At 66.5% G+C, this 57,671-nt stretch carries 47 protein-coding genes (2 of these 47 running past the window's edge); 17 read left to right on the top strand and 30 right to left on the bottom strand.

Annotated features, from left to right (window positions below; translation table 11 throughout):
- The 12 genes from EGM71_RS05100 to EGM71_RS05155 form a co-directional block, all read right to left on the bottom strand.
- On the bottom strand, positions 1 to 963 hold the 5' portion of the coding sequence (locus EGM71_RS05100; RefSeq protein ID WP_188488189.1) for an FAD:protein FMN transferase. It extends 9 nt beyond the left edge of the window; the window shows 963 of its 972 coding nt (coding positions 1-963); the start codon lies at positions 961 to 963; the stop codon falls past the left edge of the window.
- 52 nt (positions 964 to 1,015) lie between these two features.
- On the bottom strand, positions 1,016 to 1,819 hold the full coding sequence (locus tag EGM71_RS05105; RefSeq protein WP_188488191.1) for a DUF4198 domain-containing protein: 804 nt from the start codon (positions 1,817 to 1,819) through the stop codon (positions 1,016 to 1,018).
- Positions 1,820 to 1,894: 75 nt separating this feature from the next.
- Positions 1,895 to 2,413, bottom strand: a complete 519-nt coding sequence (locus EGM71_RS05110) for a DUF2271 domain-containing protein (RefSeq protein WP_004147429.1) — start codon at positions 2,411 to 2,413, stop codon at positions 1,895 to 1,897.
- Positions 2,414 to 2,453: 40 nt separating this feature from the next.
- The gene (locus EGM71_RS05115; protein WP_032129249.1) at positions 2,454 to 3,092 is read right to left on the bottom strand and encodes a PepSY-associated TM helix domain-containing protein; all 639 of its coding nucleotides are present in this window, start codon (positions 3,090 to 3,092) and stop codon (positions 2,454 to 2,456) included.
- Between the two features lie 233 nt (positions 3,093 to 3,325).
- The gene (locus EGM71_RS05120) at positions 3,326 to 5,746 is read right to left on the bottom strand and encodes a TonB-dependent receptor domain-containing protein (protein WP_188488193.1); all 2,421 of its coding nucleotides are present in this window, start codon (positions 5,744 to 5,746) and stop codon (positions 3,326 to 3,328) included.
- Between the two features lie 145 nt (positions 5,747 to 5,891).
- Positions 5,892 to 6,293 (bottom strand): hypothetical protein, encoded by a 402-nt coding sequence (locus EGM71_RS05125; protein ID WP_014036270.1) that lies wholly within the window; start codon positions 6,291 to 6,293, stop codon positions 5,892 to 5,894.
- 164 nt (positions 6,294 to 6,457) lie between these two features.
- Positions 6,458 to 7,135, bottom strand: coding sequence for a Fe2+-dependent dioxygenase (locus EGM71_RS05130; protein ID WP_088024939.1), 678 nt, complete (start codon positions 7,133 to 7,135; stop codon positions 6,458 to 6,460).
- Positions 7,136 to 7,145: 10 nt separating this feature from the next.
- Positions 7,146 to 7,865 carry a tetratricopeptide repeat protein gene (locus tag EGM71_RS05135; RefSeq protein ID WP_188488195.1) on the bottom strand — a complete coding sequence of 240 codons (720 nt, stop codon included), beginning with the start codon at positions 7,863 to 7,865 and terminating at the stop codon, positions 7,146 to 7,148.
- Positions 7,866 to 7,933: 68 nt separating this feature from the next.
- Positions 7,934 to 10,222: a TonB-dependent receptor gene (locus EGM71_RS05140; RefSeq protein ID WP_188488197.1), complete on the bottom strand. Its 2,289-nt coding sequence runs from the start codon at positions 10,220 to 10,222 to the stop codon at positions 7,934 to 7,936.
- Positions 10,223 to 10,372: 150 nt separating this feature from the next.
- Positions 10,373 to 10,777: a hypothetical protein gene (locus EGM71_RS05145; protein WP_188488199.1), complete on the bottom strand. Its 405-nt coding sequence runs from the start codon at positions 10,775 to 10,777 to the stop codon at positions 10,373 to 10,375.
- A 203-nt stretch (positions 10,778 to 10,980) separates the two neighbouring features.
- The gene (locus tag EGM71_RS05150) at positions 10,981 to 11,313 is read right to left on the bottom strand and encodes a non-heme iron oxygenase ferredoxin subunit (RefSeq protein WP_188488201.1); all 333 of its coding nucleotides are present in this window, start codon (positions 11,311 to 11,313) and stop codon (positions 10,981 to 10,983) included.
- Positions 11,310 to 11,849, bottom strand: coding sequence for a GNAT family N-acetyltransferase (locus EGM71_RS05155; RefSeq protein ID WP_188488203.1), 540 nt, complete (start codon positions 11,847 to 11,849; stop codon positions 11,310 to 11,312). Before EGM71_RS05155 ends, EGM71_RS05150 begins: the two co-directional genes overlap by 4 nt.
- A gap of 107 nt (positions 11,850 to 11,956) precedes the next feature.
- Between EGM71_RS05155 and EGM71_RS05160 the strand changes: the two genes are divergently transcribed.
- Entirely contained in the window at positions 11,957 to 12,409 is a 453-nt protein-coding gene (locus EGM71_RS05160) for a hypothetical protein (RefSeq protein WP_188488205.1), read from the top strand.
- 54 nt (positions 12,410 to 12,463) lie between these two features.
- On the opposite strand, the gene EGM71_RS05165 is transcribed toward EGM71_RS05160, so the two are convergent.
- From EGM71_RS05165 to EGM71_RS05185, 5 genes are all read right to left on the bottom strand, one after another.
- Positions 12,464 to 13,720: a cysteine desulfurase gene (locus EGM71_RS05165; RefSeq protein WP_188488207.1), complete on the bottom strand. Its 1,257-nt coding sequence runs from the start codon at positions 13,718 to 13,720 to the stop codon at positions 12,464 to 12,466.
- A complete protein-coding gene (gene sufD, locus EGM71_RS05170; RefSeq protein WP_188488209.1) occupies positions 13,717 to 14,979 on the bottom strand; it encodes a Fe-S cluster assembly protein SufD in 1,263 nt (420 codons plus the stop codon). The genes EGM71_RS05165 and sufD overlap by 4 nt, the downstream gene beginning before the upstream one ends.
- A complete protein-coding gene (gene sufC / locus EGM71_RS05175) occupies positions 14,979 to 15,743 on the bottom strand; it encodes a Fe-S cluster assembly ATPase SufC (RefSeq protein ID WP_188488211.1) in 765 nt (254 codons plus the stop codon). Before sufC ends, sufD begins: the two co-directional genes overlap by 1 nt.
- A 74-nt stretch (positions 15,744 to 15,817) precedes the next feature.
- Complete coding sequence (gene sufB / locus EGM71_RS05180; RefSeq protein WP_014036280.1) at positions 15,818 to 17,293, bottom strand: Fe-S cluster assembly protein SufB; 1,476 nt, start codon at positions 17,291 to 17,293, stop codon at positions 15,818 to 15,820.
- Between the two features lie 17 nt (positions 17,294 to 17,310).
- On the bottom strand, positions 17,311 to 17,766 hold the full coding sequence (locus EGM71_RS05185) for an SUF system Fe-S cluster assembly regulator (RefSeq protein WP_005408436.1): 456 nt from the start codon (positions 17,764 to 17,766) through the stop codon (positions 17,311 to 17,313).
- 208 nt (positions 17,767 to 17,974) lie between these two features.
- Here EGM71_RS05185 and EGM71_RS05190 point away from each other — a divergent pair, with 208 nt between their 5' ends.
- On the top strand, positions 17,975 to 18,442 hold the full coding sequence (locus EGM71_RS05190) for an SET domain-containing protein (RefSeq protein WP_012479369.1): 468 nt from the start codon (positions 17,975 to 17,977) through the stop codon (positions 18,440 to 18,442).
- 72 nt (positions 18,443 to 18,514) lie between these two features.
- Here EGM71_RS05190 and EGM71_RS05195 read toward each other — a convergent pair whose 3' ends face one another.
- From EGM71_RS05195 to EGM71_RS05210, 4 genes are all read right to left on the bottom strand, one after another.
- Positions 18,515 to 19,111 carry a DUF1439 domain-containing protein gene (locus tag EGM71_RS05195; RefSeq protein ID WP_014036282.1) on the bottom strand — a complete coding sequence of 199 codons (597 nt, stop codon included), beginning with the start codon at positions 19,109 to 19,111 and terminating at the stop codon, positions 18,515 to 18,517.
- An 82-nt stretch (positions 19,112 to 19,193) separates the two neighbouring features.
- Positions 19,194 to 19,727, bottom strand: a complete 534-nt coding sequence (locus tag EGM71_RS05200; protein WP_188488213.1) for a hypothetical protein — start codon at positions 19,725 to 19,727, stop codon at positions 19,194 to 19,196.
- Between the two features lie 56 nt (positions 19,728 to 19,783).
- Positions 19,784 to 20,092 carry a DUF3861 family protein gene (locus EGM71_RS05205; protein WP_075675131.1) on the bottom strand — a complete coding sequence of 103 codons (309 nt, stop codon included), beginning with the start codon at positions 20,090 to 20,092 and terminating at the stop codon, positions 19,784 to 19,786.
- 254 nt (positions 20,093 to 20,346) lie between these two features.
- Entirely contained in the window at positions 20,347 to 20,745 is a 399-nt protein-coding gene (locus EGM71_RS05210; RefSeq protein WP_100439360.1) for an HU family DNA-binding protein, read from the bottom strand.
- Positions 20,746 to 21,117: 372 nt separating this feature from the next.
- Between EGM71_RS05210 and EGM71_RS05215 the strand changes: the two genes are divergently transcribed.
- Positions 21,118 to 21,549 (top strand): OsmC family protein, encoded by a 432-nt coding sequence (locus EGM71_RS05215; protein ID WP_005408443.1) that lies wholly within the window; start codon positions 21,118 to 21,120, stop codon positions 21,547 to 21,549.
- A gap of 164 nt (positions 21,550 to 21,713) precedes the next feature.
- Here the strand turns inward: EGM71_RS05215 and EGM71_RS05220 are convergent, their stop codons facing one another.
- Together EGM71_RS05220 and EGM71_RS05225 are read right to left on the bottom strand one after the other, a co-directional pair.
- Entirely contained in the window at positions 21,714 to 22,592 is an 879-nt protein-coding gene (locus EGM71_RS05220) for a PhzF family phenazine biosynthesis protein (RefSeq protein ID WP_188488215.1), read from the bottom strand.
- Between the two features lie 132 nt (positions 22,593 to 22,724).
- Positions 22,725 to 23,597 (bottom strand): PhzF family phenazine biosynthesis protein, encoded by an 873-nt coding sequence (locus tag EGM71_RS05225; protein WP_188488216.1) that lies wholly within the window; start codon positions 23,595 to 23,597, stop codon positions 22,725 to 22,727.
- Between the two features lie 75 nt (positions 23,598 to 23,672).
- Between EGM71_RS05225 and EGM71_RS05230 the strand changes: the two genes are divergently transcribed.
- The 3 genes from EGM71_RS05230 to murD all read left to right on the top strand — a co-directional run bounded on the left by EGM71_RS05230 (position 23,673) and on the right by murD (position 29,086).
- On the top strand, positions 23,673 to 26,267 hold the full coding sequence (locus EGM71_RS05230) for a bifunctional aspartate kinase/diaminopimelate decarboxylase (RefSeq protein WP_188488218.1): 2,595 nt from the start codon (positions 23,673 to 23,675) through the stop codon (positions 26,265 to 26,267).
- Between the two features lie 76 nt (positions 26,268 to 26,343).
- The gene (gene murL / locus EGM71_RS05235) at positions 26,344 to 27,696 is read left to right on the top strand and encodes a UDP-N-acetyl-alpha-D-muramoyl-L-alanyl-L-glutamate epimerase (protein WP_188488220.1); all 1,353 of its coding nucleotides are present in this window, start codon (positions 26,344 to 26,346) and stop codon (positions 27,694 to 27,696) included.
- A complete protein-coding gene (gene murD / locus EGM71_RS05240; protein WP_188488222.1) occupies positions 27,677 to 29,086 on the top strand; it encodes a UDP-N-acetylmuramoyl-L-alanine--D-glutamate ligase in 1,410 nt (469 codons plus the stop codon). Before murL ends, murD begins: the two co-directional genes overlap by 20 nt.
- A 60-nt stretch (positions 29,087 to 29,146) precedes the next feature.
- Here the strand turns inward: murD and EGM71_RS05245 are convergent, their stop codons facing one another.
- Positions 29,147 to 29,734 carry an SMI1/KNR4 family protein gene (locus EGM71_RS05245; RefSeq protein ID WP_188488224.1) on the bottom strand — a complete coding sequence of 196 codons (588 nt, stop codon included), beginning with the start codon at positions 29,732 to 29,734 and terminating at the stop codon, positions 29,147 to 29,149.
- A gap of 134 nt (positions 29,735 to 29,868) precedes the next feature.
- Here EGM71_RS05245 and EGM71_RS05250 point away from each other — a divergent pair, with 134 nt between their 5' ends.
- On the top strand, positions 29,869 to 30,660 hold the full coding sequence (locus EGM71_RS05250; protein ID WP_188488226.1) for a dienelactone hydrolase family protein: 792 nt from the start codon (positions 29,869 to 29,871) through the stop codon (positions 30,658 to 30,660).
- A gap of 141 nt (positions 30,661 to 30,801) precedes the next feature.
- On the opposite strand, the gene EGM71_RS05255 is transcribed toward EGM71_RS05250, so the two are convergent.
- Complete coding sequence (locus EGM71_RS05255) at positions 30,802 to 31,800, bottom strand: polyprenyl synthetase family protein (protein WP_049452246.1); 999 nt, start codon at positions 31,798 to 31,800, stop codon at positions 30,802 to 30,804.
- Positions 31,801 to 32,014: 214 nt separating this feature from the next.
- Between EGM71_RS05255 and EGM71_RS05260 the strand changes: the two genes are divergently transcribed.
- Entirely contained in the window at positions 32,015 to 33,628 is a 1,614-nt protein-coding gene (locus EGM71_RS05260; protein WP_188488228.1) for an alpha-glucosidase family protein, read from the top strand.
- Between the two features lie 236 nt (positions 33,629 to 33,864).
- Here the strand turns inward: EGM71_RS05260 and EGM71_RS05265 are convergent, their stop codons facing one another.
- Positions 33,865 to 36,621 (bottom strand): TonB-dependent receptor, encoded by a 2,757-nt coding sequence (locus EGM71_RS05265; RefSeq protein WP_188488230.1) that lies wholly within the window; start codon positions 36,619 to 36,621, stop codon positions 33,865 to 33,867.
- A gap of 251 nt (positions 36,622 to 36,872) precedes the next feature.
- Positions 36,873 to 38,924, bottom strand: coding sequence for a glycoside hydrolase family 97 protein (locus tag EGM71_RS05270; protein ID WP_188489750.1), 2,052 nt, complete (start codon positions 38,922 to 38,924; stop codon positions 36,873 to 36,875).
- Between the two features lie 237 nt (positions 38,925 to 39,161).
- Between EGM71_RS05270 and EGM71_RS05275 the strand changes: the two genes are divergently transcribed.
- The 7 genes from EGM71_RS05275 to EGM71_RS05305 all read left to right on the top strand — a co-directional run bounded on the left by EGM71_RS05275 (position 39,162) and on the right by EGM71_RS05305 (position 47,523).
- Complete coding sequence (locus EGM71_RS05275; protein ID WP_188488232.1) at positions 39,162 to 41,354, top strand: Six-hairpin glycosidase-like protein; 2,193 nt, start codon at positions 39,162 to 39,164, stop codon at positions 41,352 to 41,354.
- A complete protein-coding gene (locus tag EGM71_RS05280; protein ID WP_188488234.1) occupies positions 41,351 to 42,838 on the top strand; it encodes an MFS transporter in 1,488 nt (495 codons plus the stop codon). The genes EGM71_RS05275 and EGM71_RS05280 overlap by 4 nt, the downstream gene beginning before the upstream one ends.
- Complete coding sequence (locus EGM71_RS05285; RefSeq protein WP_188488236.1) at positions 42,838 to 44,553, top strand: alpha-amylase family glycosyl hydrolase; 1,716 nt, start codon at positions 42,838 to 42,840, stop codon at positions 44,551 to 44,553. Before EGM71_RS05280 ends, EGM71_RS05285 begins: the two co-directional genes overlap by 1 nt.
- 141 nt (positions 44,554 to 44,694) lie before the next feature.
- The gene (locus tag EGM71_RS05290; RefSeq protein WP_188488237.1) at positions 44,695 to 45,081 is read left to right on the top strand and encodes an SseB family protein; all 387 of its coding nucleotides are present in this window, start codon (positions 44,695 to 44,697) and stop codon (positions 45,079 to 45,081) included.
- Between the two features lie 95 nt (positions 45,082 to 45,176).
- Entirely contained in the window at positions 45,177 to 46,688 is a 1,512-nt protein-coding gene (locus tag EGM71_RS05295) for an amidohydrolase family protein (protein WP_188488239.1), read from the top strand.
- Positions 46,689 to 46,768: 80 nt separating this feature from the next.
- A complete protein-coding gene (locus tag EGM71_RS05300; protein WP_188489752.1) occupies positions 46,769 to 47,233 on the top strand; it encodes a GNAT family N-acetyltransferase in 465 nt (154 codons plus the stop codon).
- Positions 47,230 to 47,523 carry a hypothetical protein gene (locus tag EGM71_RS05305; protein WP_188488241.1) on the top strand — a complete coding sequence of 98 codons (294 nt, stop codon included), beginning with the start codon at positions 47,230 to 47,232 and terminating at the stop codon, positions 47,521 to 47,523. Before EGM71_RS05300 ends, EGM71_RS05305 begins: the two co-directional genes overlap by 4 nt.
- A 93-nt stretch (positions 47,524 to 47,616) precedes the next feature.
- On the opposite strand, the gene EGM71_RS05310 is transcribed toward EGM71_RS05305, so the two are convergent.
- The 3 genes from EGM71_RS05310 to EGM71_RS05320 all read right to left on the bottom strand — a co-directional run bounded on the left by EGM71_RS05310 (position 47,617) and on the right by EGM71_RS05320 (position 53,279).
- Positions 47,617 to 51,201, bottom strand: coding sequence for an ABC transporter permease/M1 family aminopeptidase (locus EGM71_RS05310; RefSeq protein WP_188488242.1), 3,585 nt, complete (start codon positions 51,199 to 51,201; stop codon positions 47,617 to 47,619).
- Positions 51,202 to 51,213: 12 nt separating this feature from the next.
- Entirely contained in the window at positions 51,214 to 52,116 is a 903-nt protein-coding gene (locus EGM71_RS05315; RefSeq protein WP_188488244.1) for an ABC transporter ATP-binding protein, read from the bottom strand.
- 131 nt (positions 52,117 to 52,247) lie between these two features.
- Positions 52,248 to 53,279, bottom strand: a complete 1,032-nt coding sequence (locus EGM71_RS05320) for a LacI family DNA-binding transcriptional regulator (protein WP_188488246.1) — start codon at positions 53,277 to 53,279, stop codon at positions 52,248 to 52,250.
- Between the two features lie 292 nt (positions 53,280 to 53,571).
- Here EGM71_RS05320 and EGM71_RS05325 point away from each other — a divergent pair, with 292 nt between their 5' ends.
- Positions 53,572 to 54,147 carry a single-stranded DNA-binding protein gene (locus tag EGM71_RS05325; protein WP_188488248.1) on the top strand — a complete coding sequence of 192 codons (576 nt, stop codon included), beginning with the start codon at positions 53,572 to 53,574 and terminating at the stop codon, positions 54,145 to 54,147.
- A gap of 485 nt (positions 54,148 to 54,632) precedes the next feature.
- On the top strand, positions 54,633 to 57,671 hold the 5' portion of the coding sequence (locus EGM71_RS05330; RefSeq protein WP_188488250.1) for an RHS repeat-associated core domain-containing protein. Its footprint extends 1,512 nt past the window's final position; 3,039 of the gene's 4,551 nt are visible here — the first part of the coding sequence; its start codon is at positions 54,633 to 54,635; its stop codon lies off the right edge, out of view.

A 57,671-nucleotide genomic window follows, 5' to 3' on the forward strand; every position in this document is an offset into this window, starting at 1 on the left:
CTGCTCGTCGAGCAGGCGCTGGAAGGCGCTACTGAGGAATTCCCGCGGGCCGTCTGCTGCACGCTGCAGGTAGCGTGCAGCCAGGCTTTCGCGTTCGGCCAGCGCCATGCCCTGTTCGCGACCCAGCACGGTCAGTGCGGTGGCCCAGGCATCGGCGTGCATGGCATCGTCGGCCACCACGGTGACCGCTGCGGCGACCTGCCGCACCGGGCTGCCCGTACGTGGATCAAGACTGTGGCTGTAGGCCTCGCCATCGGCCTGGTACTGGTGCCAGCGATCGCCGGAGGTGGCCACCGCCTTGCCCTGCAGTGCCAGCACCCGTGGCGGAGTATCGGTGTGCGCATCCTCTTCCGGTGCGGACTCCACCAGCACGCGCCACGGCTGGCCGTCCGGTTTGCGGCCGTAGCCGGCCAGTTCGCCACCCACTTCGATCAGCGCTGCAGTAATGCCTTGACCACGCAACCAGGCGGCCACGTGATCGACACCGAAGCCCTTGGCGATCGCCGACAGGTCCAGCTCCAGCCCGCCCGGTTGCAGCAGCGCATCGTCCTGCCACTGCAGGCGCTGCCAGCCGCAGCGATCGCGCGTGGCCTGCAGGAGGTCGGCATCGGGTTGGCGGCGCTCACCGGCGTGCGCTCCGAAACCCCACAGCGCCACCAAGGGGCCGAGGGTGGGGTCGAAGGCGCCGTCACTGGCGGCGGCGATCGCCTGTGCGCAGGCCAAGACGCGGCGCGTTTCGACGGGCAGCACGCACCATTGGCCGGCGTCAGCGCGGTTGTAGCGGCTCAGGTCCGAGCCGGGTTCCCAGGTGCTCATCTGCGCGACCACGTCGTCCAGCCGTGCCTGGATGCCGGCATGCAGCGGGTGCAGGTCGCGCTGGCGTGGCGCGACCAGCGACACGCTCCAGGTGGTGCCCATGGTGGTGCCACCGAGGCGGGCGATGTCGAGCAGGGAATCGGTCATGGTGATGCGTTGCGGCGGCGATGCCGGGGAATGCCCGGCATCGCGGCCCACATTACTGCGGCAGCACTTCCAGCGTGGCGACGTAGCTCAGGCGGCGCTTCGCGGCCTGCTTCACCGAGGTCTTGTTGTCTTCGATGCCGGTCTCCAGCCAGTACATGCCGGCTTCCGGCCAGGTCACCTTGATCTCACCCTTGGCATCGCTGGTGACCTTCAGCTCGTCCTGCGCGTTGCGGTAGCGGGTGGCGCCACGCACGATCTCGAACTCCAGCCCGGCGGTCGGCTTGCCGTCGACCAGCACGCGGAAGGTGGCTTCCTCGCCGGCGAACAGATCGTTCGGGTGGCCGACGGCGACCAGCTCGATGCCACGGTTGGTCGGCTTCAGCGCGGTGTCGTTCGGCGCACCGTTGGTGACGAAGGTCTCCACGCGGCCGACCGACTGGCTCACTTCCAGCTTCTTCGCGTCCTTCGGCAGTTCACCGAAGGTAGCCACGCTGCCGCGCCAGCGCTTGCGCTCGCCGTTCTGCTCGTAGGTGGCGAACAGGCCGTCATTGACCGAGGCAATGCGGTAGGTGCCGGGCTGCTTCAGTTCGATGTCGAACACGCTGCGGTACTTGCCGGTGGCGGCGTTCTGCGGTTGTACGGTGCTGCCATCCGGGGCGGTGATCACCACCGACTCCAGGCGCAGCGGCACGTGGTTGAAGTAGAACAGGTCGTTGGAGACCGCACCGTCGACGGTGATCCACGGCGCGTTGCCGGCGATCACGGTCTGCGAGGGCAGCAGCCAGGCCTTGTGGGCCAGGGCGGAGAAGGGAAGGGCAGCGGCCAGGGCGGCGGCGAGGACGAGCATGCGCTTCATGCGGAAGACTCCAGTGGATGCGGGGTGATGCGGCAAGGAGAAGGGGATTACGACTTAATCCCCTCCGTCCCCTTTTCAGGGTTTGACGGCGAGGGTGACCTGGCCGAGTTCGGTGGCGCCCTGCGCCTTGCCGTTCTGCGCGGCGGTGGCCGGCCAGGTGAAGGGGATCTTCAGCAGTTCACGGCCACCGACTTCGCGCACCGCTTCGACCACCAGGGTGTAGTTGCCCGGGGCCAGCTGCTTCAGTGCCGGCTGCTTGTCGTTGAACGACAGCGCGTGCTTGCCGGCCGGGCGGGTCGGGCCGGTCACGCCGTCCACCGGCACTTGCAGGGTGCGGCCGCTCTTGCGCCACCACTGGCGCAGGTCGGGCAGCCACTTGGTGCCATGGCCTTCGCTGTTGCTGGTCTGCTGATACCAGACCGACAGGTTGGCCGCGACCTTCTGGTCGGCGCCTTCCAGCCACACTGCCACGTACGGGCGGTGGTACTCGGCCACGTTGAGCTTGGGCACTTCGACGTTGATGTCGAGGGTGGTGGCATAGGCCGGCGAGGTGGCCAGCAGGCCGCTGAGGGCGATGGTCAGGGTGACGCGCATGGGGCGGCTCCGGGGAAACGGATGGAATTCATGGGGGACGTCAGTGGATCAGCAGCAGGGCGATCAGCAGCGGAATCATCAGGCCGAGGCCGACCAGCGGCCAGGTCATGCGCCGCTGCCGTGCATGCAGGTGCAGCAGGAACAGGCCGGTGATGCAGAACACCAGGCAGGCCACGGCGAAGAGGTCCAGGAACCAGCCCCACGCCGGGCCGGCATTGCGGCCCTTGTGCAGGTCGTTGAGGTAGGACACCGCGCCGCGCGATGTTGATTCGTACTCCACCGCGCCGGTCTCGCGATCGATGCTCAGCCAGGCGTCGCCGCCGGGGCGCGGCAGCGACAGGTAGATCTCTTCGGCCGACCACTCGGCCGGGCGCCCGCCGATGGCGATGCCCAGCTGCGTGTCCAGCCATTGCCGGGCCGGGCGCGGAATCGGCGCGTTGCCGTCCTCGCGCGTGCCCAGTTGGCCCAGCAGCGCGGCCGGCAGTTCCAGGTGCTGGTTCTGCACCTCGGGCTTGGCCTCGATCTTCGCGGCATGGTTGAGGGTCAGGCCGGTCACCGCGAACAGCAGCATGCCGATCAGGCACACCGCCGAGCTGATCCAGTGCCACTGGTGCAGCGTCCGCAGCCAGAAGCCACGGTTCTGTTGCTGCTGCACGGTGGAGGAGGCAGGACGGCTCACGGCACGGTTCGAGGCGGACGAAGACTGCCCATTACATCATTGATGAGAATAGCTCGCAATTGCGTGTCGTTCTGTATCCCTGGAGGGGGAATTGCCGGCCGTTGCCCAGCGGCCGGCATCGTCGCTGATCAGTAGATCCACGCCATGCGTGGATGAAGCGGTGCCGACCAAGGTCGGCACCCGTCGGGGCAGGGCAATGCCGGCCAGCGGCCGGCACTGCCGGTGCGCGGCGATCAGAACTTCGCGTTGAGCGAGATCCAGTAGCTGCGGCGCTGGTCCTTGGTCGCATAGTCGTCCACACAGTTGAACTCGCTCTGGCTGATCAGCAGGCACGACTGCGAGACGAAGTCCTTGTCGAACAGGTTGTTGACCCGTGCGTTCACCGTCAGCCATGGCGTGGCCTTCCAGCTGCCACCGAGATGGAAGATCGTGTAGTCCTCGTAGTAGCGGGTGTGGCTGGCGCCGTTGGCGTCCAGCAGCGTGTCGCGGTAGCGGTCGTAGCGGCCCTCGCCGATCAGCGACAGGCTGATCGCTTCGTTGACCTGCCAGTTGAGGCTGGCGTTGGCCATGTGCCTGGCCGGCATGGTGCCGCTGATCGGCAGGCCCTTCTGCGCGCCGCTGGTCTGCTCGCTCTTGGTCCTGGTGTAGTTGCCGCGCAGCTGCAGGCTGTCGAGCAGGTCGACATGCGCGGCCAGTTCGGCACCGCGGGTCTCGGCCTTGTCGATGTTCACGCTCTGGGTGAAGGTGCTGTAGCCCAGCGCCGCCCAGCCTGGGCCGATGTCCACGCAGTAGCCGCTGCCGGCGCGGGCCACTTCGCAGTTCGGGAAGGTGCCGCCGCTGGCGATCTTGTCTTCGAACTTGTTGAAGAAGCCGGTGACGTTGAAGCCCCAGCGCTGGCCTTCGTAGTAGGCAGCCAGCTCGTAGTTGGTGCTGGTTTCAGGCTTGAGGTTCGGCGAACCGACCAGTGGCAGCACGCCCTGGCCACCGAAGCCGGTGATGCCCGGGAACAGCTGGTCCGGTCGCGGGGTCTTGTAGCCGGTGCTGACGCCACCCTTGAAGGTCCACGCGTCGCTGGCGTTCCACACCAGGTAGCCACGCGGACTGACATGGCTGCCGAACACGTTGTGGTCGTCGTAGCGCAGGCCGAAGGTGGCGGTGAGGGTATCGGTCAGCGCCCAGTTGTCCTCGGCGAACAGCGCCCACATGCGGTGTTTCTGCTTGACGTTGCTGCGGTAGCCGGCGCCGTCCATGCCGAACACACCGTCGACCATGTCGGTGTCGTTGTACTGGCCGCCCACGGTCAGCTTGTGCGCGCCGAAGTCCAGGTCGAGCATGGTGTCGAGCACGTAGCCTTCCAGCTCCATGGTGCGCAGCGGACGCGGCAGGAATGCCTGCAGGCGTGCCATCTCGCTCGGGTTGAGGGCGGTCAGTGCATTGCCACGGCCGGCCGCGCAGTTGTTGGCGGCACCGGTGCGGCGGCAGACGTCATTCCACAGTGTCTGCAGGTTGGCGCGCTCGTCCAGGGTCAGCGGCAGCGAGCGGCCGAGGTTGCTGCTCTTGCTGTGGGTCAGCGAGGTCTGCCAGGTGCCGAAGCTGTAGCGGCCCTGATGGGTCAGCGACAACTGATCGCGCTCGTAGCGTTGGTAGGCGGTGTAGCCCACGCGCGGCTGCACCACGCGACGGGTGACGGTGCCGCTGCCGTTAGGGTTGGGAATGATCGCATTGCCGACGCGCCACAGGCTGGCCAGGCTGTCGAGGGTGCCGGTCTGGCCTTCGCTGTTGTCGAACTTCTGCCGCGACACGTCATAGTCCAGCCACAGTTCGTGGTCGTCGTTGATGCGGAAGTCCAGCCGTACGCCGCTGTTCCAGTTGGTGTTGGCGACCGACTTGCCGCCACCGCCGAAGCCGATGCTGCGTTCCCACAGGGTGCCGTCGGGCAGGGACAACGCATCCCATTCCGGGTTGGAAGCCTTGGCGTCATAGTAACTGCCGCGTACTGCCAGGCTGAGGCGGTCCTTCAGCAGTGGGCCGCTGAGGTAGAGGTCGGTGGTGCGTGCATCGCCGAACTGGTCGTCCTGCTGCACGGTGAAGCCCTGGCTGACCGAGCCGTGCCAGCTGTCCTGGTTGCGGCGGGTGATGATGTTGATGACACCGCCCATCGCGTCCGAGCCGTACAGTGTGGACATCGGCCCGCGCACGACTTCGATGCGTTCGATCGCCTCCAGCGGCGGCAGATAGGCGAACTGGCCGCCACCGAAGTTGTTCGGGTAGATCTGGCCGACATTGCTCTGGCGACGGCCGTCGATCAGCACCAGGGTGTACTCGGATGGCAGGCCGCGCATCGACACGGTGGCGCGGCCGTTCTTGTCGGTGGCCTCCAGGCCGACATCGATGCCTTCGACGTCGCGCAGCGCGTCGACCAGGCTGGTATACGGGCGCTTGCTCAGTTCCTCGCGGCTGACCACGCTGATGCTGGCCGGGGCATCGATCACCTTCTGTTCGAAGCCGGAGGCAGTGACCACCACCTTGTCCAGCGTCTGCGGCGCGCCGGCGGCGTCACCGTGGGCGAAGGCGGGGCTGGCGAAAGCCGCCAGCACGGCGCTGGTCAGCAGGGTACGGGACAGGGACGAACGGACACGATGGCGCTGGGCCATGGCAGTTACCTCGAAGGATGCAGGGTGGCGCGATGCCGTGCGCGAAGGGCGCGGCAGGCACGGAAGGCCCGGTCAGGGGCGGCAGGGATGAAGCAGGCAGCGGCGCGCAGGCGCGACCGCGCAGGCGGTCACGCCAGGCCGTGGATCAGGCGAGCGGCGGCGCCTGGCCGCGTTGCTGGCGACGCCCGGGCGCATCGGCCCAGGGCGTGTCCGGAGCGGCCAGCGGCCAGTCCGGGCGCACGCCGGGCATGGCCGGCGTGGCGGGTACGAGTTCGAGTTCAGTGCGCAGCCATTGGCTGGCCAGCAGCAGTGGCGGACGTGCCTTCTCGGCCGACTTCACCGGAGCGGACGCGCAGCGGCGCAGCTTGGCTGGTGCCTCTTCCTGCAGGGGCGCCTCGCCGCCACGTTCTTCCAGTGGCATCTGCACGGCCATTCCGGCGTGGGCCTGTGGCAGCAGCGGCAGGGTGCCCAGCAGCAAGGCCAGCATCGCCACCCACGCCAGCAGGCTGGCCAGCGCAGGACGCTGACCGCGCATGGCGGTGCCCATCTTGCGATGGATGAGTGGACGAGGGCGAAGCGGGCGCAGCAAGCGGGGGTCCCCAAGGGTCTGCCGGCAGCGGCCGGCATCAACGGGGCGTGATTGTAATGAGAGCTGTTAGCCGTTGCAAATGAGAATGATTGCCAAAATGTCGCAGGCCGACCCGACGGGGTTCAGACTTCGCTCCAGCGCCGCAGCAGGTTGTGGTACACGCCGGTCAGCTGCAGCACCGCCTCGGCGTCGCCGCCGGTCTGCCGCAGGCGCTCGATCGAGCCATCCATTTCCCACAGCAGGCGGCGCTGCACATCGTCGCGGATCATGCTCTGCACCCAGAAGAACGAAGCCACGCGCGCGCCGCGGGTGACCGGCCGCACCTGGTGCAGGCTGCTGGACGGATACACGATCAGGTCGCCGGCCGGCAGCTTTACCTCGTGCTCGCCGTAGGTATCGCTGATGATCAGCTCGCCGCCTTCGTACTCCTCGGGCGCGGACAGGAACAGGGTGCAGGAGATGTCCGAGCGCAGTTGCTCACCGTTGGCCAGGTTCATCACTGCACCATCGACGTGGAAGCCATAGGTGCCGCCCCCGCTGTAGCGGTTGAAGCGCGGCGGCAGGTACTTCAGCGGCAGCGCTGCGCTGAAGAACAGCGGGTGCCGGGCCAGCGCGACGAGGATGATCTCGCCCAGTTCGCGGCGCAGCGGCGAGGCCTCGGGCAGCTGCTGGTTATGCTTGGCCTGTGCGCCCAGATGCCCCACGGTTTCGCGGCCATCGGTCCAGTCGGCGGCGTCGAGGCGGCGGCGGAAGTCGGCCACCTGGTCGGCACTGAGAATATCGGGGATGTGCAGCAGCATGCGGGACTCCTCAGAGGGACGGCGGCGCGACCAGGGCGCGCACCTGTGGATGCGGCGACGCGGCCAGTTCCGGCACGATGTGCGCCATGAACGCCGGGCTGCCGTGGGCCAGTGCGAGCCTTAGCCAGTGCACGGCCTGCTCGACCTGGCCGGCCTGCAGCAGGATCGAGGCGTAGTTGGCCTGGCCGCGGAAATCACCGGCTTCGGCCGCGCGCTGGTACCAGACCAGCGCTGCCTGCGGATCGGGTGCGGTATCCAGCCCGTCTTCGAGGTGGCGGGCCAGCAGGTTCATCGATTTGGCATGGCCCAGGTGTGCGGCACGGGTGTACAGGGCCAGTGCCTGCGCGCGGTCCTGTGTCACGCCGCGGCCGGTGGCCAGCAGGTTGGCCAGGTTGTACAGGCCCCAGTCCAGCCCGGTGTCGGCCGCGCGCCGGTACCACACGGCCGCCAGCGTCGGGTTGGCCGCGGTGCCGTGGCCCAGCTCATGGCAGCGGCCGAGCATGTTCATCGCCATCGGCGCGCCGTTGTTGGCGGCGGTTTCGTACCAGAGCAGCGCGGCCGAGGCGTCCTGCGCGGTGCCTTTGCCTTCCATGTGCATCTGCGCGAGCAGCAGTTGTGCATCGACCTGTCCAGCCTGCGCGGCGTCGCGCACGCGTGCGAACGCGGCCTGCGGATCGTGCTGCAGCAGCTCGGCCAGGGCGTCGCTGTCGATGGGAGTGCGGGTAACCATGGGGTGAGTATCGCCGGAAACAAAAACGGCGGCAGGAGAGCCTGCCGCCGTGGTGGAGCGCAGTTACATCAGAACTTCACGTTCAGTGCCAGGGTGGCCGAGCGACCCGGGGCGATGCTCGCGTAGTGCGAGGCATAGGCCTTGGTGAAGTAGGTCTTGTCGGTCAGGTTCTGCACGTTGAGCTGCAGGCTGATGTTGTCCTGGATCGCGTAGCTGGCCATCGCGTCGAAGCGGGTGTAGCTCGGGATCCACTTGGTGTTGGCGACATCACCGTACTGCTTGTCCGAGTAGAACGCACCGGCGCCGATGGTCAGGCCGATCGGGAAGCGGTAGGTGGTCCACAGATTGGCGCTGTGCTTGGCGGTGTTCGGGAACACGTTGCCGTTGTACGGCGACGGCACGTAGACGTTGGACGGGCAGGTGCGGCCGGACACGGCGCACACAAAGCCGTTGTCCTTCAGTTCCGAGTCCAGGTAGGTGTAGCCGCCGTACAGGCTCCAGGCGTCGGTCAGCTGGCCGGTGAAGCCCAGCTCGAAACCGTTGATTTCCTTCTTGCCGGCGTTCTGGCTGGTGCCGTTGTCGACGGTCACGCGTGCGTTGTTCATCACGGTGTGGAAGATCGCGGCGGTCAGGTTCAGGCGCTTGTCGAACAGGTCCCACTTGGTGCCCAGTTCGAGGTTCTTGGTGTCCTGCGGCTTGAGGTCGGCCACGGCAGCGCTCAGGCCGTCCGAACCGTCACCACCGTCCATACCCGGCGGGGTCGAGGAGGTGCCCCACGACAGGTAGATGCTGCCGTTCTCCAGCGGCTTGAAGACGACGCCAGCCTGGTAGTTCAGGAAGTCGTTGTCATTGCGCACGCGGGTCGGGGCTGCACCGGCCACCGGAGTGGTCAGGGTGGTGCTGTAGTCGTCGTAGCGCAGGCCGACGTTGAAGCTCCACTGTGCGTTGAGCTCGATGGTGTCGAACAGATAAGCGGACTTGGTCTTGGTGCGCTGTTCGACGTCCAGTGCCTTGTCGCTGCGGTACACCGAATGAGTGGCCGCCCACGGATCACGCGGGTTCGGGTTGGCGAAGTCGGTGCAGTTGTAGCCGGTGGCCGCGCCCGTGGTCGGGCACTTGCTGTTGCCGGTCAGCGGGTTGCTGGTGCCCGGGGCGATCAGGTAGCTGCCGCGGGTCATCTTCTCGTCGCTGTATTCCACGCCAGCGCTGTAGCTGTGCTTGAGCGCGCCGGTCTGGAAGGCACCGGTCAGGCCCAGCTGGTCGGCGAAGCTCTTGACGTCGACGGCGCGGGCGTTGGTACGGCGCCACAAGGTGCCGTAGTTGTTCGGGTTGCCCTGGCTGTCATCCGGCTGGGTCCACAGGTAATCATTGCTGGTGTTGCCCAGGCGCGCGATGTTGCGCAGCTTGTGGCCGCCGAAGTCGTAGCTGGCATCCAGGGTGCTGATGTCGGCACGGGTGCGCTGGAAGTCACGATCGACCAGGCCGTAGTAGTTGTTGCGGTCCGGCACCATCGGGCGGCCGTCTACCCACTTCGAAGCCGGTGCACCGTTCGGGTTGCCATACGGGAAGCCACCCGCGTCCGGCAGGTCATCGCTCTGCATGTGGTAGTGGCTGGCGATCAGCTGCGCCGGGCCGTTCAGGCCGAACGCGATCGACGGTGCGATGCCCCAGCGGCTGACATTGGCAGCGTCACGGCCGGGGATGTCCGACTCGTGCTTCATCAGGTTCAGGCGGGCGGCGATGCCATCGCCCAGCACGTAGTTGGCATCCACGGTGCCGCGCGCGTAGCTGTCGGTGCCGATGCCCATGCTGGCGCTGGTCTCGTTCTTCAGCTTCGGCGTCTTGCTCACCAGGTTCAGGCTGCCACCACCGGAATCACGGCCACCGTAGGCCGAGCTCGGGCCCTTGACCACTTCCACCTGTTCCAGGTCGAAGATTTCGCGGGTCTGCGAGCCGACGTCACGCAGGCCGTCGACGAAGATGTTGCTCTGCGAATCGAAGCCACGGATGAAGGGGCGGTCGCCGGTCGGGTTACCGCCTTCGCCGGCACCGAAGGTGATGCCCGGCACCATGCGCAGCGCATCCTGCAGGTTGGTCGCACCGGTTTCGGCGATCAGCTTCTCCGAGACGATCGACACCGACTTCGGGGTGTCCAGCAGCTCGGCGGTGAACTTCGGCGAGGACGGATTGAACCAGCTGCCGCGTACCTGGACCTTGTCCAGGTCGGTGGCCTTGCGGGAGGCAGCGTCGGCGCTGTCGGCAGCCTGCGCGGCCAGCGGCGCGAAGCCGGCGGCCAGGGTGGCGGTGGCGAGCAGGGAAACGCGCGGGGCGTGCTTGCGGGACGTGATGTGGGTCATGGCTTGGGTGGTAGTGGCTGGGATCGGGAAAGGGCGAGGGCCGAAGCGCAGACAGCGCGACGACACGTAGGGGGCTTCTTCTGTAGAGCCGAGCCGATGCTCGGCTGGCAGGAAACGCAATCAGGCACACGGCAACGGCCGCAGGGCGCCTCAGCTGGCGTGCGGTGCGGGCGGTGCGTGGCCGGGGTTCAACCGCAGTGCGGGATCGCGCAGCTGCCAGCGCAGCGCGTCGGAGCGCCACAGCGGGATATGCGCGACAAGGGTGGCGCGCGCGGGGGCCATGCCGGTGCAGGGCGAGGTGCCCTCGCCATCAAGCGGGGGTTCCGGTGCCGGTGCGGCGTGCTGCGGGCATTCGTCCGCCGGCGGGGCCGGCAACGGCATGGCCTGGTGAAGATCTTCGGCGTGTGCCTGCCAGCCGTGGGTGGCAGGCCCGTGGCCGCGTCCTTCGTGCAGGGCCGACCAGCCCAGCAGCAGCGTCAGCAGCACGGCCACGGCCAACGGCCACCCTTGGCGGGCGAGCTGGCACAACGTGGCAGTGGGCGCGGGCGAAGCCATGGCGCAGGGGCGGAATCGTTACGAAGATGTTACGTAGAATAACATCAACGATAATGATTCGCATATGCGCAATCCGGCGGGTGATCCGGATGGCCCGGAAGGGCCCTGGGGCGCCGCTCAGGACGCTCTGGTGGATCCACCCTTTGGGTGGATGCGCCTCGGCAGGGATGCCCTGGGGCGATCCCTGCAGGCCGAGCGCCGCCTCAATCGCGGTCGTCGCGGGTCCAGACGGCGTCGTGTTCGCGCTTCACCGGGAACTTGGGTACCGGCGTATAGGCCGGGGCGCACAGGGCGCGGCCGTCACGCACGTCGAAGCGCGCGCCGTGCAGCACGCACTCCACGCTGCCCTCGGTGGTGTTGAACTCGCCCGAGGACAGCTCGAACTCTTCATGCGTGCACTGGTCTTCCAGGGCGTACAGCTCGCCGTCGAGGTTGAACACCACGATCGGCGTGCCGGTCACTTCGTCGAACACGCTCTTCATTTCACCTGGCAGCAGCTCGGTGCCGGCACAGACAAAGGTCCAGGTATCGCTCACGCGGGGGCTCCGGCCAGCGGCTTTTCCAGGACCTCGAAGCGCAGGTCGTCGCGCTTGGGGATGCCGAAACGTTCGTCGCCATACGGGAACGGCTTCTTGATGCCGGTGCGCTGGTAGCCACGACGCTCGTAGAAGGCGATCAGTTCGTCGCGCACGTCGATCACCGTCATCTGCATCACCGGCACGTTCCATTCGCGTGCGGCGTGCGCTTCGGCGGCGTCCATCAGCTGCTTGCCGACGCCGCCGCCCTGCTGGGCCGGATCGACCGAAAACATGCCGAAGTAGCCCTTGCCCTCAACGTCGGCAACGTGGGCGCAGGCCACAAGTAGGCCCTCGCGCTCGGCCAGCAGGATGGTGGAGCGGGGGCGGTCCAGGTCGGCCTGGATGCCTTCGGCGTCGATGCGGGCGCCATCCAGCAGGTCGGCTTCGGTGGTCCAGCCGACGCGGCTGGCGTCGCCACGGTAGGCCGAGGTGACGAGGGCGATCAGGGCGGGGATGTCGGCCGGCGTCGCGGCGCGGAAGGTCAGGGTGCTCATGGGGCCATTCTAGGTGGGGCGTGGGCGGGCGCAAATGGGGGAGGGCCCTCGGCGGTCCTGGCAACCGCTATGCTCGCGCTTCATCAAATGCCAGGCGGAGTGCAGGGGTGGGCATATCGAAGGGAATCGCGCTGGCAGCAACTGCCCTGCTTGTGGCTCTTCTGGCTTGCCTGCCGGCGCGCGAGGAGGGCGGTGGCATCGCGCCCAACGGCTTGGGGTGCCCGGGTTTCAGTGCGTCCCGTGCGTTGCCAGTGACGCTGGAGGCGCTGCGGGCCGATCCCATGCGCTATCACGGCAGACTGGTGCGCGTACGGGGTGCCTACGTTGAGAGCTTTGAAATGTCCGCGCTGCACCCGGGGCCGCCGGTGCAGGACCCATGGGCGGCCGAGGGCGTGTGGGTGAATGGAATTCCCGTCACGGCGCTGCCGTCGGAGCAGGCGGTTGAACTCACCGGAATCGTAGCGGCGGGCCGGCCCGCTTTCCCTTATGGCAAGGGGCACCTTGGGCAATGGCCTGCGGCGCTCTGCGTGTCTTCGATCCAGCCCTTGCCGACGCCATGAAAAACGCCGCGGTTTCCCGCGGCGTTTCCGTTGCTTCCGGCTGCGCTGGGAGTCTTACCCCAGCAGCTTGCGCACCTTGGTCAGCGCGGTCATGAAGCGCTCGATCTCGGCGTGCGTGTTGTAGAACGCCAGCGAGGCACGGCAGGTGGCCGCGACGCCGAAGTACTGCAGCAGCGGGTGTGCGCAGTGCTGGCCCGATCGCACGGCCACGCCTTCCAGGTCGAGCAGGGTGGCCAGGTCGTGCGCATGCGCACCGTCGATCAGGAACGAGACCACAGCCGCCTTCTCCGGTGCTTCGCCGATGATGCGCAGGCCGTCGACGCGGCGCAGCTCCTCGGTGAAATGCGCCAGCAGTTCGGCTTCGCGGGCTTCCACGTTCTCCTGGCCAAGCTGCTGCAGGTAGTCGGCGGCCACGCCCAGGCCGATGAAACCGGCGATGTTCGGGGTACCGGCTTCGAACTTGTGGGGAGCATCGTTGAACACGGTGCCGTCGAAGCTGACTTCCTTGATCATCTCGCCGCCGCCGAGGAACGGCGGCATCGCGTCCAGGTGCTCGCGGCGCGCCCACAGCGCGCCGGTGCCGGTCGGACCACACATCTTGTGGCCGGTGATCGCGTAGAAGTCGCAGCCGATCGCGGCGACGTCGACCTTGCGGTGCGGTACTGCCTGCGAGCCATCGACCACGGTGATGATGCCGCGCTTGCGCGCTTCACGGCAGATCTCGCGCACCGGATTGACCGTGCCCAGCACGTTGGAGACATGGGTGACCGCCAGCAGCTTGACCTCTGGGGTCATCGCCGCGCGCAGCGCGTCCAGGTCCAGCGCACCATCGGGGGTGATCTCGGCCACGCGGATGGTGGCGCCGGTACGTTGCGCCACCAGCTGCCACGGCACGATGTTGGCGTGGTGCTCCATGCGCGAGATCAGGATCACGTCGCCGGCTTTCAGTCGCGGCAGCGCCCACGAGTACGCCACCAGGTTGATGGCGAAGGTGGTGCCGCTGCACAGCACCAGGTCGCTGGCGCGCACGTTGAGGAAGCGCGCCAGCTTGTTGCGTGCGCCTTCGTAGGCGTCGGTGGCTTCGCTGCCCAGTGCATGCACCGCGCGGCTGACGTTGGCGTTGTAGCGGCGGTAGAACTCGTCCACCGCACCGATCACCTGCACCGGCTTCTGGCCGGTGTTGGCATTGTCGAAATAGACCAGCGGCTTGCCGTGCACTTCACGCATCAGCAGCGGGAAGTCGAGGCGGACGCGATCCCAGTCGGGAGCGCCGGTGCGTTCTTCGATCGGGCGCGGCGTGGACAGGTTCATGCCACACCCGCCTCGGCAAGGGCCTTGTCCAGGCGACGTGCCAGCTGCGCACGCAACGCGTCGGGCAGGATCTTCAGCGGCTCGTGGCAGAACGCGGCGCTCAGCAACGCCTGTGCCTGGGCCTGCGGCAGGCCACGCGAGCGCAGGTAGAACAGCGCGTTGGCGTCGAGCTGGCCGACGGTCGCACCGTGTGCGGCCTTCACTTCATCGGCATCGATCACCAGCGTCGGCTGGGTGTCGATCTCGGCATCGGCCGACAGCAGCAGGTTCTTGTTGGACAGGTTCGCGTCGGTGCCATCGGCGCCTTCGCGGATCTGGATGCCACCATGGAACACCACGCGGCTGCGGTTGGCGGCGACACCACGCCACAGCAGTTCGCAGCGGGTATCGCGTGCGATGTGGTCGATGCCCAAGCGGGTTTCGACGTGGCGGCGGCCATTGCCAAGCAGCACGCCGTTGGCGGTCAGCTGGGCATTGTCGCCTTCCAGGCGCACGTTCAGTTCATGGCGGCTGAGCGCGGCGCCCAGTTCCAGGTCGACGCGGTGGTACTGCGCGTCGCGGGCCAGCACCGCGTCGGTGCGCAGGAAGCTGGTCTGGCGGGCGCTGCCGGCCTGGACGCGGGCGTGCTTGAGCACGCCATCGCGGGCGACGTGGGCATGCAGCACGGTGTTGTCCAGATGGGCGGAGTCACCCACGCTGAAGCGATGCTCGACCACGCCGAGGCTGGCGCCGGCACGCAGTTCGATCAGGTGGCGGTGGTGCCAGGCCAGGTCGGCTTCGCCGGCGACGCTGGTGAATACCAGCTGCAGCGGCGTTTCGACCTGCACGCCTTCATCCACGCGCAGCACCACGCCCTCATCGGCCAGCGCAGCGTTGAGGCGGGCGAAGATCTCTTCGCTGCGCTCGTAGCGACGGCCAAGGAAACGCACGGCGTCTTCGCCGGCGGCCAGCGCGGCCGACAGCGGCTGCAGCTGCACGCCGGACGGCAGGGCCTGCACGTCGCTCAGCGCGGCATCCAGGCGACCGTTGACGAACACCAGGCGCGGCGCCGGGATGTCGTCCAGCAGCGCGGCCTCCAATGCCGGGCCCTGCAGCGGTGCCGCAGCGAACGCACGGCGTTCCAGCTGGCGCAGCGAGGTGTACTTCCAGGCTTCGTTGCGGGCGGCGGGCAGGCCGTCGCGCAGGGCCGCATCCAGCACTTCGCGGCGCGCATCGCTGCCGCAGAAGGCCTGGGCCATCGAGTCGAGCAGGGCGCTCATCAGACCGCCGCCTCGGGCACGACCCGGTCCTTCAGGAAATCGTAGCCGTGCGCTTCCAGCTCCAGTGCCAGTTCCGGGCCGCCGCTCTTGACGATGCGGCCATCGGCCAGCACGTGCACCACGTCCGGCTTGATGTAGTCCAGCAGGCGCTGGTAGTGGGTGATGACCAGGAACGAACGGTCGGCGCCGCGCAGCGCGTTGACGCCGTCGGCAACGCTCTTCAGCGCGTCGATGTCCAGGCCCGAGTCGGTCTCGTCCAGGATCGCCAGCTTCGGTTCCAGCACGGCCAGCTGGAAGATCTCGTTGCGCTTCTTCTCGCCACCGGAGAAGCCTTCGTTGACGCCACGGTGCAGCAGTTCGTCCTTCAGGTGCAGCACGGCCAGCTTCTGGCGCACCAGCTTGAGGAACTGCATCGAATCGAGTTCTTCCTCGCCGCGTGCCTTGCGCTGGGCGTTCAGTGCCGCGCGCAGGAAGTAGGTGTTGTTCACGCCCGGGATCTCCACCGGGTACTGGAACGCCAGGAACAGGCCGGCAGCGGCGCGCGCTTCCGGGTCCTGCTCCAGCAGGTCGAGGCCGTCGAACTGCACGCTGCCTTCGGTCACTTCGTAGCCGTCGCGGCCGGCCAGGACATTGCCCAGGGTGGACTTGCCGGCGCCGTTGGGGCCCATGATGGCGTGCACCTGGCCGGGCTTCACATCCAGCGACAGGCCCTTGAGGATTTCCTTGTCGCCGATGCGGGCGTGGAGGTTTTCGATCTTCAGCATGGTGGGGGTTTCCGTGGGGCGGGCCGCGGCCCGCCGGTAAAGAGAATGCGTTTGCGAGGGGCAGGGGCGGGCGGTCAGCCCACCGAACCTTCCAGCGAGACTTCCAGCAGCTTCTTGGCTTCCACCGCGAACTCCATCGGCAGTTCGCGGAACACCTGCTTGCAGAAGCCGTCGACGATCAGCGACACCGCGTCTTCCTGGCTGATGCCACGGGCGCGGCAGTAGAACAGCTGGTCATCGGAGATCTTGGAGGTGGTTGCCTCGTGCTCGACGGTGGCGCCCGGGTTCTTCACCTCGATGTAGGGGAAGGTGTGCGCGCCGCACTGCTTGCCGATCAGCAGCGAATCGCACTGGGTGTAGTTGCGCGCGCCGTCGGCGTTGCGGTCGACCTTGACCAGGCCGCGGTAGGTGTTCTGGCCGCGGCCGGCGCTGATGCCCTTGCTGACGATCTTGCTCTTGGTGCGCTTGCCGACGTGGATCATCTTGGTGCCGGTGTCGGCCTGCTGGCGGTGATGGGTCAGCGCGACGGAGTGGAATTCACCCACCGAGTCGTCGCCCAGCAGCACGCAGGACGGGTACTTCCAGGTGATCGCCGAGCCGGTCTCGACCTGGGTCCAGGTGACCTTGCTGCGCGCGCCACGGCATTCGGCACGCTTGGTGACGAAGTTGTAGATGCCGCCGACGCCGTTCTCGTCGCCCGGGTACCAGTTCTGCACCGTGGAGTACTTGATCTCGGCATCTTCCAGCGCGACCAGCTCGACCACCGCGGCGTGCAGCTGGTTCTCATCGCGCATCGGCGCGGTGCAGCCTTCCAGGTAGGAGACGTAGGCCTTGTCCTCGCACACGATCAGGGTGCGCTCGAACTGGCCGGTGTGGCCGGCGTTGATGCGGAAATAGGTGCTCAGCTCCATCGGGCAGCGCACGCCCTTGGGAATGAACACGAAGCTGCCATCGGAGAACACCGCCGAGTTGAGCGCGGCGAAGTAGTTGTCACCAACCGGCACCACCGTGCCCAGATACTGGCGCACCAGCTCCGGGTGTTCCTTGATGGCCTCGGACATCGAGCAGAAGATCACGCCCTTCTCGGCCAGTTCCTTGCGGAAGGTGGTGCCGACGGACACCGAGTCGAACACCGCATCCACCGCCACGCCGGCCAGCTTGGCGCGCTCGTGCAGCGGCACGCCCAGCTTGTCGTAGGTGTCGAGCAGTTCCTTCGGCACGTCATCCAGCGAGGCGTACTTCGGGCCCTTCGGCGCGGAGTAGTAGCTGAGCGCCTGCAGGTCGATCGGGGCGATCTCCAGCTTGGCCCAGTCGGGCATCGGCATGGTCAGGAAGTGGCGGTAGGCATCCAGGCGCCACTGCGTCATCCACTCCGGCTCGTCCTTCTTGGCCGACAGGGCACGGATGGTGTCCTCGTCCAGGCCCGGCGGCAGGGAGTCCGATTCGATCTCGGTGATGAAGCCGGCCGAATACTTGCGGCCGAGCTGCTCATGGATCTCGCGGTTGGGGGTGTCGTCGTGGGCGACGTTTTCGATGGTTTCGGTGGCCATGGGGGGCTGCCTACGGATCAGGAGACGACGTCGACAGCGATGGTGCGGCGCTGTTCGTCATCGGCAAGGGGGAGAGGGGGGAGAATCTGGGCGAGGGTGACATCGCGCAGGGCCTCGGAGACCACATCGTTGATCAGCCGCCAGCTGCTGCGCGCGCCGCACTTGGGCGCCATGCCGCACTGGTGGTGGTCGTGGCTGCATTCGGTCAGGGCCAGTGGCCCTTCCATCGCTTCGACCACTTCGAACAGCGAGATCTCGATGGCCGGGCGGGTCAGCCGGTAGCCGCCACGGACGCCACGCAGGCCTTCGACCAGGCCGGCCTGGGCCAGCGGCTTGAGCACCTTGCTGACGGTGGGCGGCTCCAGACCGGTGAATTCGGCCAGCTCGGTCGCGCTCAGCACTTCGCCCGGACGGGCGGCGAGCACGGTCAGCACGACGGTGGCGTAATCGGTGAGTTTGGTGACGCGCAACATGGGGATGCGAGTGGTTCTTAAAGCGGACTGAAATTGTACGCTTTTATTCGCCACCATCCAACCCGGGCATTCAGCCGGCGCTGGGGACGGGCCGGGAACACGCACCGGGCCGTTGCCTGGGCGCAATGCTGCGCCAACGGGGTGATTTTCGCAATCACCCGGAATGGGCGAGAATCCCCGTTCCATTCGCTGCAAACAGCCCGTGCCGATGCCGAAGAAGATCCAAGCCCGCAAGTCCGCCATCCATGGCAACGGCGTGTTCGCCGTGGCCCCGATCAAGCAGGGCGAGCGCGTGATCCAGTACAAGGGCCTGCTGCGCAGCCACGGCGACGTCGATGCCGATGACAGCGGCGATGTCGAAAGCGGCCATACCTTCCTGTTCACCCTCAATGACGACTGGGTGATTGATGCCAACTACAAGGGCAACGACGCGCGCTGGATCAACCACAGCTGCGACCCCAACTGCGAGGCGGTGATCGAGGAAGACGAAGACGGCGACAGCCGTGGCGACAAGGTGTTCATCGAGGCCCTGCGCGATATCAAGGCGGGCGAAGAGCTGACCTACAACTACGGCATCACCCTGGCCGAGCGCCACACGGCCAAGCTGAAGAAGATCTGGGAGTGCCGTTGCGGCTCGCCCAAGTGCACCGGCACGATGCTGCAGCCCAAGCGCTGATCCGCAGCGGGTAGTGCCGGCCGCTGGCCGGCACACATGTGAAAAGCGTGCCGGCCAGCGGCCGGCACTAACTTATTTACCCAGCACGCCTGCCGGCACCAGGTTGCCCAGGTTCTGGTTGAAGGTGACCACCAGCTTGCCGTTCTTCACCTGTGCCGACTGCACCTGCAGGGCGCCGAGCACCCCGGCCACGGCCGGGTCCAGCTTGTAGATCGGCTCGCGCTGGGCGTAGTCGCTCAGCCAGGCGTTGAGCAGGCCACGGGTACGTGAGTCGAGGCGGCCGCCCTGGTTGGCCGGGGTGAAGTCATCCACGCTGGGCTGCTGCAGGTGGAAGCCCTGGGTCTGCGCGTCGTAGCGCAGGCCGCTGCTGAGCTTCACCGTACCCAGTCTGGCCGGGTTGCCGCCGGCGGTGGCCAGCGCCACGTCCATGCCCAGGTTCAACCGCTCGCCGGCCGGAAGGCTCAGCTGCGGGTGGCTCATGGTCAGGGCGATCAGGCCGCCGAGGGCGTCCTGGGTGCGCGGGAAGCTGCCATCGAGGTACTGCTGCACATCGCTGGCACCCACCGACAGTTCGCGGCCGGAAATGGAGGGAGCCGCCTGCGCACCGATCGCAGCGGCGATCAGTACGGTGGAGGCCGCGAGGCGGGTCATCAGGGAACGCAGGCGCATGGCGGTGACCGGTGAGTAGGGAATGGATGGATCAAAGAGTAGCCGCGCAGGCTGAATCGCGCGTGCATGCCGCTGCAACGGTTCAGTCCAGCATTGGACGCAGTTGCGCCGACTGGATCTGCCACGCGTTGCCATCGCTGCTGGGTTGCACGCGGTACCAGCCGCCGAAGCGGAAGGTCCCGTTGGCGGTGACCGCGCGGATCTGCACCGGCACTTCGAGCAGCTGCGGTGGCTGCCGGTCGTCGCGGGCGATCGGGGTATCGCTGTGCAGGCGCAAGGTGCGCAGGTCCTGCAGCTGCCGCAGCGCGGCGTCGTCCGCATGCCGCGGGTCGCCGGGTGGGATCGTCCAGGCGGCATCGCTGGCGGCGCGGTCGCGGTTGAGCAGTGCCGCCACGTAGCGGTTGAGCATCGTTGATGGCGGCTCGGCACCGTCGGCGACAGCGGACAGCAGCGGCATTTCGCTTGCCTGCAGTGCTGCGCGATCCGGGCCGGGGCTGGCGTCCGCTGCTGCGGCGACGGGAGCGGACGCTGCCGCGATGTCAGCGGTCGCCTGTGCTGCCGGGCGCGAACAGCCCAGCAGCACCATTGGCGCGATCAGGAACAGGATCCTGCGCATGTCTGCCTCCTCCCCGAGGCAACCTGGAGGGCGGCAGTGTAGCGATTGCGCGGGGATCAGCGGGAGGAGGGCAGCTGCTCCAGCGCGTCCAGGGCCGGCAGGACCTGGCCGGCGATGGCCGCCAGTGCATGTCCGTCGGTCTCGGCGTGGCGCTGCACGATATCGCGCAGCAGCTGGGCAGCGATCACCAGGGTCGCGCGCTCGTCACCGCTGATGCCAGCCGTACGCGGGGCCGCCTCCAGCAGGCGCATCAGGTCGCGGCTGGCGCGATGTTCCAGTTCGATGGTGCAGCGCCCGGTGCACTGCAGCCCGTCCTTTTCGATGGGGGTCACCGAGATCCGGTAGCGGGTGGAGGGGCTGGCCATGAGGGTGTGCTCGCCGTAGCTGTGGAGGATGTGCCCACCATAGGCAAGGCCACGGCCGGCGGCGACGGCCGGCGCTGCACGCAGTGTTCCACCCGGTACGTTCCGTGATCGATACAGTGTGCCGGCAGCCAATGGCGGCGGGCCTGTGCGGGGATTCCCGGGTTCGCGGCAACGCTGTGTTGCGGGGCGTGGTTCGGACAAAAAAAACGGGACGGCCAGAGCCGTCCCGTCGGAATCCGCGTTGGGGCGCGCGCTTACAGCGCGGCGTCCTTCAGCTTCTTCAGCGGACGCACCTTCAGCTTGGTGGTGGCCGGCTTGGCGGCGAACCACTGCTCTTCCTTGGTGAACGGGTTGATGCCCTTGCGCTTCGGCTTGGCCGGCACATTGACGGTGGTGATCTTCAGCAGGCCCGGCAGGGTGAAGGAGCCAGCGCCCTTCTTGTGCACCGAGGAGGCGACGGCGCCTTCCAGCGAGGCCAGCACAGCGCGGACGTCCTTGGCGATGACGCCGGAGGCTTCAGCGATGTGTGCAACCAGGCCGGACTTGGTCAGCACTTCCTTGATCGGCTTCGGAGCGGCCGGCTTGGCGGCTGCCTTCGTCGCGACTTTCTTCACTGCCTTCTTCGGGGCAGCCTTCTTAGCGGTCTTTGCCATGGTTTCCTGTTCCGTGAACGGTTGGTTGTTTGGTCGGCGCCGAACCCCGTCGGCAAGCGCAATGTAGGGCAACTCTCGGGCGCCGCCAATAGCCCGAAGCGTGGAAAGTGCATGTTTTTTCATATCCAGGCCGATTCAGTACATGGCCGGCGGTGGGGGATGGGGCCGCGGTAGCGTGTTCGATGGCCGGTGCCTGTCCATCGGTGGAGTGCGCGAAACCACTGAAAACAAGAGGAAAATGCGTTCCCGGCTGGCGAGGAAGTGTCCACGCGCCGGGTTCGGGGGCGACGTCGGGCGTGCGGCGGAGCGACGCAGGGCTAACGCGTGGCGTGCGAGGGTGACCGTTCATCACCGCCACGCAGGAGCAGCACAATGGGAATCTCGCGACACGCCACCGCGCACTGGGAAGGCGATCTGAAGTCGGGCAAGGGGCAGTTGAGCACGCCGCAGAGTGGGCTGCTGGACAAGACCCGCTACGGCTTCAACAGCCGCTTCGGCGACGAGAAGGGCACCAATCCGGAAGAGCTGATTGCTGCCGCGCATGCCGGCTGTTTCACCATGGCGCTGTCGGCCAAGCTCGGCGAGGCCGGCTTCACCCCGACCTCGCTGGATACCGAAGCCAAGGTCGACCTGTCGCTGGAAGGCGGTCCGCAGCTGTCGCAGATCCGGCTGAAGGTGAAGGCAGTGGTGCCCGGCATCGATGCGACGCAGTTCCGTGCCATTGCCGATGACGCCAAGCAGAACTGCCCGGTGTCCAAGGCGCTGAGTGCGGTGCCGATCAGCCTGGAAGCCGAGCTGGGCTGAGCAACGGTAGTGCCGGCCACTGGCCGGCAAACGCATGATGCAGAGGTCCATGTAGCAGCCGGCCAGCGTTATGGCGGCCTTCCTGGCCGCCCCCCTTCGGGCCGTCGCGTCCGACGTTGGCAGCGGCTCCTGCCGCTGCCTTCGGCTCTACCTTCCAGCAGCAATCACCAGTCAAGGGTGCCGGTAATCACCGTCTGCACCTGGCCTCCCGACCAGACCTCGCCATCGGCGTCGACCAGCAGGGTCAGGCGCGCATCGTGGCCGACTTCGCGGCCCTGGCTGACCTCGAACGGTGCACGGCCACGCGGCAGGGCATCGCGCAGGTCCAGCCACGCGGCCAGCACCGCATTGGCGGCACCGGAGGCGGCATCCTCGAAGCGCCGGCCATTGCCGACGAAGGCGCGCACGGCCAGATCGAATCCCTCGCGGCCATCGCTGAAGGCATAGGCGAACACGCCCATGCTGTCGGTGGACTCGGCCAGCGCAGCCACCGCATCCCAGTCCGGGCGCAGGGCGCGCAGAGCCGCTTCATTGGCCACCTGCACCACCCACCAGCTGCGTCCGCCCTGCATGCGCGCCGGCGGCAGCGTGCCCAGCGGCCAGTCCTTCAGCGCCGCCTGCAGGCGCGGATCGGTGGCTTCAGCGATCTCGGCCAGTTGCGCGCGCGGGGTGCGGATGGCGATGCGCTGCTGCGCGCCCTCACCACTGACGCGCAGCGGCAGGGCACCGGCAATGCCGTCCTGCACCAGCACGCCATCGATCGGTGTGGCCAGGCCGGCCTGCAGCACCGCATGCGCGGTGCCGACGCTGGGGTGGCCGGCGAACGGAACTTCCTTCTGCGGGCTGAACATGCGCAGCCGGTAGCTGGCACCCGCGACCTGCGGCGGGAACACAAAGGTGGTTTCGGGCAGGCGCGTCCAGCGGGCGATGGCCTGCATGCTGGCGTCGTCCAGGCCCTCGGCATCCAGTACCACGGCCAGCGGGTTGCCAGCGCCGGCGCGCGGGGAGAACACATCCAGCTGCAGGAAACGGCGGGTGGTCATCGGGGCGAAACTCCAGTAAACAGGCGGCATAGCGTAGCGCGGGGCACCCAAAAGGGGACGGAGGGAATTAAGTCGCTTTTGCCCCATGTGCCATAAGCGACTTAATTCCCTCCGTCCCCTTTTTTCCGTGCGCTACCAGCGGATGTGGCCGTCGATGACCGGCTGCACCTGGCCGCCGATCCAGACCGTGCCCTGCGCATCGACCTGCACCTGCACGCGGCCATCGCGGCCGACTTCGCGGCCCTGGCTGGCCACGTAGTGGCCCTCGCGGCCGGGCAGGGCGTTGCGCTGGCGCAGCCAGGCGCCGATCAGGGCATTGGCGCTGCCGGTGACCGGATCTTCCGGCACGCTGGCCGCATCGGCGGGGCAGAACGCACGTACCACGCGGGAGTGGCCGGTGCCGGCATCGTCGGCGAACACCGCCACGCCGGTGGCATCGGTGGCGAGGCTCCAGTCAGCCAGCGCGGCCATGTCCGGCGCCAGGTTGCGCACGGCGGCGGCATCGCGCAGCGGCAGCAGCCACCAGCGTGCGCCGTTGTCCCACAGTTCGGGGCGCTGCCCACTGGCGGCCAGGGCCAGCAGTGCTTCGGGCGCCGCGTCCGCGGGTGTCGCCAGCTGCCGCGCCGGTGGGCTGGCCAGCTGGATCTGCAGTGCCTCGGCCGGGCCGCTGACCCGCACCGGCAGCAATCCCGCCGCGCACTGCTGCAGCAGGGCGCCGTCGCGCGGTTGCGCCAGGCCGCAGCTCACCGCCGCCCAGGCCGCGCCGACGCTGGGGTGGCCGGCAAACGCCAGCTCGCGGGTCGGGGTGAAGATGCGGATGTGGTAGTCGGCGCCGGGTGCGCTGGGACGCAGGAAGAACACCGTCTCGGACAGGTTCAGCCAGGCGGCCAGGCCCTGCATCTGGCTGCTGGAGAGCGTGTCGGCGTCCAGGATCGCGCCCAGTGGATTGCCGGCGCCGGGGCGCGGGGCGAAGACATCGAGCTGCAGGTAACGAAGGACGGCCATCTACGGGGATATTGCGCTTAGAATCAAAGGTTCCGCCCCTGAGGGCGGCTTCCCCACATTCTACATAGCCAATCCATGTCAGCTTCCCCCCTTGTCGATCGTTGGATCGTACTGAAGTTCGGCGGCACTTCGGTGTCGCGTCGTCACCGCTGGGACACGATCGGGAAGCTGGCGAAAAAACGCGCGGAAGAGACCGGCTCGCGCGTGCTGGTGGTGGTGTCGGCGCTGTCCGGGGTCACCAACGAACTGACCGCGATCGCCGATGGCGCGCCGGACAGCCGTGATCGCGTGGCGGCGCTGGTCGAGCGCCACGAGGGCTTCCTGGCCGAGCTGGGCCTGGGCCGCGAGGTGCTGGCCGAGCGCCTGGCGGCGCTGCAGGGCCTGCTCGATGATGCGCGGGCGGCCACCCGTCCGCTGGATTGGCAGGCCGAAGTGCTGGGCCAGGGCGAGCTGCTGTCCTCCACCCTGGGCGCAGCCTACCTGCACGCTTCGGGCCTGGACATGGGCTGGATGGACGCGCGCCAGTGGCTGGACGCGATGCCGCCGCAGCCGAACCAGAGCGACTGGTCGCAGCGCCTGTCGGTGAACTGCCAGTGGCGTGCCGATGCGGAGTGGATGCAGCGCTTCCGCGCGCAGCCGACCCGCCTGCTGATCACCCAGGGCTTCATTTCGCGGCATGCCGATGGCGGTACCGCCATCCTCGGCCGTGGTGGCTCGGATACCTCGGCGGCGTACTTCGGTGCGCTGCTGGGCGCCAGCCGCGTGGAGATCTGGACCGATGTACCGGGCATGTTCAGTGCGAATCCGCGCGACGTGCCCGACGCGCGCCTGCTGACCCGGCTGGACTATTACGAGGCGCAGGAAATCGCCACCACCGGCGCCAAGGTGCTGCATCCGCGCTCGATCAAGCCGTGCCGCGATGCCGGCGTGCCGATGGCCATCCTCGATACCGAGCGCCCTGAACTGCCGGGCACCAGCATCGATGGCAGCGCTGCGCTGGTGCCGGGCGTAAAGGCGATCAGCCGCCGCAACGGCATCGTGCTGGTGTCGATGGAAGGCATCGGCATGTGGCAGCAGGTCGGCTTCCTGGCCGATGTGTTCAACCTGTTCAAGAAGCATGGCCTGTCGGTGGACCTGATCGGTTCGGCCGAGACCAACGTCACCGTGTCGCTGGACCCGTCCGAGAACCTGGTCAACACCGATGTGCTGGCCGCGCTGTCGGCCGACCTGTCGCAGATCTGCAAGGTGAAGGTGATCGTGCCGTGCGCGGCGATCACCCTGGTTGGTCGTGGCATGCGTTCGCTGCTGCACAAGCTGTCGGACGTGTGGGCCACCTTCGGCCGCGAGCGCGTGCACATGATCTCGCAGTCGTCCAACGACCTGAACCTGACCTTCGTCATCGACGAGGCCGATGCCGATGGCCTGCTGCCGATCCTGCACGCCGAGCTGATCGACAGCGGCGCGATGCCGGTGGAAGAGACGGAAGTGTTCGGCCCGCGCTGGCGCGAGATTGCCGGCACCGTGCGCCCGCGTGGCACGCCGTGGTGGCGGGGCCAGCGTGCGCACCTGCTGCAGCTGGCCGATGCCGGTACGCCGCGCTACGTCTACCACCTGCCGACGGTGCGCGCCCGCGCCCGTGCGCTGGCCGCGATCAAGCCGATCGACCAGCGCTACTACGCGATCAAGGCCAACAGCCACCCGGCCATCCTGCAGCTGCTGGAAGCCGAGGGCTTCGGCCTGGAATGCGTGTCGCACGGCGAGCTGAAGCATGTGTTCCAGCACCTGCCGGAACTGTCGCCCAAACGCGTGCTGTTCACCCCCAGCTTCTGCCCGCGCAGCGAGTACGAGGCGGCGTTCGCGCTCGGCGTGACCGTGACGGTCGACAACGTCGAGGCACTGCAACGCTGGCCGGACCTGTTCCGCAACCGCGAGCTGTGGCTGCGCGTCGATCTCGGCCGTGGCGAAGGCCACCATGCCAAGGTCCGTACCGGCGGCAAGGACTCCAAGTTCGGCCTGCCGATCGCCCGCGTCGACGAGTTCGTGCGCGCGGCCACCGATCTGGGCAGCCGCGTGGTCGGCCTGCATGCGCACCTCGGCAGCGGTGTCGAGACCGCGCAGCACTGGCGCCTGATGTGCGATGAACTGGCCGGTTTCGCCCGCCGCATCGGCAGCGTGCAGACCATCGACATCGGTGGTGGCCTGCCGATTCCGTATTCCGCCGAGGACGAACCGTTCGACCTGGATGCCTGGGCTGAGGGCCTGGCCGAGGTCAAGGCACTGCACCCGGCGTTCCGGCTGGCGATCGAGCCGGGCCGCTACCTGGTGGCCGAGTCCGGCGTGCTGCTGACCCATGTCACCCAGGTGGTGGAAAAGGAGGGCGTGCGCCGCGTCGGCCTGGATGCCGGCATGAACGCACTGATGCGCCCGGCCCTGTACGACGCCTGGCACGACATCGAGAACCTCAGCCGCCAGGGTGGGTATGCCGAGGCGGCATTCGATGTGGTCGGCCCGATCTGCGAATCCAGCGATGTGTTCGGCAAGCGCCGCAAGCTGCCGGTGTCGACCGCGCCGGACGACGTGATGCTGATCGCCGATGCCGGCGCCTACGGCTATTCGATGGCCAACACCTACAACCAGCGGATGCTGCCGCGCGAAGACGTGATCGAATGATCGCCGCGCGCGCCCTGCACCCGCCCACCGACACGCCCCGCGCCATCGCGCGGGCCCGTGCCTGACCGGATACACCATGACTGCTTTCGACAAACACCAGGTTTCCCGCTTCCGCTTCGTCCGCTGCGAATTCGCCGCGGAGACCGGCGTGGCCAAGCTGGTCTATGCCTTTGATGACGGCCCGGAGATGGTGGAAACCATCACCGTTCCGGGCGCCCCGTTCGTGCTGGACGAGGCGCGTACCGCCGCCGTGCAGCGCGCGCTGCAGCTGCTGCACCTGATCGCCGGTGTCAGCTACTACAAGGCGGGCGTGCCGGAGACGGTCAGCATAGACAGCTACGCCATCGATGCCGATACCGCTGCGTTGGTGGAGACGGTCTACCTCAACGGCCTGGGCGAATTTGCCTACCGCAACGGTCTGAACCTGCGCGGGCGCTTCCGCCTGCCGGTGCAGGGCGAAGCGGTGCAGGCGCCGGTGCTGGGCCTGCAGCCGCACGCGCTGGTGGCGATCGGCGGCGGCAAGGATTCGCTGGTCAGCATCGAAGCGCTGCGCCGTGCCGGCGTGGACGAGACGGTGACCTGGATCGGCGGTTCGCAGCTGATCCGCGCCTGTGCCGAGCGTACCGCCCTGCCGACGCTGAACCTGGGTCGCGCGCTGGCGCCGGAACTGTTCGAGCTCAACCGCCAGGGCGCCTGGAACGGCCATATCCCGGTCACCGCGGTGAACTCGGCGATCATGGTGCTGGCCGCGCTGCTGCAGGGCGTGGACCAGGTGGTGTTCTCCAATGAGCGTTCGGCCAGTTACGGCAGCCAGATTCCGGGCACCGGCGAAGTGAACCACCAGTGGTCCAAGGGCTGGGCGTTCGAGCAGGCGTTCGGCAGCCATGTGCAGACGCACGTGGCGGCGGACCTGCAGTACTACTCGCTGCTGCGCCCGATGTCCGAGCTGGCGGTGGCCCGCCAGTTCGCCAAGACCGATTTCTACGACGCGCACTTCTCCAGCTGCAACCGCAACTTCCACATCCTCGGCGAGCGCCCTGTGAACCGCTGGTGCGGCGTCTGCCCGAAGTGCCATTTCGTGTTCCTGGCGCTGGCCCCGTTCATGCCCAAGACGCGCCTGGTGCGCATCTTCGGCCGCAACCTGCTGGACGATGCCGAGCAGGCCGGTGGCTTCGATGCGCTGCTGGAATTCCAGGACCACAAGCCGTTCGAGTGCGTGGGCGAAGGCCGCGAATCGCGTGCGGCGATGGCGACCCTGGCGCAGCGCCCGGAGTGGAAGGAAGACGTGCTGGTGAAGCGCTTCTGCAATGAGATCCAGCCGCAGCTGGATGCCGCCGAACTGGAACTGGCACCGCTGCTGCAGCTGCAGGGCGAGCACCGCGTTCCGGCTGCGCTGTGGGAACGGGTGCGTGAAGATTTCGAAGCTTGAAGGAAAGCGCGTTGCGCTGTGGGGCTGGGGCCGTGAGGGCCGCGCCGCGTTTGCGGTACTGCGTGAGCGCCTGCCCACGCTGCCGCTGAGCCTGTTCTGCCCGGCGGCCGAAGTCGAGGCCGCACGCGTGGAAACACAGGGCGCGCTGGACGTGCGTGGCGAGCCTTCCGCTGAAGCGCTGGCCGCGTTTGACGTGGTGATCAAATCGCCCGGCATCAGTCCCTACCAGCCGATCGCGCTGGCGGCTGCAGGGCAGGGCACCAGCTTCATCGGTGGCACCGCGCTGTGGTTCGCCGAACACGCGACCGACGATGGCATCGTGCACGACATCGTGTGCGTGACCGGCACCAAGGGCAAGAGCACCACCACCGCGCTGGTCGCGCACCTGCTACGCGCGGCCGGCCACCGCACCGGCCTGGTCGGCAATATCGGCCTGCCGCTGCTGGAAGTGCTGGACCCGCAACCCGCACCCGAGTACTGGGCGGTGGAACTGTCCAGTTACCAGACCGGCGAAGTGGCGCGCAGTGGCGCCCATCCGCAGGTGGCGGTGGTGCTGAACCTGTTCCCGGAGCATCTGGACTGGCACGGCAGCGAACAGCGCTATATCGAGGACAAGCTGCGGCTGGTGACTGAAGCCGCGCCGCGCATCGCTGTGCTCAATGCCGCCGATCCGCACCTGGCCGCGCTGTCGCTGCCCGACAGCGAGGTGATCTGGTTCAACCAGCCGCAGGGCTGGCACATGCGCGACGATGTCGTGCACCGGGGCGAGCAGGCGGTGTTCGATACCCGAAACACGCCGCTGCCCGGTCGCCACAACCGCGGCAATCTGTGCGCGGTGCTGGCCGCGCTGGAAGCGCTGGGGCTGGACGCGGTGGCGCTGGCACCGGCGGTGCAGGATTTCCGACCCCTGCCGAACCGCCTGCAGCGCATCGGCGTGGCCGATGGCCTGACTTACGTCAACGATTCGATCAGCACCACGCCGCATGCCAGCCTGGCGGCGCTGGAGTGCTTCGCCGGACAGCGCATCGCGTTGCTGGTCGGCGGGCATGACCGTGGCTTGGACTGGACCGATTTCATGCAGCACATGGCGCACGATGTGCCTCCGGTGGAGATCGTGACCATGGGCAGCAACGGCCCGCGCATCCACGCGATGCTGCAGCCGCTGGCTGATGGCGGCCGCTTCGGCCTGCATGCGGCCGCTGACCTGCCCGAAGCGATGGCGCTGGCACGTGTCGCGCTGGGCGCGCAGGGTGGGGTGGTGCTGCTGTCGCCGGGCGCGCCGAGCTTCGGCGCTTACCGTGACTACGTGGCGCGTGGCCGTCATTTCGCCGAGCTGGCCGGGTTTGACCCGGACAGCATCAGCGCGATTCCGGGCCTGGGCATCGTTTGAAGGTAGTGCCGGCCGCTGGCCGGCAACCTCCGGAGAAATTCATCCGCGCATGGCGTGGATCTACTGTTCCTCGTCGATGAACGCGTAGTCGCCGTCAATCAGCTGCTGCAGGTACGCATCGAAGCTGGGCGCGATGACTACGTAGCTGTCCGGATCGTGCAGGTAGCGCACCACCTGTCCAACCGTGCCACCCGGCGCCGGATCGAAATCCAGGTACAGCATCGAGGTGCCGCCGTTGTTCATGCAGTGCGAGAAGCACAGGCGGCGGTTCATCGGCAGATCCGCGTCGATACCTTCACCCAGGATCTCCGGCTCGTCATCCAGCCACTCTTCGTAGATGGAACGAATGCTGTCGTCCCACTGCTGCTGGTCCTCGAAGATCTGCGCGACCGAGCGCAGGTAGTACGGGTAATCGCCCACATCTGAACCCAGCATCAGCACGCAGACCTCACCACCGGGATACTCGCGGAAATGGGTGCCATCCACGCGCGACAGCAGCGCGACCAGGCTGTCCGGCACCTGCGGCCACTGCGTGCGCAGGCGCTCCAGGTCTTCGGCGCTGGCGCCCTGCACATGGGCCCACTGAGGGGCATCATCGGCAGGCAGGCGAGGGATCAGGCCAGACAGAAAGCGATCAACAAGGTTCATGCGGCAAAAAGGGGACGGAGGGGATTAAGTCGTATCCAACCACACCTGCGTCACGTCGCCAATGCAGAATGCGACGCGGGAGGGGCGAATACGGCTTAATCCCCTCCGTCCCCTTTTTCTTGCGGAGCAGGCGCATGAATCGTTGGCGATGCGGTGTGGCGGTGATGCTGGGGCTGGCGGCGATGCCGGCGTGGGCGGCGATGAAGACGCAGCCGGTGGAGTGGAAACACCAGGGCACGAACTTCAGTGGCGTGCTGGTCTATGACGACGGCGACAACGACAAGCGCCCGGGCCTGGTGATGGTGCCGAACTGGAAGGGTGTGAACGCATCGGCCATCGAGAAGGCCAAGCAGCTGGCCGGCGATGATTACGTGGTGCTGGTGGCCGACGTGTACGGCAAGGGCGTGCGGCCGAAGACCGACGCCGAGGCCGGGCCGGTGGCGACCAAGTTGCGCAATGACCGGTCGTTGCTTCGCGCACGAGCGCTGGAGGCGGTGAACGTGCTCAAGGCACAGGCCGGCAAGGCGCCGCTCGATGCCAGCCGGATCGGTGCGGTGGGCTTCTGCTTCGGTGGTACCACCGTGCTTGAACTGGCCCGCGCCGGTGCGCCGCTGGCCGGGGTGGTCAGCCTGCACGGTGGGCTGGGTTCGCCATTGCCGGCGCAGGCCGGTGGCAGCCATCCCTCGGTGCTGGTGCTCAACGGTGCCGACGACAAGAGCGTGACTGCCGAGGACATCGGCAGCTTCCAGAAGGAAATGGACGCGGCCAAGGTGGACTGGGAGTTCACCAACTACAGCGGCGCAGTGCACTGCTTTGCCGAGCGCGATGCCAACAGCCCGCCGGGCTGTCAGTACAACGAGCGGGCAGCCAAGCGCGCGTGGAAGGCGCTGGATGAGTTCTTCGAGGAGCGCTTCGGGAAACGTTGACCCGTGCAGCGGTAGTGCCGGCCGCTGGTCGGCAACCTCATGATGCTGGCGATGTCATCGGGAATGCCGGCCAGCGGCCGGCACTACCGGATGCGGTCAATGCGATCGTTTCAGTGCCGACCAACGGTCGGCACGCATCCATCAATGCGAACGCTGCACCGCGTAGCGGGCCAGGCCGCGCAGCGCCGCCACGGCATCATTGTCGCCCAGGCCGTCCAGCGCGCGCTCGGCGGCTTCGGCATATTCCTCGGCACGCGCGCGGCTGTACTCCAGGCCGCCGGTGGCGCGGATCGCGGCCAGCACTTCCGGCATCGCCGAGGCATCGCCGTCCTGCACGATGGTACGCAGGCGCTCGCGGGTCGCGTCGTCGGAATGGGCCATGGCGTGGATCAGCGGCAGCGTGGCCTTGCCCTCGGCGAGGTCGTCGCCCAGGTTCTTGCCCAGCTCCTCGGCATTGGCCGAGTAGTCCAGCACGTCGTCGGCGATCTGGAACGCGTAGCCCAGATGCATGCCGTAGTCGAACAGGGCCTGCTGGGTGGCTTCGTCCACGCCGCTGGCCAGTGCGCCCAGGCGGGTGCCGGCGGCGAACAGCACCGCGGTCTTGCGCTCGATCACGCGCAGGTAGGCGGCTTCGTCGGTATCCGGGTTGTGCACGTGCAGCAGCTGCAGCACTTCACCCTCGGCGATGCGGTTGGTGGCATCGGCCAGGATCTGCATCACCGACATGCGCTCCAGCTCGACCATCAGCTGGAAGCTGCGCGAGTACAGGAAGTCGCCGACCAGCACGCTGGGCGCGTTGCCCCACAGCGCGTTGGCGGTGCTGCGGCCACGGCGCAGGCTGGATTCGTCCACCACGTCGTCGTGCAGCAGGGTGGAGGTGTGGATGAACTCGATGATCGCCGCCAGCTGGTGGTGCTCCGGGCCGGCCTGGCCGACCGCATGGCCGGCCAGCATCACCAGCATCGGGCGCAGGCGTTTGCCGCCGGCGGAAATGATGTGGTCGGCGATCTGGTTGATCAGCACGACGTCCGAGGACAGCCGACGCCGGATCAGGGCGTCGACGGCGGCCATGTCGGCCGCGGCAAGCGACTGGATCTGGGGCAGGCCCAGGGCGGGACGGGTGTCTTCGGTGATGGTCATGCGATCAGGCTTTCAGGCTCACCGCCGATTATAGGCGCTGGCCGTGAATTCGGGCGCAAACCGGGCTGGCCGGCGTTCCCGGCCCCGCAAACGCTGCTGCCTGCGTGAATACGTATGCAGGTTGCGCCATGCCCGCGGGGCCGCCGCTAAGCTTGCCGGATCAGGTTTTCAGCCCGCTGCCGGCGGGTCCCGCATGCCCGGAGGGGGGCTGTCGATGTCGCACTATCCTTGGTGGCGCGGAGCCGTCATCTACCAGATCTACCCGCGCAGCTACCTCGATGCCAACGGCGATGGAGTAGGCGACCTGCCGGGCATCATCCAGCGCCTGGACCACATCGCTGCCCTGGGCGTGGATGCGATCTGGATCTCGCCGTTCTTCAAGTCGCCGATGGCCGACTTCGGCTACGACATCGCCGACTACCGCGACGTCGACCCGCTGTTCGGCAGCCTGGACGACTTCGACCGCCTGCTGGCCAAGGCCCACGGCCTGGGCCTGAAGGTGATGATCGACCAGGTGCTGAGCCATACATCGATCGAGCATGCCTGGTTCCGCGAGAGCCGCCAGGACCGCAGCAATCCGAAGGCGGACTGGTATGTCTGGGCCGACCCGCGCGAGGACGGTACCCCGCCCAACAACTGGCTGTCGCTGTTCGGCGGCTGCGCCTGGCAGTGGGAGCCGCGCCGTGAGCAGTACTACCTGCACAACTTCCTGGTCGACCAGCCGGACCTGAACTTCCATCACCCGGATGTGCAGCAGGCCACGCTGGACAACGTGCGCTTCTGGCTGGACCGCGGCGTGGATGGCTTCCGCCTGGATGCGATCAACTTCTGCTTCCACGACGCACAGCTGCGCGACAACCCGGCCAAGCCCGCCGACAAGCGGGTGGGGCGCGGTTTCAGCCCGGACAACCCGTACGCCTACCAGTACCACTACTTCAACAACACCCAGCCGGAGAACCTGCCGTTCCTGGAGCGCCTGCGCGCGCTGCTGGATCACTATCCGGGGGCGGTCAGCCTGGGCGAGATCTCCTCGGAGGACTCGCTGGCGACCACCGCCGAGTACACCCGCGATGGCCGCCTGCACATGGGCTACAGCTTCGAGCTGCTGGTGGACGACTACAGCGCGGCCTACATCCGCGATACGGTCTCGCGCCTGGAAGCCGTGATGACCGAAGGCTGGCCGTGCTGGGCGGTTTCGAATCACGACGTGGAGCGGGCGGTCAGCCGCTGGGGTGGCCACCCGGCCGACCCGCGCCTGGCGCGGATGCTGGTGGCGATGCTCTGTTCGCTGCGTGGCTCGGTCTGCCTGTACCAGGGCGAGGAGCTGGGCCTGGCCGAGGCCGAGGTACCGTTCGAGGCCCTGCAGGACCCCTACGGCATCACGTTCTGGCCCAACTTCAAGGGGCGTGACGGTTGCCGTACCCCGCTGCCGTGGACCGATGCGCCGCTGGCCGGTTTCACTTCCGGCCAGCCGTGGCTGCCGATTCCGGCCGAGCACCGGGCGGCGGCCGTGGCCGTTCAGGAGCGCGATCCACTTTCGGTCCTGGCGGCTTTCCGGGCCTTCCTGGCCTGGCGGCATACCCAGCCGGCCCTATTGCATGGCAGCATCAGATTCATCGAAAGCGCCGAGCCAGTGCTGCTGTTCGAGCGTATGCTTGCAGATGAAACCCTCCTGCTGGCCTTCAACCTGTCGGCCGAGGCGGTGACCCATTCGCTGCCGCCGGGCAACTGGCAGCAGGTGGCGGTACCGGGCCCGGATGCGGGCACGGTGCAGGGTGATGAACTCCAGCTGCCGCCGCGCGCGGTGTATTGCGCCCGACGCAGCTGACCGATTTCTCCGGTGGCGGTACTTGCGGGGACGGGGCCGAAGCGCCCCGTCCCTTTTTTGTGGGTGGGCTTCCGGCGAAAGGCATCTACGCATGGCGTGGATCTAAGGGTTGGGGCGGCGCTGGGTAGATCCACGCCATGCGTGGATGGGCATCCGCGCAAAAGAAAACCCGCTGCCTGCGCAGCGGGTTTCCGATGAGTTGTTGCCGGCCAGCGGCCGGCACTACCCGGGCATGGTCAGAACTTGTAGTTCACGCCCAGCATATAGGTGCGGCCCCACTCGATGTACTCCAGCGGGCGGTCCTTGCTGCCGGCGTAGGTGCGGTATGGCTCGTTGGTCAGGTTGCTGCCCTGCAGCAGCAGGGTCAGGCCACGCAGGGCGCTGCTGTCGCTGAAGGTGTAGCTGACCTGCGCATCGGTCACGTTTTCGCCGACGACATAGCGCAGGCTGCGGTTGCCGTTGAAGTTGCCGATCTCACCGATGAAGTCCGAACGCCGGCGCTGGCTGACGCGTGCTTCAAAGCCGCTGCGCTCGTAATAGGCGGTGAAGTTGTACACGCGCTTGGACAGGCCCGGCAGGCTGATCGGGTCACTGCCCACGCTGGAGGCGCTCTCCGGATCCAGGATGGTGATGTCGCTCTTGTTGAAGGTCGCGCTGGCCTGCACGCCGAAGCCACGCAGGCTGTCGGTCAGCATGTCCAGCGGGAACGATGCGGTCAGTTCCAGACCCTTCAACGTGCCGCCCTTGCCGTTCTGCGGGGCGGAGAAGGTGCCGGTGGTCAGCACCGGTGCCGTCATGCCCGGCGGCGGCACGTAGCTGCCCAGCAGCGAGGTGAAGTCGTAGTTGTCGACCGACTGGGTGTAGACGTAGCTCTTCAGGTCCTTGTAGAAGATCGCGGCGGCCACGTAGGCCTTCTCGCCGAAGTACTTCTCATAGGACAGGTCCAGCGCGGTGGCACGCCACGGGTCCAGCAGCGGATTGCCGCCGCTGCCGCCGGGGCGGCCGGTGCCGGTGTCCACGCCGAACTCCAGGCCGGCGCGCATCTGGTCCACGCGCGGGCGCGCGACCTGCTTGGCGGCGGCGAAGCGCAGCGTCTGCTGGTGCGGGAACATGAAGGCCAGGTTCAAGCTCGGCAGCCAGTCGTTGTAGGTACGGCCGTTCGAATACGGCTGCACGTTGTTGCCGGCCGACTGCGAGCTGTCCCAGTAGCGCGAATCCGAACTCTGGTCGGTGTGCTGCATCTGCACGCCGATGTTGCCGCGCACGCCGACCTCGCCGATGTCGGTGTTGATGTTCAGGCGCGCCCAGGCGGTGGTGATCTTCTCCTGCACCGACCACGACTTGGGAATCAGGTAGTCCAGGTTGTCGACCGGATTGAAGGTCATGTAGCGGCCCACTGCGGCCGGTACGTTCCAGGCCGGGATGGTGCCCAGGCCGGCAAAGCCCAGGTCGACCGGGCGGTACTGCAGGTCCGAGGCGATGTTGGCGTCGCCCTGCGCGCCGAGCAGGATGTTGCCTTCGGACTGGGTCTTCACCTTGCGGCGGTCGGCGTAGTTCAAGCCGATGTCGATGTCCGGCGCCCACGAGGCGATGGCATCGGGCAGGGCGATGGTGGCGGCCAGCTTGCCACCCTTCAGGCGGTCTTCCACCTTCGGCACCTTGCCGTAGCCGGAACCGTAGATGGTGTTGGTCAGGAACAGGGCGTCGGGGTTGGAATAGTTCAGCCCCGGGCTGATCTGCGAGAAACCATCCTGGCGGATCGTCACGCCGATCGTATCCAGCTGCGGCATCGGGGTCAGCTGCAGGTTGTTTTCCAGGTTCAGCTCATCGCGCGTGGCCTTGGAGTAGTTCAGGTCGGCGACCAGCTTGACGCCGCCGAAGTTGAACTCGTTGTTCCAGCCGAACGCATCGATCTTGTCCTTGCGCTTGTTGTACATGCCGCGCACCAGCGGATACACGCCGCTGGCGGTGCCGCCGGTGAACGAGCCGTTGGCGTTGATCTGCGGGTTGCTGACCAGCAGGCCCGGGGTGTAGTTGCCGTTGTAGTTGCTGAGGTTCAGCTCGAACTGGTTGGCGGTGTCGATCTGCTCGGCTTCGGTGTGGAACGCATCGAAGGTGCTGGTCCAGCTGTTGTTCGGCCGGAACTGGATTGTGGCCATCACGCCGTCGCGCTTGTTGTTGCCGGTGCGGCGCAGTGCCTTGATGCCATCGGAGAAGTAGGTGCCGGCGCCCACGCCCGGGCGGTCGCCCTTGTCGGTGTGTTCGGTGGTCCACGGTTCGTACAAACCGACCTGGTTCTCCTGGATCGGCATGTCGCTGTGCGCGTAGCCGATGGCGATGCCCAGGGTCTTGTCCAGGAACTGGTCGATGTAGCTTGCACTGAAGCGGTTGCCATACGGATCGACGTTGGCAGCGCGGCCCAGCGAACTCTTCTGGTAACGGCCGCTGACGGCGATCACGCGCTCGCCGAAGCTGAGCGGGCGTGCGGTCTGCATGTCGATGGTACCGGACAGGCCCTGGCCGACCAGCGCGGCATCCGGGGTCTTGTACACGGTCACGCCGTTGACCAGCTCGGACGGGTACTGGTCGAACTCAACGCCGCGGTTGTCGCCGGTGCTGACCACTTCCCGGCCATTGAGCAGGGTGGTGGCGAAGTCCGGCGACAGGCCGCGCACGCTGATCACCTGCGCACGGCCCGCCACGCGCTGGGCGGCCAGGCCGGGCAGGCGCGAGATGGATTCGGCGATGCTGACGTCTGGCAGCTTGCCGATGTCTTCGGCAGAGATCGCTTCGACCACCGAGGTGGCGTCCTGCTTGACCGCGATCGCGCTCTCGATGCCGCGGCGGATGCCGGTGACCTGCACCGTATCCAGGTTGGTGGCGGCGGTGCCGGCCGGCGTGGTGGTGCTCTGCGTGGACTGTGCCGACGCCAGCGTCGGCGCCAGGACAACGGCCAGCGCGATGCTCAGCGCGCTGCGCTTGTGGTTCAACATTTTCCCCTCCCAGGCAATGTTGCAGATCGATTCGTGGACGTCCCGGAGTGACCGTGGACGTGCGACGCGGTGGCCGCTGTCGTCGCCGCTATGGTAGGCAGCGCGTTCTTCGCGGGAATCACCCTGCATACGTATTCAATGGCGTTTGCAGGGGTGTAATCGCTTTCAGGCAGCATTTGCGGTAGTGCCGGCTGCTGGCCGGCAATCGCGTTCACCGGGTTGCCGGCCAGCGGCTGGCACTACCGGGGCATTCACAGCGGCGTGAAGCGAATGGCCTGCCCACCGCCCGGTGCCAGCACCAGCATCAATGAGTCGGCACTGGTCACCTCGCGGGTTTCGCGTGCGAACGCGAACGGGTTGCTGCGGAAATCAGCGCCTTCACCATCGCGGTAGATCTCGGCGCGATAGCGCACGCCTGGCTCCAGGAAGCCCAGCGACACCGGCAGCACGCGGCCGTGTTCATCCGTGATGCTGCCGAGGAACCAGTCGCGGCTGTTGCGGTCGCGGCGCACGATCGTCACGTAGTCGCCCACTTCGCCATCGAGCACGCGGCTCTGCTCCCAGTCCACCGCCACGTCTTCGATGAAACGGAACGCCTCGCGATGCTGCAGGTAGTGCTCGGGCAGGTCGGCGGCCATCTGGATAGGGCTGTACAGCACCACGTACAGCGCCAGTTGGCGGGCCAACGTGCTGGGGATGGCCTGGCCGTGGCGGCCCTTCAGGCTGAGGATGCCGGGGGTGTAATCCATCGGCCCGGCCAGCATGCGGGTGAACACCAGGTTGACCTCATGCTCCGGCGGGTTCGGTGGCTGGCCCCAGGCGTTGTACTCCATGCCACGCGCACCTTCGCGCGAGATCCAGTTGGGATAGGTGCGGCGCAGGCCGGTGTCCTTGATCGGCTCATGAGGGTTCACCGACAGGTGCCGGCGCGCGGCTTCCTGCACCACCTTCAGGTGGTGGCGGGCCATGAACTGTCCGTCGTGCCACTCGCGCCACAGCGGGCCCCCCGTGGGATTGCGGCGGTCGACCTGGCCGTCGTCGCAGACGTAGCCGGTCTTGAACTGGTCCACGCCCAGCCGTGCGTACAGGTCCAGCGCGGCGCCCAGCTGGTCCTCGTAGTGCTCGATGGCGCAGCCGGTTTCATGGTGGCCGATCAGATGCACGCCCTTCTTCAGGCCATACGCCGACAGCGCTTCAATGTCGAAATCGGGCGTGGCACGGGTGAAATCGAAGTCGTAGCCATTGCCCACCCACATGCCGTCCCAGCCCGGATTCCAGCCTTCCACCAGCACACCACGGAAGCCGTGCGCGGCGGCGAAGTCGATCACCTTCTTCGTCTTGGCGGTGCTGGCCGCGTGCTTCGGTCCGGTCGCCCAGCTCTCGTTGTCCAGGTGCATCGACCACCACACGCCGAGATACTTGGCTGGCTTCACCCAGCTCACATCGCCCAGCGCATTGGGTTCGTTGAGGTTGAGGATCAGGTCCGATTCGACCAGGCCACCGGCACGGTCGGCGATCTGCAGCGTGCGCCACGGCGTGGCGAAGGGCAGGGTGCGGCGCACCTTCCAACCTTCGGCCGAGGGCGACAGCTGTGCGCGCAGGCGTTGTCCTTCTGTGCGGCGCAGCCACATGCCGGCATAGTCCACCAGCGCGGCCTCGTGGATCGCCACGTGCAGGCCATCGCGGCTGCGCAGGGTCATCGGCGTATGCACCAGCGGCACCTCGCGCAGTGGCGTGCGCTGGTACAGGTATTCGTAGTGGATCGGCTCGCCGGCGGGAATCCACCAGGCGGTGGAATCCTGCGCGATGGCGAACTCGGTCAGCTCGTCATCGATGATCGCTTCGTGCAGGTTCGGCTGCTCGGGGAACACATAGCGGAAGCCAACGCCATCGTCGTAGACGCGGAACACCACGTCCAGCCGCCGCTTGCTGCCGGTGGTTTCGGCCAGCTGTACGGTCAGCTCGTTGAAGTGGTCGCGGGTGAGCCGGCGCTCGCCCCACGGCTGCTCCCAGTGGTCATCGACGCTGCGCCGCTGCTGGCCAAGCAGGGCGAAATCGCGGTCCAGGCGGCCGTCACGCAGGGCGAAGCCGAGCTTCGAATCCTCCACCACGGGCTCGTCGAAACGCTCGACGCGATAGCGGGCTGTGCCGCCGTCCAGCACGAGACTGACCTTGAGTATCTTGCCCGGTGACTCGACGCTGGCCACCTGTGGCGTGGCCTGTGCCAGCGTGGCCCAGACCAGCAGGGCCAGACCGAGCAGGTGCGCGATTGCCGCGCGTACAGCAGTGGGTGACATCGGCAGTTCCCCTCCCAAGGCGCCGTTGGCAGACCCGGACCATAAGCCAGTGCGGCAGGCGCGCTACCGCGTGGCGCCATGAATACGTATGCAGATGGACGCAGCCGACAGCCCCGCGTCTACCATGGGGCCAAGGCACCTTGAGGGAGGGGCCGCGCCCGTCCACCGGCAATGGTGGTGCGGACCTACAACGCGTGCAGAGAGGGAGGGAGGCCGACGGGCGCAAGCCGGTCCGCCGCTTCGATGCTGAAGATCATTTGCCTGACCGCTGCCCTGGGGGCAGCGCTGGGATCGACCGCGCAGGCGGCCGACCTGCAATTCGACGGCCGCCATGCGCGTGCCGAAGCCGCTGCCAAGGGCAGCTTCGTGCTGCATGCGCCGAAAGGTGAGGTGCATATCGCGCCCATGCCGATGCGCAGCCAGACCGGCAGCGTGATGTTCGATGCCCTGTTCGCGCTGGCCCAGCAGGAAATGGACCAGGACCGCGTGGATGCAATCCGTGATCCCGCCTTCGACGAAGGCCGGCCGGTGCCGTGCGAGTGCTTCCAGACCGGTGCACGCTGGCCCTACGTGTGGACGCGTGATGTCAGCTTTGCCGCCGATCTGGCGCTCGCACGCCTGGACCCGAAGCGCACCCGGCAGTCGTTGCAGTTCAAGCTGTCGGCGGCCCGGGACGGGCACACGCCCGGCCTGTTCGTGGCGCAGGACACCGGTTCCGGTGGCAGCTGGCCGATCAGCAGCGACCGCGTGGTGTGGTTCCTGGCTGCACGTCATCTGCTGGAGGATCGCGCGTTTGCCGACCAGGTCTGGCAGGCGCTGCAGGGCACGCTGGCGCAGGACCGCGCGATGGTGTTCGACGCGCAGGTGGGCCTGTACCGTGGCGAGACCTCGTTCCTGGACTGGCGGGAGCAGACCTATCCGGACTGGACCCGCGAGGACGTGCGCTTCATCGGTGATTCCTACGCACTGTCCACCAACGTGCTGCACTACCAGGCACTGCGCCTGGCCGAACGCCTGGCCGACCAGCACGGCGACGCCCGTGCGGCCGACTACAAGGCGTGGGCCGATGCGTTGGCGAAGCAGATCGATGCACGCTTCTGGCGCGAGGATATCGGCCAGTACATGAGCTACATCGGCGAAGCCGCACACCCGGTGCCGTACGCCAAGGTCGATCTGCTTGGCCTGTCGCTGGGCATCCTCGCCGAGGTGCTGCCGCCCGAGCGCGCGCGCCGTGCACTGGCTGCCTACCCGATGGGGCCGGCCGGCAGTCCGGTGGTCTGGCCGCAGGAAGCGCAGCAGCCGATCTACCACAACCGCGCGATCTGGCCGTTTGTCAGCGCCTACTCGCTGCGTGCGGCGCGGCAGCTGGACGACGCACCGCGCATCGCCGCCGAGATCCGCTCGCTGATGCAGGGCGCCGCGCTGGCCGGTTCCAACATGGAGAACTACGAGCTGGTCAGCCAGGCCGTGCATGTCGAGGAAGGCGCACTGAGTGGCCCGGTGGTCAACTCCGAACGCCAGTTGTGGTCGGTGGCCGGCTATCTGTCGATGGTGGTCGAAGGCGTATTCGGCGTGCAGGATGATGGCCGCGTGCAGCCCAAGCTGCCGGCCGCGCTGGTGCCCGAACTGTTCGGCAGCCAGCGCAGCATCCGCCTCGACGCTGCGGGCAGGCGCTACGTGCTGGAACGCCCGAAGCAGCTGGGCGATGGATTGCTGGTAGCGGGTAAGGTGAAGACGCGTGGCGCCACCACAACCGTGCAGCTGGTCCCCGCCGCAGCGCCGCCGCGCAGCGCAGCGACGACGGCTGACGCCAATGCGCGCGCACCGGCCACGCCGGCCGCACCGCAGGTGCAGCGCAAGGGCAGGGGCTGGAATGTCATGGTCGCTGCCGACCAGGTGCTGTGGCAGGACGGTCGGGCGCTCACCATCAACAATGGTCTGGCACGCATCGGTGACGATGGCCTGCAGCATTGCCTCAGCCTGACCCGGCGCGATGGCGCATTGGAATCGCTGCACAGCCCGATGGTCTGCGTCGGTCCGCAGCAGCGGTCGAAGGGTACGCAGCGCTGGCAGTTCAGCTCGGCCAGGGCCGGGCAGGTGCGCCTGCGCCTGCAGTACCGCAATCCGAACGGGCCGATCAACACCGGCGTCACCGCCGCGGTGAAGCAGCTGGTGCTGCAGTGCCCGGGCCAGCCGTTGCAGCGGCACACCGTCACCCTGCCGCACAGCGTGGCCGTGCAGGACTCGACCTCGGCGGCATTCACGGTGCCCAAGGGCCGGTGCACGGTCATGCTTGAAGAGGGCTTCAACATGAGCGCGCTGCAGCACTTCGCGCACTACACAGGGGGCAAGGGCGGGCGCGATGGCGTGCTCAACCAGGCCCAGGTGCAGGCGCTGGTGGTGGCACCCGTGGCGGTGGCAGAGGGCGCACGATGAATCGCACGGCAAAACCGCAGCTGTCGTTCTGGCAGATCTGGAACATGTGCTTCGGCTTCCTCGGTATCCAGTTCGGATTCGCCCTGCAGAACGCCAATGCCAGCCGCATCTTCGAGACGCTGGGCGCGGACATCGACGCGGTACCGGGGCTGTGGATCGCCGCGCCGCTGACCGGCCTGCTGGTGCAGCCGGTGATCGGTTACCTGTCCGACCGCACCTGGACGCGCTGGGGGCGCCGTCGTCCATACTTCATGATCGGTGCGGTGCTGACCACACTGGCCCTGCTGGTGATGCCGAATTCACCGACGTTGTGGATCGCCGCCGGCACATTGTGGGTGCTGGATGCCTCGATCAACGTATCGATGGAGCCGTTCCGCGCCTTCGTCGGCGACCAGCTGGCACCACGCCAGCGCCCGACCGGCTATGCCATGCAGAGCTTCTTCATCGGCGTGGGTGCCATCGTCGCCAGCTTCCTGCCGTTCATCCTGGCCCACTTCGGGGTCGCCAATACGGCCGCCGCAGGTGAAGTCCCGGACACCGTGCGCTATGCGTTCTACTTCGGCGCGGTGGTGCTGCTGGCGGCGATTACCTGGACGGTGGTCAGCACCCGCGAATATTCACCGGCGGAGCTGGCCGGGTTCGACGATGCCGAGCCGCCGGCACATCACGCGGCGGCGACGATCAGCGGTCCGGCCCCCTGGGCGCAGGTGGCCATATGGCTGGGGCTGGGCGTGCTGCTGGCGCTGCTGATCGCGTGGCGGCAGGGCGACAGGATGCTGTATGTGCTGGCTGGCCTGTGTGCCGGCTACGGCCTGCTGCTGGCGCTCGCGCGCACGTTGCCGGCCACGCATATGCTGGCCGCCATCGTCGGCGACCTGCGCGCGATGCCGGTCACCATGCGGCGGCTGGCGTGGGTGCAGTTCTTCTCGTGGTTCGCGCTGTTTGCGATGTGGATCTACACCACCGCAGCAGTGGCCGGCGCCCACTTCGGTTCGACCGAACCGGAGTCGGCGGCCTACAACGAGGGTGCCAACTGGGTGGGTGTGCTGTTTGGCGCCTACAACGGCTTCGCCGCGTTGGCAGCGGTACTGATTCCGCTGATGGTGCGTGCGATCGGCCTGCGCTGGAGCCACCTGGTCAACCTGTGGCTGGGCGGTGCCGGGCTGGTCTCGCTGATGTTCATCCGCGACCCACACTGGCTGTTGCTGTCGATGGTCGGCGTCGGCTTCGCCTGGGCATCCATCCTCTCGCTGCCCTACGCACTGCTGTCCGACAGCGTGCCGGCGTCGAAAATGGGCGTGTACATGGGCATCTTCAATTTCTTCATCGTGATCCCGCAGCTGGTCGCGGCCAGCGCGCTCGGCTTCGCCCTGCGTACGTTGCTGGGTGGCCAGCCGATGCATGTACTGGTGCTGGGCGGCTGCAGCCTGTTCATCGCCGGCCTGTGCGTGCTGCGGGTTCCGTCCCGTCCGGAGGTGGTGTGATGCGTGGTGCGCTGTCTGTTGCTGTTTCCCTGGTACTGATGGCCGGCCATGCGGCGGCTGCGCCGCGCCCGGACTATGTGGGCACCACCGAGCCGTTCGCCAGCGATGCGGTGTACTTCGTGGTCACCGACCGCTTCGTCAACGGTGATCCGTCCAACGACCATCGTGACCAGGGCGGCGCGCACCGCACCTTCGACATCCCGGTGCCATGCCCGGACAAGGTGGATGGCAACATCGGCTATCTCGGTGGTGACTTCCGCGGCGTGCTCGACAATGCGCAGTACATCCGCAACCTCGGCTTCGGTGCGGTGTGGATTACCCCCATCGTCGACAACCCGGACGAGGCGTTCACCGGCAGCAAGCCGATCAGCTGCACCAGCACGCTGACCGATCGCGGCAAGACCGGCTACCACGGCTACTGGGGCATCAACTTCTACAAACTTGATGAGCACCTGCCCAGCAAGGACCTGGACTTCGCCGGGCTGACCAAGGGCCTGCACGGTGCTGGCCTGAAGGTGGTGCTGGACATCGTCGGCAACCACGGTTCGCCGGCCTGGACCATGCCGACGCGGCAGCCGCAGTTCGGGCAGATCTTCGACAAGGACGGAACGCTGATCGCTGACCACCAGAACCTGCCACCGCAGAAGCTGGATCCGAAGCACAACCCGTTGCAGGCGTTCTACAACAACATCGGCCCGGTCGACAGCAAGGACGGTTCGATCTTCGACGGCAACCTCGCCGAGCTGTCCGACTTCAACCAGGACAATCCGGCGGTGATGGACTACCTGGTGGGTGCCTACCTGCAGTGGACCGCGCAGGGCGTGGATGCCTTGCGCATCGACACCATCGGCTGGTTGCCGCACCCATGGTGGCATGCCTTCGTGAAGCGCATCCGCGCCGAGCACCCGGGCATGTTCATGTTCGGCGAAGCGTTCGATTACGATGCCGCACGCATTGCCGAGCACACCTTGCCGGCCAACGCCAACGTCAGCGTGCTCGATTTCCCATTGCGCGGCGCGCTGGAGCAGACCTTCGGCACCGCCGGCAAGGGCTTTGAAACCCTGGCCGAGCCACTGCACCTGAGCGGTGGCCCGTATGCCAACCCGTATGAGCTGATGAGCTTCTACGACAACCATGACATGCCACGACTGCAGGCCAGCGACAGTGGCTTCATCGATGCACACAACTGGCTGTTCACTGCGCGCGGCATTCCGGTGGTTTACTACGGCTCGGAGACCGGTTTCATGCGTGGCCGCGCCGAGCACGCAGGCAACCGCGCCTACTTCGGCCAGCCGCGTGTGGATGCGGCCCCGCAGAGCCCGATCTTCGCGCCGCTGCAGCGTATCGCCAGGCTGCGCGCAGCCACCCCGGCGCTGCAGCGCGGCCTGCAGGTGATCGAACGCCTGAAGGGCGATGAGGCCGTGTTCTTCCGCGTGCTGCAGCAGGGCGACGTGGCGCAGACCGCGCTGGTGCTGCTGAACAAGGGCGACAGGGCGAAGATATTCGACGTCAATCGCTATCTTCAGGCAGGCAGTTGGCGCGATGCGCTGGAGGGAGGTTCGTTGCGGGTGGACGGCTCCCTGAAGGCTGAAGTGCCCGCGCACGGAGTGAAGGTCTACGTATTGGACGCCGCCGTACAGCAGCCGGTGCTGCAGGCCGAGCTGGACAAGGCGATGGCCGACCAGAAGGCGCGGGACTTGCGTCTGGGGCGGTAGTGCCGGCCGCTGGCCGGCACCCTCGGACTCCCGGCACCTGCCTACCGCTCTGGTGGGTGCCAACCTTGGTTGGCACGCTTTTCGAGCAGTCGAGCAAGCTCGACTCTACAATGGCCTCCCCCCGCAGCCCACCGTACCGCCATGACCGACCTCGCCCCGCAGACCCCGATCGAAACCCTGCTGAAGGCGGCGATGGACGGGGCGGTGCCGATCCGCGCCTTCATGGAGGCCTTCGTCGCCTCCGAGGTGGTGCTGCTGACCGGCAGCCTGGTGACCCCCGATGGCAGTGGCTTCGACCCGCTGCTGTTCGACAAGCAGGGCACCCTGCACGTGGCCGTGTTCACCGACCCGTCGCGGGTGGGCATCCACAGCCAGCAGGCAGCGCACCAGATCCGCTGGCTGATGCTGGACGTGCTGCGCCGCGTGCCGGGTGGATACGGCGTGGTGATCAACCCGGGCACCCCGCTGGGCTTCGAGATCTCGCCCAGCGGCATTGGCGAGATCCTGAAGGACTTCGCGCAGGGCTGAATGTCCTTTCGGACGAATGTGTCCGATGCATGCACTTGCGGGGGGCGGGGCGTTTGCTAGAGTCCGCGGACCGACAGGACGCAAGGAGCAGCGCCATGGCAGCAGCGCAGGATAAGCCCGTACGTGTCGTCGATCTGCACACCCATCTGTTCAATGCGCGGCATCTGCCGCTGGAAAGCATCATCGCCGGCGCGATGGGTGCGTGGTCAAGTCCCTTGGCCCGACCTCTGGCGAAGCTGTTGTACCTGCTGACGGAAACAACGGGCGAGCAGGCGGAGTTCTCTCGGCTACAGCAGTTGCACCTGCATAGTCTTCATGACCATGGCGGGCACGAACAGATCGACTACATTGCGTCGATCTGCAACGTCGCCAGCCATGAGTTCCAGGTGGGCATTGCGGCGGGGCTGCCGGATGCCGATGGTCTGGCCGCGCTGACCGCCGACTCACCGCAAGCAGACGCCATGCGGGGCTCCGACCTGATGGCGATTCTCCGTGAGCTGGAGCAGGCCATTTCTGCAACGGGTGGGCCCGACACCGCCGCCGCGCCGTCCACCGATTCTCTCGTGCAGGAATTGATGGCGCCGGCAGGTCTGGTCGACTGGGCGCGCAGCACCGTGAAGCGCGCGCTGGAACGTTTCATGGCACTGGTGGTGCGTGATCCGACGAGTACGATCGGTAACTACGCCGAGTTCTTCTTCACTCTGCTGGGTTCAGAGGAAACGATTTTCCAGCGCTTGCAGGTGGCGTACGGTGAGTCCCTGCCCTCCATGGAGTACGCCCATCTGATGATGGACATGGAGCTGGCGTACCCGGGCGGGCCAATGGCCAACTATCACCTGCCCAAGCGCACCGGGAACATGGTGAAACTGCAGAAGAAGTTCCCGGAGCTGCATGGCTTTTTCGCATTCGATCCGCGCCGCGATGATCCGAATCCGCGCGGCTGGAAAGGGTTGCTTGAATCCGCACTCAAGGATGGATTCATTGGTTTCAAGTTCTATCCGGCGATGGGTTACAAGCCCCATGGGGACGCGGTCCATGCCCGGCGGATCAACGAGTTCTACGACTTCTGCCTGGAGCATGACACGCCGATCTTCGCGCATTGCACCCCGGTGGGGTTTCAGACCCCGCGCAAGGAGGGAGCGTTCGCGAACCCGGAATACTGGGCCGATGTGCTGAGCAGCCGCAAAGAACTGCGATTGTGCCTGGGACACGCCGGCGGGCAGCGCGCTCCCAGGGAAAGGCCGGTTTCGGCTGGCTGGGATGCCGAAGAGGTCGAGTGGAAGAAGGGCAACTATGCATGGCAGGTAGTTGACCTGTGTGTCCGATACCCCAACGTGTACTGCGAGATAGGGCATCTGGAAGGCCTGCTTGGCGGGGACATGTCGGACTTCGAGCGGAACCTGAGACGCGCCCGGGATACGCAGATGGATTACGGGTTCATGAGCAAGGTCGCTTATGGTTCCGACTGGCACATGCAGGCAATGGTCAACTCGGCCCGTAGCTACCTTGATCTGTTCCTGAAGCTGTTTGAAAAGGAGGAGTGGCGGGAGCACCGGGAGCGCTTCTTCTGGCAGAACGCCCATGCGTACATGCGGCTGCCACGATGACGGTGGTTGGTGGGGCTGATCCGGGCATGGTCGTAACGCATGGGGATGGGACTGGCAGCGGAGTGGAACAGCGGGCAATGGTGGAATTCAGAGAGCTGACAGTGGACGCACCGGAACGCCTGCAACTGGCGCAGTGGTACCACGCGCAATGGGGCCAGGACGCGGGCCTGTCGCTGGAACAGGAGCTGCAACGGCTCAATCGGCCGCAGGACGCCGAGGGTTTTCCGCACCTGATCGCCGCGTTCGATGACGGTCAGGTGGTCGGCGCAGTCCAGCTCAAGCGCCGGGAAATGCAGGCGTTCCCACAGTACGGACATTGGCTGGGCAGCGTGTTCGTGGCCGATAGTCATCGCGGGCGTGGGCTGGCTGGCACGCTGGTGGAACAGGCGGCGGCGCAGGCGGCGCGGATGGAGGTTTCCGACCTGTACCTGCAGACCGAAGCGCTGGATGGTGGCCTTTACGCCCGGCTGGGCTGGAAGCCGCTGCAGGAAGCCGACAACCGCAGTCATCGCGTACTGGTGATGGTGCGCAGGATTTCCGCATGAACACGCTCGCACCCCGCCATTCCCGCTCCGCGCTGATCTTCCTGATCGCGGCCATCGTCGTCGCGCTGGTGTCCATGCCCGTGCTGCGTGCGGTAGGCATGGTGCTGTGGCCGGTGTTCGCCATTGCCTGGCTGATCAACCTGGGCGCGGCCTGGCATCTGGGCCAGTGGGCGCGCCAGCAGGGCCGTCCGGCGTGGGCATTCGGGTTGCCGGCGGCGCTCGGCACCGTCGCCTCGATCGTGGTCTATGTGCTGCTGGCGTTGCTGGGGCCGAAAGCAGCAGCGCGCTGAACCCTGGTGGTCGCTGAAGGCACTGTGCCGAGCATGGCTAGGCACTGCAGGTTTCAGGCGGAGCGCCGACACATCGGCCGGCGCTCCGTTGCCTCACATCGTCACCTTGCGCCGGTTGTCATCGCTCACCCGGTCGATCAGCTTGTTGTACGGATCGAAGCCTGCTTCATCCGGCTTTTCATCCACCGTCACCGTGATCTTCGGCGTGGCGCTGGTGATGTGATGGCGCTGCAGGTACAGCACCTTCTGGTCGCGCTCCTTGCCCGACGGCCCGTTGGCGAACACGCCGACCTCGACCCAGTCATCCATCTTCGCGTCGCTCTCCTTGCCCTTGCCATCGGCGTACTGCTTGGCCGCGTGCAGGTCCAGGGTCACGTCGTAGCGACCGTCATCGCGCTTGCGGGCGCTGGCGGCCATCACGCGGTTGTCGTAGAAGCTGATCTTCTCGAACAGGTCGGTGACCAGCTGCTGGCGATCGGCCGGGGTCTCGGCGCGGATGTAGCCCAGCAGTTCGCGTGAGGTGGTGTACGGCGGCTGCTGGTAGCCCTTGTCCTGCAGGAAGCGCTTCAATGCCCGGTTCAGCGCCTGCTCGCCGATCTCCTCGCGCAGCCGATAGAACACCAGCGAACCCTTCTGGTAGTGGATGTACTGCTGGTTCTCCACGCGCTCCAGCGGCTGCTCCTCGATGGCCTCGCCGCCGCGGCCGGACAGGTAGCCGTCCAGCTCGCGCTTGAGGAACTGGCGCATGTGCTGGCGGCCGTACTCCTGCTCCATCACCATCAGCGCCGAGTACTGCGACAACGATTCGGACAGCACCGTCGCGCCCTGCACGTTGGCACCAATCACCTGGTGCGCCCACCACTGGTGTGCGATCTCGTGCGCGGTCACATAGAACACGTAGTCCACCTTGTCCGGGTCACGCAGGTCAGCGATGAAGCCGATGGCCTCGGAGTAGGGGATGGTGTTGGCGAACGACTGTGCGAAGCGGGCATAGCCCGGGAACTCGATGATGCGCACCTGGCGGTGCTGGTACGGCGTGAAGTTCGCCTCGTAGTACGCCAGCGACTTCTGCACCGCTTCGATCATCCGGTCCACGTTGTAGCCGTGCGCCGGATCGAAGTAGACCTCGATCGGGATGTCCCTGTACTTCGCCCTGCGCACCTCCCAGCGTGCCGACAGATACGCATAGAAGTTCAGCATCGGCCGGTCCATGGCATAGCTGAAGCAGCGTCGGCCTTTCACCGTGGTCTCCTGCTGCAGGTAGCCCGGGGCCAGCGCCACCTGGTCCGGTGCCGTGCAGACCGTGGTGCGGAAGTCGAGCCAGTCGGCATCGTTGGAGATGTAGGTGTTGGCACGTGCGGCTTCGTCTTCCAGCTTGGGCATGCGCCGAGGCTCACCCAGGTCGCGCTTGCGGCGTTCGTTGCGGTCGCTGATCTCGGCGCCCTCGTTGTAGCCGAAGGACGGCAGTACGCGGCTGTTGAAGAACGTGCCGTTGTCCACGATGTTGCTCGGTGCCTGGCCAGCGGTGAGGCCGTTGGGTTTCTGCACCACCCGGAAATGCACGTTGCGGCTTTCACCCGGTTGCAGTGGGGTGGCCAGACGGTAGATGCGGTAGCCAAGGTCGGCGTCGTACATCGACAAGGTCTGCCCGCCCAGGTCGACCGCGACCAGCTGTTTGTCGTCGCTCATCGAGACGTGCACGTCCTGGATCGGCACGGCATGCGTGTTGCGCACCGTCCAGTTCGCATCGATCACCATCGACTGCGATTCGGGGAACAGATCCACGCGATTGTCCACCGCCACGATGCGGGGCTGCGGCAGGGTGCGGTACTTCGACAGTTCGCGCTCGTAGCGGGCCTGCAGATCCAGCTGCTGGTCGGGTGAGATGAACTCGTTGCGGATGTTGGTGCTCCAGTACAGCCAGCCACCCACGCCGATGAAGGCCAGTGCCGCCAGCCCGGCGAAGGCACCGGTCGGGCCGCGCAGGCGTCGACCGGCCAGCGCCAGGCGCTGGCGCAGGCCCTGGCTGACACCCCGTACCCAGAACGCCGATGCCAGGCACATCAGTGCCAGCAGGAACAGCGCCCAGTAACCCTGGAACGCCAGCTGCCCGGTCAGGAAGTGGCCGTAGCCGTTCATGTCCGAATAGGGCGCGTTGGGCCAGCTGCCGAAGTTGTACAGGTTCTGCGTGTAGTCGAGCAGGCCCAGCACACCCTGGCCGATCATCACCACGATCAGCAGTGCGTAACCGACGAACTTGTTGTTGGTGAGTACCTGCAGCACCAGTGCCAGGCCACCCATCAGGATGTAGACCACCGAATCCAGCGCCAGGCTGCGCAGGTACAGCAGCGGCTCCAGATGCGTGTAGCCCTTGGCCAGCTGTACGCCCATCGCGGCCACTGCACCGGCCGCCTGGAAGCAGACGATCACCGCCAGTAGTGCGGTGAACTTGGCCAGCAGCGGCACCCAGTTCGGCACCGGCATGGCATCGGTCACTTCATTGATGCGCGCGCTGCGTTCCTTCCAGACCAGCTCACCAGCGAAGAACAGCACGATGATCACCAGCAGCCAGCTGAAGGCGCCCTGCAGCCCCATGATCATCTGGGACGTGACCGGCCAGATCGAGGTGCCGTACAGGGTCTGCCGGAACAGCGCGCTGGGCAGGAAGTTGGCTAGGCCCAGCACCAGCAGCACGATGAACGGCACGCTGCGCAGGACGCCGCGTGTATCGAAGCGCACCTGTCGCAGGAACTGCCGCCACGCCGTGGTGGCGGTGAATGCCGGTACCACGCGCGGCAGTGTCGCGCGGGTGGGGCGGGCGCCGGCGGCATCGGCAACCGGCAGCGCCTGCCTGCGGCCCCAGCGACGGCGGCCGCTGCCACTGCGCTCGGTGCGGAACAGCGCGAAGGTAGCGGCGAACAGCGCGGCAGCCACGCCCAACCACAGTGCGCGATTGGCCAGCAGGTAACCGGCCAACTCGGGAATCCCGCTGTTGCGTTCGGCGGTGGACCAGTAGCGGATCGTGCGGCCGAGCGCGCGCATCCCCAGCGGTTCGCTCAACACCGCGATCCACGTGTTGTCGATGTCGCGCAGCAGGGCCGCGCTGGCACCGTACAGCACCAGGTAGGCCACCAGGCCGATGTAGACCCACAGGATCGAGCGGGTCAGCGCCGCCAGCAGCGAGAGCAGCGCGGTGGTGAACAACAGGTTCGGAATGACGATGACCGCGAACGTCCACGCATAGCCCTGCCAGCTGATCGGGCCCATGCGTTCGGGATCGACCCACGGCATGAACGGCGCCAGCCACAGCCCGAACGCGATCAGGACGTAGACCAGCAGGCCTGCCGCCAGGGCGGCCGCGATGCGCCCGGCCAGGTAGTCGCGGCGTTTCACCGGGCTGGCGAAGATCAGCTCGGCGGTGCCCAGTTCGAAGTCACGCAGCAGCGCATTGCTGACGAACAGGGCAGTGACCAGCATGCCGAGCAGGGTGAAGATGCCCAGCATCTGCGCGATCACGGTGGGCGCGTTGCTGTGCACGTTGCCGCTGCCGCCACCGATCTGCACGGCGTCGCTGGAGGCCGCGGCGAAGGCGAGCAGGGCGAACAGCCCGGCCAGCAGCCACAGCAGCGGGGAACGCAGCTGCTCGCGCAGCTCGAAACGGAAGAAGTTGAGGATCATGGCGTGCTCCGCTCAGGCTGCCGCGCGGGCACGGGCCTGCAGGCGCAGGCGCTGGAAGTACACGTCCTCGAGGTCGGGAGCCACGGCCGCAAAGCCGTCACCGGGGGCGTTGGCGCTGTGCACGTGGATCACCGGACGGCCACCGACCAGGCGGGTCGACAGCACCACGTAGCGTGCTTCATGGTCGGCCAGTTCCGAAGGATCGACCTGCTTGCGCCAGACCTGGTGCTGCAGCGCGTCGATGGCCTCGGCAGGGCGGCCGGTCAGCAGCACCTGGCCCTTGTTCATGATCGCCATCGTCGGGCACAGGTCGGTCACGTCCTCGACGATGTGGGTGGACAGGATCACCGCCACGTTTTCGCCGATCGCCGCCAGCAGGTTGAGGAAGCGGTTGCGTTCCTCCGGGTCGAGGCCGGCGGTGGGTTCGTCGACGATCACCAGCCGCGGGTCACCCAGCAGCGCCTGGGCAATGCCGAAGCGCTGGCGCATGCCGCCGGAGTAGGTGCCCAGCTTGCGCTTGCGCGCGTCCCACAGGTTCACCTGCTGCAGCAGTCCATCGACCACCTCGCGGCGCTGGGCGCGCTGGGTCAGGCCTTTGAGCACCGCGAAGTGTTCCAGCAGGTCCAGCGCGCTGACTTTCGGGTACACGCCGAAATCCTGCGGCAGGTAGCCCAGCCGGCGGCGCACGGCGTCCTTGTCGCGCAGCACGTCGATCGGCGCCTCACCCGGAATGCTGAGGGTGGCCGTGCCACTGTCGGCCTCCTGCAGGGTGGACAGCGTGCGCATCAACGAGGACTTGCCGGCGCCGTTCGGGCCGAGCAGGCCGAACATGCCGCGCGGGATGTCCAGGGTGACGTTGTTGAGGGCATGCACGCCGTTGGCGTACGTCTTGGACAGCGAATCGATCTTCAGCATGCGACGTACACCTTTCCCTGGGCAATGTCTGCGCGTTATCCGCGCAACCGCGTCCGTGCGCATCCGCCGTTGGTCATGGGGGGAGAATCCCGCCGTCGTGCGTTGGGGTGTGGCCGGAGGTCTGGCGGCACCTACCGGCGCAGCGACGATTCCCGCACCACCAGCTTCACCGGGATGCTCTGGCTGTCCACCGGCTGCCGCCCGATCAGTGCCAGCAGGCGCTCCACCAGCAGTTGGCCGGCCTGCTTGGTGTCCTGCTGCACGGTGGTCAGCGCCGGGGACACCGAAGCCGCCAGCGGGATGTCGTCGAAGCCGGTTACTGCCACGTCCTCCGGCACCCGCAGCCCGGCCTCGCGCAGGGCGCGCATCGCGCCGATGGCAATCAGGTCGCTGGCCGCGCAGATCGCATCGATCGGTTCGCCGCGCGCCAGCAGCGCCTGGCAGGCCTCCTGGCCGGAGGCTTCAGTGGTGATCGCATCGTGCTGCAGCGCCGGCTTCGCCGCCAGGCCGTGTTCCTGCAGGGCCGCCACATGGCCGCGGTAGCGTTCCTGGAATTCGGGGTAGTGGCTGGACGCATGGCCGAGGAAGGCGATGCGGCGGCAGCCCTGCTGCAGCAGGTGGGTGGTGATGTCGTGCCCGCCCTGGAAGTTGTCGCTGCCGATCGACACGCCGGGCTGGCCGGGCAGGGCGGCGCCCCAGCGCACGAAATGTGTGCCCTGTTCGACCAGCCGCTGCAGGCGGTCGCGCGATTCGTGGTAGTCACCGTAGCCGAGCAGGATGATGCCGTCGGCCTTGTTGCTGTCCTCGTAGTCGGCCTGCCAGTCGGTGGACAGCTGCTGGAACGAGACCAGCAGGTCCTGCCCGTGCAGGGCGCAGGCACGGGTGATCGAGCCCAGCATCGAGTGGAAGAACGGGTTGATCAGCGAGTCGTCGTTGGTTGGGTCCTCGAAGAACAGCAGGGCCAGCGTGCCGGCGTTGCGCAGGCGCAGGCTGGAGGCGTTCTTGTCGACCTTGTAGTTCAGCTCGCGGGCGATGCGCAGGATGCGCTCGCGGGTCTCGGCGTTGACCATCGGGCTGCCACGCAGGGCCCGCGACACGGTCGGCTGGGAGACCCCGGCCAGGTGGGCGATGTCCAGGGAGGTGGCTTTGCCTTTGATCGTCATGTGTGGGCGGAGCGGGCAGGTGGGAGGTGCCCGGGCATGATGCCATGCGCAGACGCGAATGCCCCTCTTAACGTCGGCCTGGGCACAGGTAAGTCATTGCCGGACAAGGAAATCAGCGTGATCCTTCGGTGCGGTCGGGGTCTCCTGACCGGGCGGATGGCGGCGGCAATGGTAAGATGCGTCGTTCTCGCATTCCCCCAAATTTCAACAGGGGCGGCCCAGCGTACTGCACCCCCGGCCGGGGCTGTGCTATCACTGGCGGTCTGCCCCTGGACAACGGACGAAGGTACCTATGGCGCGCGGCATCAACAAAGTCATCCTGGTCGGCAATCTCGGCAACGACCCGGACGTGAAGTACACCCAGGGCGGCATGGCGATCACCCGCATCAGCCTGGCCACCACCAGCGTCCGCAAGGACAAGGATGGCAACCAGCAGGAGCGCACCGAATGGCACCGCGTGGTGTTCTTCGGCAAGCTCGGCGAGATCGCCGGCGAGTACCTGCGCAAGGGCAGCTCGGTCTACGTCGAAGGCAGTCTGCGCTACGACAAGTACACCGGCCAGGACGGCGTGGAGAAGTACTCCACCGACATCATTGCCGATGAAATGCAGATGCTGGGCGGCCGCGGTGAAGGCGGCGGCGGTGGCGGCGGTGGTGGCAACTACGGCGGCGATCGTCCGCAGCGCCAGCAGGCGCCGCGCCAGGAGTACGGCGGCGGCGGTGGCCAGCGTGGCGGCCAGGGTGGTGGCTATGGCAACCAGGGCGGCAACCAGGGCGGCGGTTACGGCAACCAGAGTGGCAACCAGCGCCCGCAGCCGCAGCAGGCGCCGCCGATGGACGACTTCGCTGACGACGATATTCCGTTCTGATTCCTACTTGACGATTTTAGTGTTGATAGAGGCCCTCATCTTTATGGATGGGGGCCTTTTTTGTTTGGCAGAATACGGCCGTGATCTAACCTTCTACCTACAGCAAGGTGTTGATGGATGACTGGCGACACACCTGAGCGAATCAGAATGGAGAGCGACCCGGTAAAACCGTCTGCTCGAGCCCATCGCCGGTGCATGGTTTCGGCGGGTCTTGATTACGGCGTGAAGGACAGGCATAAGCCTAGTGAGCTGGCGCGGGGCTGTCGCACACCCTACGAACACGGTTACCGCGGGCCTATGCTCAATTGCGATGTGCTTCCCCAAAGCTTGTCTTGCCGCACAAAATCTGTCATTAGCTTGCTCTAGGATTTGCCGATCCCCAGAGAGGTCGGGGGAAAGATGTTCGTTCCGCGCATTAAGGACTGATGTCGGATGGAATCCTTTGGCCGGACTTGCCAATTGTCTTTCACATGGAGCGTGTACCAATGGCATTTGCAATGCCCCTGCGCAGTTACAAGGCTGCCGCGATCCTATCTTTCTGCTTGGCATTGGGCGGCCTATCGACTGCAAGTGCAGCCACCTACTACGGCCCTCCCTACACGGTCCAGTCGTTTCGCGGGGTTGGTTCGTTTGAGAGCATAGGTGCGGCGGTCAACTTCTTGGTTGGGAAGATCCAAGCCCCTTGCCAACAGGACCCCAAGTGCACCAAGCCGCCCGTTGTCACGGTGCGATACGGCACCGACGGCTGGGCTGCGACGATCTACGTTAATGGAAGTGTTAGTGACAACGTTTTTGCTTCCGAGATATTGATTGGACAGCCCCAGAAGAATTTCGGCGGTTGCCAGAAGCGTTGTTCGGCCGGGCTCGGCTCCGCTACCGATGGAACTGGGGCTCGAGGTGCTGCTGATAGTGCTTCAAAGGCCAATGCCCGTGATCCAGGAAGCCCGTTTGAGGGTGACCCGATCAATACCTCCACTGGTAACTTCTATCGGCAGGAAACGGACTTCGAGTCTCCTTCAGGCCTGATGTTCCGGCGGTTCTACAACAGTTCTGCTCGTGCCCCGGGTTCTTCTTTGGGTCGTCAGTGGCGCCATCTTTTTGATCGGCGACTTGAAGTGCTTGCGCCCACCACGGGAGCGGCCGGAGACCGCACGTTCATTCGTGCCATTCGGCCGGATGGCAGTTCAGAGCTGTTCACTCGAACCCCAAGCGGCTGGATCGTCGATGCCGATGTCGCAGACGTGCTCGTCGATCGAGAGGCGGGCACCGGCTATGCATTGCAGTTGGCGGCCAACCGCCAAACCGAAGTCTACGATGCAACAGGCTTGCTGAAGGAGGTCTATGACTCTGCAGGCAGGAAGCTTCTGTCCTTGCAGTATTCAGACGCAACCACGCCGGCAGATGTGGCGCCAGTCGCTGGGCTCCTGTTGACCGTTGGCGACGTCAGCGGGCGCACCTTGAGCTTCAAGTATGATGCCTCATCGCGATTGACCACGATGATGTTGCCAGACGGTGCATCGCAAACGTTTGGCTACAACCCCGCAGGACAGCTTGCATCGGTGATCTATCCGGATACCACAAGCAAGGGCTACATCTACAACGAAACAGCAAACAGTCCCACTGTCGCAGGGACGTCTTTCCTCACAGGGATTGTGGATGAGAAAGGCATCCGTTACGAGACCATTAAATTCGACTACGCTCATCGCGCTTATCACGCTGAGTTCGCTGGCGGAGTTGATACCACAACTCTGGACTACGCCGCTTCCACCTGGAAGGGAACGCTGCCGGTAACCGTCAAGGGGCCACTCGGAGCCACTTCCAAGTTGGGCTTCGTGGATACAGGAAAGGGGCGTCTGATGCCCGCGGGTGGTTCGGCCGCCTGTGGTGACCAATGCAACCAACCCTACAAGGCCATGACCTATGACGTGAACGGCTACCCGGCGTCGGTCACGGACTTCAAGGGAATCACTACAAGGACCACTTACACGGCTGACGGGCTGCTGGCCGAACAGGTTGACGCCGTCGACACCCCGCAGCAGCGCACCACCACGACCACGTGGGATAGCGCACTGCGTTTGCCCCTGAGCCGGGTGGTAAAGAACTCTGCGGGCGTGGCCGTTTCCAGCAGTTCATGGAAGTACAACGCGTTGGGCCTGGAGGTCGCGCGGTGCGAGGTGGATCCTGCCAATTCGGCTGTGGTCGGGTATGCGTGCGGAACTGCAACCAATGCACCCGCTGGGGTTCGTCAATGGACCACCGCCTACTGCTCGGCGGTGGATGCCACCCAATGCCCGCAAGTCGGTCTTGTCCTTGCCGAAGACGGGCCGCGGTCCGATGTTCAGGACGTTACCAGGTACAGCTACTACCTCACGGCGGATGAGTCGGGTTGCGGCGTTCTCGGGGGCTCCTGCCACCGTGCTGGTGACCTTCAGTCCGAGACCAATGCTCTCGGTCAAGTGACGACACGGCTGGCCTACGACCGAAATGGACGTGTCAGGCGCCTTCGAGACGCGACCGGCACGATCCATGATTTTGGCTATTCCACTCGAGGCAAGCTCACTTCGATAACCGAGCGGAACAGCATGGACGGAGCTGCGTCTACCAACGATCGCGTGACCTCCCTTTCCTATGATGCGACAGGCAATGTCGCCTCGATTGTTGACCCCGATGGAGTCTCCCTCAGCTACGCCTACGATGATGCGCACCGTCTCGTCCAGATCAATGACGGGCCCGGGAACAACATTCGCTACACCCTCGATGTGGCAGGCAATCGCACCAAAGAGGAGGTGTTCGACGCAGGTGGTGTACTGAAGCGTTCGCTCTCTCGCGTTTACAACAAGTTGGGGCAACTGGTGTCCCAGAAGACGGCAGCGGGGAATTCAACCGACTTTACTTATGACCTGACGAACAACGTCCAGCTCATCACCGATGCCCTGAAACGCAAGACGCAGTTTGAGTACGATGCCCTTGGCCAGCTAAGTCGGACGTTGCAGGATGTCGGCGGATTGGCCGTTCAGACCCGATATGAGTATGACGCCGAAGGCCGGACAAGCAGCGTCATTGATCCAAAGGGGCTCGCGACGACCTATCACTACTCCGGTCTCGGTGATCTCATCTCCCAGCAAAGTCCTGACACTGGACTGACCCTTGGTACGTACAACAGTGCAGGGCAGCCTGCCAGTCGTGTCGATGCGAATGGGAAGACGGTCGCCTATGGCTTTGATGCCTTGGGGCGCGTCACACGCAAGGTCTATGGCGACCAGGAGATTGTGGCCACTTACTCCTACGACATCGCGGACAGTGTATGTAATGCGAACGAGAGCTTCGCATCAGGTCGTTTGGCCGCACGTCAGGACCAAAGCGGCATGACGAAGTACTGCTACGACCAAGCGGGTAACGTAACCAGAAAGGTCCAGGCTTTGGAAGGCAAGGTGCTATCCGTTCAATACAGCTACACCAAAGCAGGCCGTCTGAGTGGGCTTACTTATCCTGATGGAAGTCGCGTCGACTACGTGCGTGACACT

Origin of the sequence: Stenotrophomonas maltophilia (assembly GCF_006970445.1) — a bacterium.
GTDB lineage: Bacteria > Pseudomonadota > Gammaproteobacteria > Xanthomonadales > Xanthomonadaceae > Stenotrophomonas > Stenotrophomonas maltophilia_AU.

Coding starts and splice junctions, on each gene's coding strand:
- EGM71_RS05105 (WP_188488191.1), bottom strand. CDS start 1,819: ATGAAGCGCATGCTCGTCCTCGCCGCCGCCCTGGCCGCTGCCCTTCCC.
- EGM71_RS05110 (WP_004147429.1), bottom strand. CDS start 2,413: ATGCGCGTCACCCTGACCATCGCCCTCAGCGGCCTGCTGGCCACCTCG.
- EGM71_RS05120 (WP_188488193.1), bottom strand. CDS start 5,746: ATGGCCCAGCGCCATCGTGTCCGTTCGTCCCTGTCCCGTACCCTGCTG.
- EGM71_RS05125 (WP_014036270.1), bottom strand. CDS start 6,293: ATGGGCACCGCCATGCGCGGTCAGCGTCCTGCGCTGGCCAGCCTGCTG.
- EGM71_RS05130 (WP_088024939.1), bottom strand. CDS start 7,135: ATGCTGCTGCACATCCCCGATATTCTCAGTGCCGACCAGGTGGCCGAC.
- EGM71_RS05135 (WP_188488195.1), bottom strand. CDS start 7,865: ATGGTTACCCGCACTCCCATCGACAGCGACGCCCTGGCCGAGCTGCTG.
- EGM71_RS05140 (WP_188488197.1), bottom strand. CDS start 10,222: ATGACCCACATCACGTCCCGCAAGCACGCCCCGCGCGTTTCCCTGCTC.
- EGM71_RS05145 (WP_188488199.1), bottom strand. CDS start 10,777: ATGGCTTCGCCCGCGCCCACTGCCACGTTGTGCCAGCTCGCCCGCCAA.
- EGM71_RS05155 (WP_188488203.1), bottom strand. CDS start 11,849: ATGAGCACCCTGACCTTCCGCGCCGCGACGCCGGCCGACATCCCCGCC.
- EGM71_RS05165 (WP_188488207.1), bottom strand. CDS start 13,720: ATGAACCTGTCCACGCCGCGCCCGATCGAAGAACGCACCGGCGCTCCC.
- sufD (WP_188488209.1), bottom strand. CDS start 14,979: ATGAGCGCCCTGCTCGACTCGATGGCCCAGGCCTTCTGCGGCAGCGAT.
- sufC (WP_188488211.1), bottom strand. CDS start 15,743: ATGCTGAAGATCGAAAACCTCCACGCCCGCATCGGCGACAAGGAAATC.
- sufB (WP_014036280.1), bottom strand. CDS start 17,293: ATGGCCACCGAAACCATCGAAAACGTCGCCCACGACGACACCCCCAAC.
- EGM71_RS05185 (WP_005408436.1), bottom strand. CDS start 17,766: ATGTTGCGCGTCACCAAACTCACCGATTACGCCACCGTCGTGCTGACC.
- EGM71_RS05190 (WP_012479369.1), top strand. CDS start 17,975: ATGCCGAAGAAGATCCAAGCCCGCAAGTCCGCCATCCATGGCAACGGC.
- EGM71_RS05195 (WP_014036282.1), bottom strand. CDS start 19,111: ATGCGCCTGCGTTCCCTGATGACCCGCCTCGCGGCCTCCACCGTACTG.
- EGM71_RS05200 (WP_188488213.1), bottom strand. CDS start 19,727: ATGCGCAGGATCCTGTTCCTGATCGCGCCAATGGTGCTGCTGGGCTGT.
- EGM71_RS05205 (WP_075675131.1), bottom strand. CDS start 20,092: ATGGCCAGCCCCTCCACCCGCTACCGGATCTCGGTGACCCCCATCGAA.
- EGM71_RS05210 (WP_100439360.1), bottom strand. CDS start 20,745: ATGGCAAAGACCGCTAAGAAGGCTGCCCCGAAGAAGGCAGTGAAGAAA.
- EGM71_RS05215 (WP_005408443.1), top strand. CDS start 21,118: ATGGGAATCTCGCGACACGCCACCGCGCACTGGGAAGGCGATCTGAAG.
- EGM71_RS05220 (WP_188488215.1), bottom strand. CDS start 22,592: ATGACCACCCGCCGTTTCCTGCAGCTGGATGTGTTCTCCCCGCGCGCC.
- EGM71_RS05225 (WP_188488216.1), bottom strand. CDS start 23,597: ATGGCCGTCCTTCGTTACCTGCAGCTCGATGTCTTCGCCCCGCGCCCC.
- EGM71_RS05230 (WP_188488218.1), top strand. CDS start 23,673: ATGTCAGCTTCCCCCCTTGTCGATCGTTGGATCGTACTGAAGTTCGGC.
- murL (WP_188488220.1), top strand. CDS start 26,344: ATGACTGCTTTCGACAAACACCAGGTTTCCCGCTTCCGCTTCGTCCGC.
- EGM71_RS05245 (WP_188488224.1), bottom strand. CDS start 29,734: ATGAACCTTGTTGATCGCTTTCTGTCTGGCCTGATCCCTCGCCTGCCT.
- EGM71_RS05250 (WP_188488226.1), top strand. CDS start 29,869: ATGAATCGTTGGCGATGCGGTGTGGCGGTGATGCTGGGGCTGGCGGCG.
- EGM71_RS05255 (WP_049452246.1), bottom strand. CDS start 31,800: ATGACCATCACCGAAGACACCCGTCCCGCCCTGGGCCTGCCCCAGATC.
- EGM71_RS05260 (WP_188488228.1), top strand. CDS start 32,015: ATGTCGCACTATCCTTGGTGGCGCGGAGCCGTCATCTACCAGATCTAC.
- EGM71_RS05265 (WP_188488230.1), bottom strand. CDS start 36,621: ATGTTGAACCACAAGCGCAGCGCGCTGAGCATCGCGCTGGCCGTTGTC.
- EGM71_RS05275 (WP_188488232.1), top strand. CDS start 39,162: ATGCTGAAGATCATTTGCCTGACCGCTGCCCTGGGGGCAGCGCTGGGA.
- EGM71_RS05280 (WP_188488234.1), top strand. CDS start 41,351: ATGAATCGCACGGCAAAACCGCAGCTGTCGTTCTGGCAGATCTGGAAC.
- EGM71_RS05285 (WP_188488236.1), top strand. CDS start 42,838: ATGCGTGGTGCGCTGTCTGTTGCTGTTTCCCTGGTACTGATGGCCGGC.
- EGM71_RS05290 (WP_188488237.1), top strand. CDS start 44,695: ATGACCGACCTCGCCCCGCAGACCCCGATCGAAACCCTGCTGAAGGCG.
- EGM71_RS05295 (WP_188488239.1), top strand. CDS start 45,177: ATGGCAGCAGCGCAGGATAAGCCCGTACGTGTCGTCGATCTGCACACC.
- EGM71_RS05305 (WP_188488241.1), top strand. CDS start 47,230: ATGAACACGCTCGCACCCCGCCATTCCCGCTCCGCGCTGATCTTCCTG.
- EGM71_RS05310 (WP_188488242.1), bottom strand. CDS start 51,201: ATGATCCTCAACTTCTTCCGTTTCGAGCTGCGCGAGCAGCTGCGTTCC.
- EGM71_RS05315 (WP_188488244.1), bottom strand. CDS start 52,116: ATGCTGAAGATCGATTCGCTGTCCAAGACGTACGCCAACGGCGTGCAT.
- EGM71_RS05320 (WP_188488246.1), bottom strand. CDS start 53,279: ATGACGATCAAAGGCAAAGCCACCTCCCTGGACATCGCCCACCTGGCC.
- EGM71_RS05325 (WP_188488248.1), top strand. CDS start 53,572: ATGGCGCGCGGCATCAACAAAGTCATCCTGGTCGGCAATCTCGGCAAC.